The following is a 56,195-nucleotide window of genomic DNA, read 5'->3' on the forward strand; positions in this document are numbered from 1 at the left end:
ATCAGCGTCGTCCTCTTCTTGTGTTGTGTATTATATTCTTATGGAGCTTATCAATCCTTTTCTGGTCGCCGCCCGGCGCTACTCTCTCGGAGAGTCGCGCCAGGCTGTGGGAGCAGGATCGGGGCCCTACTGGTGCTGGACTTCAGAACCCGGTTCGCCGCAGGGGAGGTTGATCAGCGAATCGGGTGTGGTCACCGGGCTCCGTCGGAGGGGGGTCGGTCAGGGACTGCTCTGCATGCGCAGGGACGGCCTCGCAGACTGATGGGGAGTCCGCGGCGAAGGCAGGCGGAACTCTGCGTTAACGGCAGAATGGGCGATTCCAGCTGGTGATCGAAAGACACACACCGTGCAGCGATGAGCGCACCGCTGCACAGTCCGGGAAGTCACGCGCGGGAGACCCTGCAGGGAAGGGAGGGACCCGCCCTTCCGGGATCCCGGGAAGGGCGCGACGCGGAGCGCCGGAACGATGGCCGTCCAGGCGTCGGGGAGGCCGGACTCGGCTGTCCTCCTGCCGGAGGCAGGAGGACACGGGTACGCCGCCAAGACGTGGGCGGCGGCGCTCGGCTGGTTCGCCGAGTCGCAACGGTACGAAGCATGGGGCGCCGAACAGCGGATGGGTGTGTGATCCCCGATCACGCCGTCCGGCTGAACCCATGTTCCTGGAGCAGGGACCAACGATCACGCTCCGCGTGTTCGGCATGCGGCCTGCTTCGCCAGCTCGGGTGTGGAGCCGGCCAGAGCGGTGGCGCGGGCATTCCGGCCGGCGCCGGTGCGCACTGCGGGTATGAAGCCGCCGCCTATGAATCCGGTACGGCTGGGTGGGATCACAGGGTGGCTTCGTAGGGATCGCGGTCGTCGGGCACGAGTGGGATCTCGTCGACCTTGCTGATTACGTGGGCGGTCTCGCCAGAGGCAACCGCTTCGTCGATGGCCATCAGAGCGTCCAGCACGTGGTAGCCGAGATCTCCTGTGGCGATGTGCGGCCTCTCTGCGCGGATGGCGCGTGCCATGTCCAGCACCCCGAGGCCGCGACCTGATGCGACACCGACCGGCGTGAGGGTCTCCCATTCGGGCTCGCTGTCCGGCTGGGGAACGCGGGTGATCCTCACGTCTCCCGCGAACGTGTTGGGATCGGGAATGACGAGTGTGCCCTCGGTTCCGGTGATCTCGACGATGCCGGTTCGGGTGAGGGGTGAGTCGAAGCTGAAGGTGCTCTGGCTGACCGCGCCGTCGTCGAACCGGGCGATGGCTGCGATGTGGGTGGGAACGCCGACGGCGAAGTCCGTACCGGCTCTGGCTCCGGTGCGGATCGTGCGGTGAGAGCGGCCGGTTGATCCCACGGCGGAGACTCGGCTGATGGAGCCGAACAGGCTGACCAGGGCCGTGAGGTAGTAAGGGCCCATGTCGAACAGGGGGCCTGCCCCCTTGGCGAAGAGGAACTCGGGGTTTGGGTGCCACAGGTCGGGGCCCGCGTACTGCATGGTGGTTTGCGCGGACAGCGGTGTGCCGATGTCGCCGCGGGCGATGGCCCTGCGGGCGGTCTGCAGGCCGGGGCCCAGGACGGTGTCGGGTGCGATGCCCACCCGAAGGCCGGCAGCGGCTGCCGCGTCGAGCAGGGCGCGGGCGCTGGGCCGGTCGATGGCGATGGGCTTCTCCGACCAGACGTGCTTGCCCGCGGCGATGATCGCCGAACTGACCTCGGCGTGAACGGCGGGAGTGGTCAGGTTGACGATGATGTCGACGTCGGGATGCGCGAGGACGCGCTCCGTCGTTCCCCACTCCCCCACCTCGTACTTGCGGGCCTGGGTCTGAGCCCGTGCCGTATCGATGTCGCCGATGACCACCACACGCACATCGGGAAACTCGGTGAGGTTGGTCAGGTACTGGTCGCTGATGTTGCCGGCGCCGATGAGGCCGATGCCGACCGGAGTGTGAGCTGTCATCAGCTGATGCCCTTCGCGGCCAGGTAGCGGACGGCTGCCTCGATGCCCTCGAAGATGTCACCGCTGTAGTAGTCGAATTCGATGATGGCGAATTCGACATGGGCGGCTGCTGCGATCGCCGCGTCGAGCGGCACCTCCCCCTGGCCCGGTGCGACCTGCCCGGTATCGGCCGGCTCGAACGGGGCTTCGGAGAAGAACGGGTCGTCGATGATCGCCCCGTCCTTGACGTGCAAGGCCTTCACTCGCGCGCCGAGTCGTTCCAGCAGGCCGACCACGTCCTTGCCACCTGCTGCGGCCCAGTACAGGTCGATCTCCAGGTCCACACCGGGGTCGAGGAGGCTCACGAAGTACTCGAAGGCACTCGAGCCGTTGACGGTATGGACGAACTCCTGGGAGTGGTTGTGATAGCCCACGCGCAGGCCGTGATCTGCGGCGCGGTCAGCCGCTTCGTTCAAGAGCGTGGCAGTCCGTGTGATCTCTCGGTCGTCGGTCCACCGGGACGCGGGTACGAACGGGTCGATGACCAGGTCGAGGCCGATCCGCTCGGCGGCGGCGAAGGTGTCGTCGAGCGTCGGGGCATCCGCACCGTCGGGGCGCTGCGGAGACAGCAGCTCGGCGTGCCCGGTCCGGGCCGTCAGTCCGTGACGGCCCAGGGCATCGGCCAGTTCCCCGGGGCGGTGTACGAAGTCGAACACCTCCACATCGCGCAGCCCGAGCCCGGCGATCCGGGCAAGGGTGGCGTCCTGATCAGCTTCCAGGGCCTGGCGGGCGGAGTAGAGCTGGAGCGACAGCTGTGGCGTGGACATGTGCGGGCTTCCTCTCAGACTCAACGGCTGCGCAACGGTTGCATCCGAGCAGAGGTGAGGCACGAAATACCCACACCCATGTCGGTATCTGCGGCGAGAGCGACAATACCTACAGCCCTGACTGTTTTCTATAGTCGGTAGCCTTTCGCCATGACTCAGGCCGAAGCGGCAACGCAGCCAGCGCCCTCGCGCAATTACCCCAAGGGTGAGCGGCGGCGTGCACAGATCATCAAGGCTGCGCTCACCGCGTTCGGGCAGGTCGGCTACCGCAACGCGAGCATGGTTCAGCTCGCGGCGGCCTGCGGTGTCTCCCGAGCTGGGCTCCTGCACCACTTCCCGACGAAGGAGTCACTGCTCGAAGCCGTCCTTCAGGAGCGTGAGGTCCAAGACGACCAGTACTTCTTCCGCACCGGCGCCGACCACACCGACGGACTCGAGTATTTCGCCAGCATGGTTCGACTGGTCGCACACAACCAGGCGAACCCCCTCGTCGTGAGCCTCTTCGCGGTCCTGTCCAGTGAGGCGACCGCCGCAGATCATCCGGCGCGTCCGTACTTCACCGCCCGCTACGAGCGGGCACGCAGCCAGATGACGCAGGCCATCGACAATCTCGCCCACCGCGATCTGCTCCATCCGCACGTGGACCCGTCCGGCCTGGCGGTGAGTCTCATCGCCCTGATCGACGGCCTCCAGGTCCAATGGCTCCTCAGCCCGGACACCATCGACATGCCCGAACATCTCCGGAGCATGCTGCGCAACGTGATCAGCGTCGAACTGCCCACCTGAGGCACCGCCGAACCTCATAGGTCTGTGTTATCGGTTCCAGGGCGCGGGGGCAGGGCGAGTGCAAGCAACTCAAGGGCAGTCAGGGCGTCGTCGGGTCCGGCGGGGGCGAGGACGACGCTGGTCGCGCCGACGGCGTGGCGGGCTCTGATCGCATCGCGTGCCTGGTCGGGGGTGCCGACGATGCTGAGCTGTCGGATCCAGGCCTCGGGCATGGTCTGGACGAATTGCTCGGGATCGGTGCAGGCGGCGCGGTGTTCACGCAGCCGGGCGGCGAACGGCAGAGGGTCGATGTGCGCGGCCCAGGCCGGTTCGCCGATGGACGTCAGGGCACCACGGACGTGGGCGACAGCGGCATGCTCGTCTTCGGCAACAGCGGCGGCGTCGTAGGTGACGATGTGACGGCTTTGCACATCGCAGGTGCTGTTCAAGTGCCTCTGGGAGGCGGTGATGTAGGCCGGGGCGGCGGGCTCGGCCAGCAGGAGCCCGTCGGCCATCTCGCCTGCCACGGCCTGGGACTTGGGGCCGCGCACGCCGAGAAGGACCGGGGGCGCGACGTCGGGAATCTCCGTCAGAACGATGCCCTCGCAGCGCACATACCGGCCGCCGGGAGGGCCGGGCTCACCGCGCAGGAGCAGCCGCAGCGCCCGCGTGTACTCCTTGATGAGTGTCAGGGGACTGGCGGGCCAGGCTCCGGCCTGCCGCATCCAGTCGGGCATGCCGTGCCCGATGCCGGCCATCACACGGCCCTGGTGAAGCTGGGCGAGGGTGGCCAGTTCCATCGCGGCGAAGCACACGTTGCGGGCGCCGGCGGGCAGGATGCCGATCCCGACCGTAATGCGGGTGGTGCCGGCCAGGACCGAGGCTGCTTGCGCGACGCCGCCGCGCCAGCCGAGGTCCTCGACCACCCAGATCTGGTCGAAGCCCAGTTCCTCGGCCCGCCGCGCATACGGCAGCAGATCGTGTACGGGAAGGTCGCGGGGCAGCATCACGCCCACACGTCCGCGGGCGGGAGTGGTATCCGACTCGATCATCGAGGAACTCCTTCAGCTGGTTGGTGGATCGAGCAGGAGACCCAGGCTTGGTCATCGGGTCGGCAGCCAGGTGTCGAGGGCTGCTGCCAGCTCGTCGTGTCGGGTGAAGACGTGTCCGTTCATGCCGATGGCCTCCGCTGCGCGTACGTTCTCGTCGCGGTCGTCGACAAAGAGGAAGTCGGCGGGGGCGGCGTGCATGGCGACGATGCAGTGGCGGAACGCCGCCGGGTCCGGCTTGGCCGCGTGGATCTTCCCGGAGAAGGCGACATGGTCGAGGTGGTTCAGCCAGGGCTGGGCGGCGAGGAAGGCATCCGCGTGATCGGCGGGGATGTTGGACAGCAGGGCGACCTCGGCGACGTCCCGCAGGGACTGCACGTAGGCGACCATGCGGTCGTCGACGCGTGACCAGCTGTCGATGTCGGCGAGCCGCAGCTTCTCGATGATGTCGGGGTGGGCGGGGAGTGACAACCCCTGCAGGACGGCCGTCCAGTACTGGGACGCGGAGAACTGCCCGGCGTCGTAGGGCTGGCGACAAGTCCAGTAGGCGGTGGCGAGGGCGTCCGTGGGCGCGCCGCTCAGTGCGGCCATCTCTTCCATGGCGCCGGGGCGCTGGTGGCGGGCGATGACGCCGAAGAGATCGAACAGCACGATGGGTCGGTCTGTGGACATGGCGAGGGTTCCTTCTGCCTGCGGCGGGTTCTTCTCCCCCGGCCCTGGCGGCCGGAGAGGTGGAGGGCTGTGCAGCACGTGGTCAAGGCGCCTCGTGCCGGAGGCGGGTAGGGCGGTCGCCTGGCTGCTCCGCGCGGAGCACAGGCACGGGCACGGGCACGGGCACGGGCCGGTATCGGGCTCGCCCTGGAGGACACCGCGCGGGGCCAGGGCCAAGGGTCGAGGCGAACGCCGAGGCCATGACGCGGGCGGTGGTGTGGACGCGCCGCGGCAGTGGCGTGCGGGGTGAGGTACTCATTCCGGAGCTCCTCAAGAGGGTGTGAGCAAGCGGATGGGGTCGTCGGTGGTCGGGAGTCGCGCTGCGGCTCGGTCGGGGTGTGTCCGCTCCGTGCGCAGTGGCGCAATGGTGGGCGTCAGGATCTTGGCGGCGACGGCCGCGAGGACACAGGGCCGTGCCGCACAGGCGGTCAGTGGCCGCTGCCTGCCATCTCGCTTCGGCGCGTGCGGTCGGATCCGGTGCGCAGGACCCCGGCGGCCACAGCGGTGGTCACACACAGCAGGGTCAGCAGGATGAAGGCGTGGTTGAGGGCGACGAGGTGGGCCAGCCAGCCGATGACGGCGGGGCCGGCGAGCATGCCGACGTAGCCGAGCCCGGCGACGCGGGAGACGTTGGCCCCGGCTGCGGCGGGGTCGGCGTGCCCGGCCGCGCTGAACAGCTGAGGGACACAGCCCGACAGACCCAGGCCGAACAGTGCCCAGCCGGCGAATGCGGTCCACATCCACGGGCCGAGTGCCACGAGCGTGATGCCGACGGCGGCCGTGGCGGCGCCGTAGCGCAGGATCGCCATGGAACCGAACCGGGAGACGAGGCGGTCGGCGAGCAGCCGACCGATGGTCATGGCCGCAGCGAAGGTGCCGTACGCGAAGGCCGCTGTGCTGTTGGACGCACCGAGGACGTCCTTCAGGTGCAAGGCGCTCCAGTCGTTGGCGGCGCCCTCGCACAACATGACCATCAGCGCCAGGACGGCGAGGAGCCGGATGCGCCCCGTGGCACTGCGGCGCTTGTCGGCCGGTGACGCCTCGGTCTCCCCCGCGGAGCCGGTGTCGGCAGCAGCGGGGCCGGTCGGCAACAGAGCGCGTGCCGACGCCAGGGCGATCACGATGCCCAGGGCCCCCATGGCGGCCATGCCCGCGGCCGGGTTCAGGCCGGCGCTTGCGGCACCCGCTCCGACGAGCGCGGCCAAGACGCCGCCGACCGAGAACGTGGCGTGGAAGCCCGACATGACGGGCCGGCCGTAGGCCTTCTCCACGTGCACGGCGTGGGCGTTCATGCTCACGTCCAGGCAGCCGTTGCAGAAGCCGAAGACCAGCAGGGCGGCCGCCAGCGTCCACGGATCCCGGGCAAGACCGGGCAGCACCAGGGCCGCGCCGCACAGCACGCCGCCGGCGGGGATCACGACGCTCGCGCCGAGGCGGTCGGTCAGACGACCGGCCACCTGCATCCCGGTGAAGGCACCGAGCCCGAGCAGTACCAGGAGGCCGCCCAGTGCCGCGTGGCTGATGCCCACGCGCTCCTCGATGGCGGGAATGTGCACCACCCAGGTGCCCATCAGGGTGCCGCACAGGACGAAGTAGACGTAGGTCGCCACGCGGGCGGTTCGAAGTGAACGTTCCATGCCATCCACCATAACGAACATTATTAATGTGCGCACATGGCATTAATGAACATCTTGAATGTTCGTTGCCCAGTGGTGTTCAATCGCGGTATGAGCAACGCAGACCGGCACAGGCTGATCGCGAAGGTCGTCAGGGATTCGGGCGGTGCCACGGTCCAACAGCTCGCAAAGCTGACCGGGGCCTCGGAGATGACCATCCGGCGCGACCTCGACACCCTGGCCGCCCAGGGCGCCCTCGAACGCATCCGCGGTGGGGCACGCACCCTGCTGCTCAGGGGCGAGGAGCCGCCCTTCGCGCTGCGCGCGCACGAGGCGGTCGACACCAAGCGCAGGATCGCAGCCGAGATCTCCGCGCTCATCGCCGACGGCGAGAGCGTTCTGCTGGACAGCGGCACCACCTGCCTGGAGGTCGCCCGCCTCCTGCGCGAGCGGCCCGTCACCGTGATGCCCCTGTCCTTGCAGGCCATCCACCTGCTCGGCGAGACGCCCGGCCCGGCCACGCTGGTGGTGCCCGGCGGACAGCCCCGCGCCTCTGAGGGAGCCCTCACCGGCCCGCTCACCCTCGCTTCTCTGGCAGCCCTGCGCTTCGACACCGCCGTCATCGGCTGCTGCGGGCTGAGCGCGGCCGACGGCCTGACCGCCTACGACCTCGACGACGCCGCGGTGAAGAAGGCGAGCATCGCCGTGGCCCGCCGCACCATCGTCGCCGCGGACGGCGGCAAGCTCGGCCGCACGGCCTATGCCTACGTCGGCGCTTCCGCACTCCTGCACACCCTCGTCACCGACACCACCGCACCCGCCGACGAGGTGACAGCGCTAGAAGGCGCGGGCACCATCGTCAAAACCGCCTGAACAGTCGGTGAAGGGACCTCCCAGTGATCCGCCGGCAGTACGGCGACACGAGCTCCCGGAAGAGCGGGCGCAGCACAAGGCCGCGGTGGTCGACGGGCAGCCGTACGAAGCCCACGTCCAGAAGGCCCTCGTGCACCCCTTGGACCTGGTCGCCCCAGGATGTGCGCACCACCTGCACACTCAGCTCGGGATGCCTGCGCGGTGGCCAGCAGGGGGCGCGCGTCCTCGAGGAGTTGCGGCCGGCAGCCGTCAGCTCGGTGGTCTGCTTGTTCCTCGTGAACAGCTCCGCGCGCAGTTCCTGCTCCAGTGCGCGGATCTGCCGGGAGAGGACCGGTTGCGTGATGTCCAGCCGCCCGGCGGCCCGGCCGAAGTGCAACTCCTCGGCCACAGCCACGAAGTAGCGCATCTTGCGCAGATCGACATCCACGACATCTCTCACCGTGCAGGCCCCGTGCGCCAGCCTAGTTCCTCCGGAGGGTCGGCCCAGTCGCCCGAGCAGCCGGGTGGCGGCCTCCCCACCCGGCCCCGACTCACCCTCGCTGCTTCCGGCCGAGCCGCTCGATGACCCTGCCGGCGACTTCCTCGCCGTGGTCACGAGAGGTGTCGACCGATTCGGTGATGATGCCCGCCCAGTAGAGGGAGCCGCTGTTCGGCTCGTAGATCACGTCTTCGCCGGGGATGCCGTACTTGGAGTAGGGGGCTCGGGCGAACGGGTCCTTGAACCATTCGTGCTCCAGGACCTTGACGGGGCGGAGCTTGGGGTCCCCCATGATGTTCCGGATCACGTCGAGCACTTCCGCATAGCGGCGCTTGCGGGGCAGGGCCAGTGCGCGCGCGGTGCCCTCGCCTTCGATCAGCGCGGTGAAAACCTGCCCCTTGGGGCCGGGAGCGGCCTTGGGGAGATTCAGCACGTACCACGGCGAGCTGTCGTCGTAGAAGGTGTCGGCCCCGCTGAGGACGTCGGCGTCCTTGGGGAACACCGGGTGGTCGAACTCCATGATCACCTTGTGGATCGATTCCTGCGGCACGGACTTGAAGGCGTCCACCTTCGCGGGCGGAAGCGGTGGGGAGAACTCGATGGTGTCGGCGGCGAGTACGGCGACGGGGACGGTCACGATCGCGGCGCGGGCCCGGTGGGTGACCCGGCGGCCCTGCCGTTCGGCCTTGACGGTGACTCCGGTCGGTGAGTGCTCCACGCGTTTGACGACGGTGCCGAGCCGGATGGACAGCTGGTCGGCGAGGGGAGTCAGGATCTGGTTGTAGCCGCCGATGATGCGGTAGTTCTTGTAGCCGGGCCGAGGGTCCTCCTCGATGGTCTTCTTCCACGGGTGGCCCGGTTGTTCACGTGTGGCGAAGACGGTGTCCTGGTGGGTCTTGAGCCCGAGCTTGCGGACCAGGTCCCAGGTCGAGGCGTCCCGCCCGTGGATCCATTCACATCCGAGATCGACCGGGACCGGCATCGAGGTGCGGTCGGTGAACATCCGGCCGCCGATGCGATCGCGGGCTTCGACGACGACCACCTTCTTGCCCTCGTCGGTCAGTTTCCGGGCGGCGGCAAGCCCGGCCATTCCGGCGCCGATGACGATGACGTCGAGGTCGTCGCTGCCGCCACCGCCTCCGCGCCCCTCGTTCCCTCCCGTCGAGCATGCGGCGAGAGTGCCGGCCATGAGAGTGGCGCCGGTGCCGAGGAGGAAGCCGCGGCGGCCGATCTGGGGGCGTTCGTGGTTCACGTCGCCTCTGCCTTCCCTGCTTGAACGATGTGCGCACGCGTTGCGCACACCACTCACGCTGGTCGATCCGGCGCCGCGTCTGCCACCCGTCAACCGGCGGTCGAGACCCCGCCGGCTGGGGGAACGGCATCCGTGAATCCCATGGTCTCCGGCCCGAAGTTACCGGTCGGTGACTGGCGCCGGAGAGATCTGCCGCATGAGGCTGATCATGTCCGGAGCGACCCACTCCTCGGCGATCTTGTCGCCCTCGATGCGGTAGATCTCGATGCTCCGGAAGCCGACCTGCCGGCCTGTCGCCGGGCTCCCTTGGAAGGTGCCCTGGTGCGTGCCGTGGAAGTGGACCCGTACCGCCACCTTGTCGTCGACGCCGAACATGTCCTCGACGTCGATCTGAAGGTCGGGGAAGCCTTCCCACATGCCCTCGGCCCCGTGCCGCCAGATCTCCGGCCCGTACAGCGGGTCCGGCATCCCGGGGACGTTGGCGATGAAGTTCTCCGTCAGCATCTCGACGCACGCGTCGAGCTCGCCGCGTGCCAGCGCCTCGTAGGCCGCGCGCAGCAAGGCCAGGTTCTTCTCCGTGCGGGTGTCCATCTCGCTGTCCTCTCTGAGGGGATCGCCCCGGCGATCGGTGATCGCTCCGATCCGTACGGCTCTCAGTAGAAACCTTGCCGACGCGTCAAGGTCAAACGATGCCCTCCGGGCCCCAACGCCCTGAGTTCCTCTCGGGGCGACCGGAGACCGCCCGGTCGGCGGGGGTGGTCCCGCTGGTCGGCGGAGTGTTCCGAGGCGGACCGCGCGGTGGGATGGAGGCACAGGCCAGGACCGTGAAGAGGGAACGTGCATGAACACAGCGAGGCACAACAGGCTGGGCGCCGGACCTGCTCCAGCGACCGCGGCGGGAGCCCCTGCCGGAGGCCCGCTGTGCCCCTCGGCGGGTGCCCTGTGAACGGGCAGCTCGGCGACGGGTGGGGAACCGCCTTCATCGTGGCCATGATGGCGGCTGCGGTCCTGGCCGTGATCCGCCCGGATCTCTCCGCCGGGGCGGTCCGGCGCGTCGCCGATCCGCTTGCCGGACCGGCCCGTTGAGTGGTCGAGGACCGATGAAGATCACGCTGCTCCTGTACGACGCCTACCGGATCTCCGCCACCGTCCGTGCCGTGACCCGCCTGGCCACCGCGCTCGCGGCACGCCACGAGGTGGAGATCGTCTCCTGCTACCGGACTGCCGACCGCATGCCGTTCGCTGCGGGGGACGGCGTGCGGGTCCGAACGTTGGTGGACCTGCGGCCCAACTCCCGATACTGCTCGGTGGACCGGGCGGATCTGCGGCGCCCCGGAATCGTGTGCCCGCAGGACGAGACCCACACCGGACCGACCCCTCCGAGCAGGCTCGGCGAGGCCCGACTCGCCGCCCGTCTGCGGGACACCGACGCCGACGTGGTGATCGCGACGCGACCGTACCTCGTCGGGTTCCTGGCCCAATACGGCCTGAGCGACTACCTCCGCATCGGCCAGGAACACCAGACCCGCGATGCGCACGCAACCGCGCTACGGAGCGATCTGGACGCGGCCATCGCACGCCTCGATGCCTATGTGACCCTCACCCAGGGCGACTTGCGCACCTACCGGGCAGCGCTGCCCACCGCGGGGACGCGTCTGACGAGCATCCCGGTCTGCTGTCCCGCACCGGACGCCGAGCCCTCGACCGGCGACTCGAGAATCGTCCTCGCGGCCGGCCGGCTGAACCCGGCGAAGGACCATGACCGCCTGCTGGACGCCTTCGCCAAGGTCGTGGCGCTGCACCCGGACTGGACCCTGCGGATCTACGGTTCCGGCAGGGAGCGGACCCGGCTGCGAAGCCGCATCGAGGAACTCGGCCTGTACAACCACGTGTTGCTGATGGGGGCGCGTACCCCTATGGATCCCGAGTGGGCCAAGGCCGCCATCGCCGTGGTCCCGCACGGCACCGAGTCCTCCGGCACGACCATCGTGGAGGCCATGGGCTGTGGGGTACCGGTGGTGAGCACCGACGGCGACCACGCGCCCCGCGAGATCATCACGCACGGCGAGGACGGACTCCTCACACCGGGCCACGGCCCCGTCGCCGACGCGCTCGCCGACGCGCTGTGCCGCCTGATCGAGAACGGGACCGAGCGCCGGCGAATGGCCGCAGCCGCAACAGCGAACGCCGAGCGCTTCCGGCCGGAGCACATCACCGCACAGTACGAGGCACTGTTCGCCGACTGCAGGCACGAGCTCGGCGGCGCAGTGCCCCGATCGAGGGGGAGGGCGTCCTCCGGCGGTCACCGAATGCGGCGCCGCACGCGCCTGCTCGTCGAGCGCCTGGGCGCCGGCCGGTCCCGCTCGGCCGCCACCGTCAACTGTCGGGTACTGGGAGGGGGTTCGCTCCTCTTCAGCGTGCCCATGGAACGGCTGGCTCCCGGCTCCTGGGAGCTCATGCTGCACCCCCGGCACGACGGAAGCGTCGATTCCGTACGCCTGCCGCTCGAGCGGCACACCCACCAGGGCGACGGCCCTTCGTGGGCCCTTCTCGAAGGCCGCCACTCGGAACTCGCCGACGGCGACTGGGACGTACACCTCGCACGAGGCAGCGGCGGCAGATCACGTCGTGTCCGGGCAGGGCTCATCGAGACCGCACACCTCCTGGATCCGGGCAGCCTCCGTCCAGCGCAGGGCGAAGGGCAGACATGGATCCCGTACGCGACCGAAGAGGGGGCACTCGCACTACGGACCTGGCTCAGGTCGGCGCACGCGGAGGTCACCTCGGTCGAAGTCGGCCCTGAGGCTCTCCGGTTGACGGGCTCGCTCCAGGGACGGGCTGCGCGCGCCCACCACTACCGCTTCCAAGCCCGGCTCCAAGGGGTCGCTGTCACTGCCTACAACGCTCATTGCCACGTCAACCTCCGCGGCGACTTCGACATCACCATCCCGTTCGGCGAGATCGCCGAGCACCATCCCGGCAACGACGCGACCTGGGAGCTGAGCCTGATCGCGTACGGAGGGCCGGAGCTACGCCTTGGGATGGTGAGCGGTGATCTCCCGGACCGCCGGGAGATCTGCGTCTTCCCGGCGGTTCGGTACCCGGACTCCTGCGGTGGCGCGCTGTCCCTGCACCCTCAGCTGACGCACGATCACGACTTGGTGCTCAGAACCAAGCCTTCTTCATCCCTTCCACTTCGACGAACCCAGGAGTCCGACCGATGATGAACACCCCTGCTCAGGATCCTGCGCGGTGGTCGTTCACGCGGTGGTAGCCCGCCGATGACATGGGAGTTGATGTAGTCAGCGCCAGGACCCGGGGCGGCGCTCAGCCCGCCCACTCCCCCACCGACGACAACGACATCGAGGCCGCCTTCGCGAACGGTGTGCGCACGCGTTGCGCGCACCACCCACGCTGGTCCACCCTGCACCGGGCTCCCCCTGGCGGTTGAGCCCCCGCCGGTTTGGCCCATGAGGCGCCGCAGGGCCGCACGTCTCACAGTGGCGCCCTTCGGTGCCGATCCGGCTGCTCAGTCGGTGTGGGAGGGCAGACGCAGCCGGATCCGGTAGCCGCCGTCGTCCGTCGGCCCGCCCACGAAGGTGCCGCCCAGCAGTTCCGCGCGTTCGCGCAGGCCGATGAGGCCCTGCTGGGAACTGGGCAGGGCGAGGGCGGGGCGGGTGGGCGCGGTGTTGGTGACCGTGACCTCCGTGTCCTGACCGGCCCGGGAGATCTCGATGCGTACGCGCGCGCCGGGTGCGTGCTTGCGTACGTTGGTGAGCGCCTCCTGCACGGTGCGGTAGACCGCCCGCTGACCGGCCGCCGCCATGTCCCTCGCGGGCGCACCGCTGAGCTCCACATCGATACCGCTGTTCGCGATCAGCTGCTCCAGCTGGGCGAGAGTGGGCTGTGGAGTGAGTTCGGTGTCGCCGCTGCCGGAGGCGCGCAGGACATCGACCATGTGCCGGAGCTCGTCGAGGGTGGCCACGCTCAGCCTACGGATCGACCGGGCGGCCTCGCGGCTTGGGATGTCCTTGGACGCCACCTGCATCGCCCCCGCCTGCACGGCGATCAGGCTCACCTGGTGGGAGACGACATCATGCATCTCACGGGCGAGCTGGGCGCGTTCGCGGGCCAATACGGCCTGGGCGTGCAACGCCCGCTCGTGCTCGCGGGCCTCCTCGATCTCGGCGAGCTGCTGCTTCAAGTCGCGCCGGGCCTGGACGAGTTGCCCCACGAGCACCGGGGCAAGCGCGGCGGCCAGGAGATAGCCGAAGTAGATCACGCTCCAGGGTTCGCTCGGCTCGTTGTACCCCTCCATCGGCCAGGGGAGGGCCAAGGCGGTGGCGGAGGCCAGGGCGCAGCCCGCCAGGAGGCTACGGTCCCTGGAGCGCTCGGCGAGTGCGTACAGGGCGGCGATCAGGGCGACCAGGACCTCCAGGAGCAGGGTCGCGGGCAGGATCAGCAGGAACACCGTCAGCGGGAAGCGGCGCCTGAACAGGAGCGCCGAGCAGGTGCCGACTGTCAGGGCCACGATGATGGCCGTGAAGTCGTCCTCCCGGTTGAACCAGACGTCGAAGGCCACCAGAGTGATGAGTCCCGCATCCCGCACCCAGGCGGGCACGGACCAGCGGCGCATTACGCCTCGCCCGCCTTGTCCCGCGGGTCCAGGAGGCCCGTACGCTGGGCGATGAGGGCCGCCTGGACCCTGCTGGCGACACGGAGCTTGGTGAGAATGGCGCTCACATGGTCCTTGACCGTGCCCGCGCTGAGGTGGATCCGGGCGCCGATGTCGGCGTTCGAGAGGCCCTCGGCGATGAGGGCGAGGACATCGCGCTCCCGGTCGGTGAGCCGGCCCACGCGGGTGGCCTCATCGGCATCGGTCGGCGCCGGACCGCTGGGCCGGTCCCGCAGGACCGCCCTGGATGCTCTCGGGGACAGGACGACACCGCCCGCCGACAAGGTGCGTACGAGCTGCGCCAGCTGATCCGGCTCGGTGTCCTTGAGCAGGAACCCGGCCGCTCCGGAGTGCAGCGCGGTCATGACGTACTCGTCGGTGTCGAAGGTCGTCAGCATCGCCACCACCGGTGGCACCGGCAGCGCGTGCAGCTCGGCGAGCACGGTCAGTCCGTCCACGTCCGGCATCCGGATGTCCAGCAGTACGACGTCGGGGCTCTCCCGGCGTACGGCCGCGACCGCCTTCGCGCCGATCGCGGTGGCGACGACCTGGATGTCGTCCGCCGCGTTCAGGATCAGTTCGAAGCCGGACCGCACCAGGGCCTCGTCATCCACCACCACTACCCGGATCACAGTCGTTCCTTCGCACTCGTACGGCGACGTGCTGCCGCTGACCTGCCGACCTTAGGCCGTGACCGGCGCTGGACGGGGCCTGCGGCGGCCGGGGCAGTCGACCGGCGGGGACGTTCCAGCCGGTTGGGGGACCTGCCCGACCGGGTGGCGGCGACAGGGGTGATCCGTGGCCCGCGCGTCAAGCCGCCATTGCACGGCGGCAAGAGGGCGTTCATGGAAGGAGGCATCTCTCGCGCTGGAGGGCGTTTCATGCGAACCGGCCCGGGTGCCGACCTCGGCGCGCCCTGCCCGCCGATCGGAGGGGTGTTTCGGAGGGGTGTTCCCGCCTATCGGCGGAGGCGGAGCGGACATGTGCCGGATACCCCGAGAGGTGCCGCCTTTCCAGTCTGGAGGGCATGACTCCGCCCCCGGCTGCCGCAATCGGGCCACTGCCCGTACCGCTCTCGGTGGAGCCCGCACCGCCGGGCTCGGGAGTCCGCCTGGCCGGTGTGGACCTCGCCCGCGCACTGGCGGTCTTCGGCCTGTACGCGGCCTATGTGGGCCCGGACCCTTCCATGGGTGGGGTGGGCGGCTTCCTGGTGGGGCTCGCGCAGGGCCGGGCGTTCGGGCTGTTCGCGTTCCTGGCCGGGTTCTCCGTCCTCCTCATGACCGGGCGCCGCACTCCCAAGACCGGACGCGAAGGCCGTCGTGCCGTCACGAAGGTGGTCATCCGGGCCGTGATCCTGCTGGCGCTCGGCACGGCTCTGGCCTTGACCGGTATCGCGGCCGAAATGATCCTGGCGGGCATCGGCGTATGTCTGCTCCTGGTGCTGCCCCTGCGCCGCCTTGGCGCGGGCCCGCTGGCCGCCCTGTCGTTCGGTGCCTCGTTGTTTCTGCCGCAGTTGGTGTCCGCGGTTCAGCGAGCGCCGGCCGTCGACGACGCGTCCGCCGGGGCCGGTTCGGACCTGGTCGAACTGCTGTTGTTCCCGGGCAGCTACTCGGCGCTGACGTGGATCCCGTACTCCTTGGCCGGTATGGCCGTGGCTCGCCTCGATCTGTCCGTGATGCTCGTACGCATACGGCTCGCCGTCACCGGCGGAGTCCTCGCGCTCGTCGGCCACGGAGGCGCATGGCTGTCCACCGCAGCCCCACACGGCCGAAGCACCCTGGCGGTGCTGGGGAACACGGGCGTGGCCCTCGCGGTCCTCGTCGGGTGCGTCGCCGTCACTGCCAAGGCGCGGCCTCGACTGCTGCTCGGACCGGTACTCGCGGTCGGGGCCATGTCCTTGACGGCGTACGTCTTCCTCATCGCCGTGAGCGGCCTGCCGGGCGGCACACAATCGCGTGACGTACCGCTGCTCGTCCCGGTCGTCTTCATCGGAATCATCACGCTGTTCGCCAGGGACTGGTTGCGCCACTTCGAGCGAGGCCCACTCGAGTCCGTCCTGCACGGTGCCACCAGGATCGCGGATCGGATCCGGTGACCGCGGATCCGGCCGACGCCATGGACAGTTCATCCCCGAACGGACGTCGAGACTGAACTCAGCAGACCGTGCTCCTGAGCTGCGGACACCGGTTGCGCGTCCCCGAGTCGGTATCGCACCCGGCACCGTAAGGCCCTGAACTGCACGTCAACGCCGCTGCCCGGCGAACTGGAGTGCCGGATAGGAGACTTCAGCGATTCTCCGGGGCCGGTGGACCTGCCTGCCCCTCCGCGGCTCCCACCACCCGGCGGGGGTGCGGCGGCCGGACGGCGGATGGCGGATTCGAGGGCGGCTCGGCGAGCGTGGGAGGTGAAGCGCAATACGTACGCAAACCGTTGAAGACGGGAAGGGCGAACCAACATGGAGCACAAGATCCCCCGAGTGGGCCCCCTAGGCCTCCTCGCCGGAGTCGCCGGAGAAGTAGCGGCCACCTCCCGCGCCGTGTGGTCGGCCGATACCGAACGCACCGAGCCGACCCGGCCAGTCGCAGCCCCCACCGAACCGGCGCAGCCGAACACGGGAGCAGGCACGGGAGCAGAACCGGGAGGTGAGCTGGATGTCGTCGTCATCGGCGCGGGTGTCGCCGGGCTGAGCGCCGCCAGGGTCCTGGCGGATGCCGGAAAGAACGTGATCGTCGTCGAGGCGCGAAGTCGTATCGGCGGCCGTCTGTGGACCCAGCCGGACGCCATGTCCGTCCCGATCGAGCTCGGGGCGCAGTTCATCCACGGGCGAAACGCCTCCACGTGGGAGCTGGTCAGACAGCTTGGTCTGCAGACCTACACACACGGCCACACGTTGTCCCGCACGCGCGTGGGCGGCCCGTGGAAGAAGAAGAACCTTAGGTTCCCCTCCAACTTCCAGGTCGTGGGCGGCTACGAGCAGATCCTCACCCCCCTCGCCGACCAGCTGTCCGTCCAGCTCGACACCGTGGTGCACCGGGTGGAGCACTCGCCCGGCCACGCCGTCGTCCACGCCGAACAGCAGGGCGGCCCGGTCACCTATCGGGCCCGTGCCGTGGTGGTGGCCTTGCCTGTCGCCGTACTGAACGCCGATGCCGTCGAGTTTTCCCCGGCGCTGCCTCAGGAGAAGACGGCTGCCTTCAGGGCCGTGCCGCACGTCGCGATCTCGAAGGTCATCATGGAGTTCGACCGACCGGTCTTCCCGGACGATGCCGACCACGTCGTCGAAGCCGGCAGCCAGCTGTGGCTGATGAACGCCGCCATGGGGAACCCCGAACACTCGGGGCGCATCATCTTCGCGGGAGCCGAAGAAGAGGAGGCCGAGCGCCTGTTGGCCATGCCGGCGGAACGGCGTCACAAGGAGTACCTCGAGGTGATCCGGGGCATCGCGGGCGACCCCGGCCTCACACCCGTGAAGGTCATGGAGCATGAATGGGCCAAGGACCCCTTCGCCCGCGCCGCCTTCACACACTCCTGGAAAGTCACCGGCGTCCGGAAGATCTACCAGCCGGTCGGCGATACCCTCTTTTGGGCCGGCATCGTCACCGACCAGGTCGACTTCTCCCATGACAGCGGCACGCAGGCCGCCGCCCGCCTGCTGAGCCGGCTGGGGTGGGTCCCGGCTCGGTGACTCGCGAGCGCTCCATCGGCGCTTTCATCTTGGCGATGCGGCACTCCACGATCTGACCTTGCCTGGCGCATCCAAGTGGGTCATTCCTCCAAGGCCATGTCGCTGTAGCACCGAGCGACCGCGTGGACCGCCTCTTTAGGTCTGTCGCGCCGTCGTCGGTGACCGCCATGACCCCGAAGCCGGCCTTGTCGAGGTCGAGACGAGGGTCGTCGTGATGCGGCAAGTCAGGCATGGCGAAGGTGAACACGAAGCAGCCGTGCACGCCTCCAGAAGGAACCGGCGCCCCGATTGTTTTAGTCGGGGCGCTTTCAACACTCATCGGGTCGCCGAAATGTGTCGGTACGCCGCCGAGCACGAGGCTCACCATCGTGCACCGCCCCTCCTCCGCGCCGGACTTGAACCCGGTGGATGGGGTGTGGTCACTGCTACGGCGTGGCCCACTGGCCAACGTCGCCTCCACCGACGACGAACGTCTCGGACGTGGGAACCCGCCGCCCGCGCCCCTGACCGGCGGGGGCCCAACCCCCAGTCGGCGGATGTCGGTTGGACGGCAGGGCCGGGAATCGTGAGCCACACACAGCGATCACACCCAGAGAGCCGAGGCACCATGGAACACAGACTCCGCCTGCTGAGCCGACGCGGCATCCTCACCGGCGCCGCCGCGGGAGTAGCGACCACGGCGCTCGCCGCCTGCGCGAAGGAGAAAGACAGCGGCGGCAGCGGGAGCGGCGGCGGCACCGAGGACCTCGACGTGATCGTCATCGGCGCCGGCGTCGCCGGTCTCGCCACGGCCCGCGAACTGACCGACGGCGGCAAGAAGGTCATCGTCGTCGAAGCCCGAGACCGCATCGGCGGCCGCATGTTCACCGACCACACCTCGATGTCGGTCCCGATCGAGTTCGGCTGCCAGGTCATCCACGGAGCGAATGCCTCGACCTGGGACCTGGTCCGCAAGCAGAAGCTCAAGACCCACCAGCTCGTTACCGTCGCCACCCGTAAGCAGCCGGGCGGCCCGTGGAAAAGATCCGAGCTGCAGGACGGCGGCCTGTTTGACCAGCCTCCTGGAGCCGTCCCGCCCGAATACAAGAACTACCGCGTCATCGGTGGCTACGACCAGGTCCTCGCTCCACTCGCCGACAAGCTGTCCATCCGGCTCAACACCGTCGTCAAACGCGTCGAGTACGCGCCGACCGGAGTCGTCGTCAACGCTGAACGACGGGGCCGCCCGGTCACCTACAAGGCCCGCGCCGTGGTCGTGGCCATCCCCGTCCCCGTCCTGGCCGCCGACACCATCGAATTCGTCCCACCCCTGCCGGCGAAGAAGGTCGAAGCCTTCAAAGCCGTACCGCAGGACCCCACCATGAAGGTGCTCCTGGAGTTCGACCACCCGGTGATCCCCGAAGATGCCGACGTCGTCAAGGATGCCGCCGTGCCGTGGTGGCTGGTGAACGGCTCGAAGGGGGAGCCCGGTTACAAGGGGCAGATCTTCGTCGTCGTAGCCGATTCTCCTGAGGACACCAAGCGTCTGCTGGCCCTGCCCCGCGAACGGCGCCACAAGGAAGTCCTCAACGCGATCCGGGACATCACCGGCGAACCCAAACTCCAGCCAGTCAAGGTCGCCGAGCACGAATGGGCCAAGGACCCGTTCGCTCTCGGTGCCCTCTCCCCCTACGACGTCCCAGCTGCAGACGTGATCTACGAGCCGAACGGCGAGACCCTCTATTGGGCCGGCATCATCACCGAATCGGTCAATACCTCTCGCGACCACGGCAAGAAGGTCGCCGCCCAAGTACTCAAGCAGCTCGGCGGACGATGAGGAGGGGGGTGCCTTCTCCTTGGGTAGTCCAAGATTCTCGTAGGTATTGATCCAGGCGGCGGTTCAAGGCGCAGGGTGACTCGCGGTCGGTCAGACTGGGCGCGTGTGACATCGAACTCGCCACGGAGCTACCGCAGTTGGCGAACTCTCCGGTGGCGAACCCGGCAGCGTCAGCGTTCAGCGGAGGCTTATAGGGCAAATACCGGCTACTGGACCAGGACCCATACTGGGTGGACTTCCCCTAGTTCGCGCGCTGCGACGCATCCAGGGCGACCGTGGCCTGCACGGTTCCCAAGCCGTAGGTTGCTGAACGCCGGCGGGGGCGCCCTCAGCCGTTGTGCCCCGCCGGCCACGCATCCCCGGAAGAGAGAAGGTGACCGTGCCCGACAGTATTGAGTGGATCGCCGACGCATGGAACGCCAGGGGCCTGTACGTCACCTGCGCCCGTGGCCTCAGTCCACAGCACCTGGCTGAGCGCATGGCCGATCACGAGCCCCTAGAGGTCCGATCGGCTGCCACCCTCCAGGAAGCATCCAGCCTGGTCGACATGGCGCAGGTCTACTGCGTGGGGCGCATCGGTCAGGCCGGGGGCTGGTCGTTCGTCGTGGAGAGCGGAGCCAGCGAAGGCTGGGCTCTGGACCCGGCCGTGTCCCGTGGGGCCGAGGTACTGATCTTCGATCCGCGCCCGGACGACCCGCCCGCCTTCTTCAGCTACCACGCCGACGGCGAGGTACAGCTTCACTTCGAGCTGGGAGCCGGCTACGACCCCGCCGGATCCCGGCCCGATCTGCTGCGCCCCGACCTCGAAGCCGCCGGAGTCATCCCGCCACAAGACTCCATCGACGACATGCTGGGCACGGACGAGGAACTGTCGGCACACGCACAACAACGCCGAGTCCTGGCGGTCATCGGCGAGCACTTCGGACTGCCCCTGCCGCGGCAGACCATCGAGAGCGGGCGCCTGCCTGCCGTAGTGACCCGCACAGCGCCCCCGTCCTCCTGGTAGCGCGGGGGTGTTCCGCAACCACCCTGGGTACAGGCGGCCGGGTTTCCGTCCTCCCCACCGGCGTGGGAAAGGCGACCATCGATCGAATGGGCTCTGCGGCCTGAAGCGCGTTGCACATCGGCGATCATGCTTGGCTCCGGCCACCAGCGGCGAGGCCAACTGCCCAACTCCGAGCCGACCGACGGCCCTGCGCACAAGCCGGGCCGGAGTGTTCGCCGCTGAAAACCTGCTGCATCCCGTAAACACCGCTGATGTCGCCGCACTGGACGGCAAGCATGTAGCCGAGCAGGTCATCAACCACCTCCTCGGTCAGCCGAGGCCGGCCGACGGAGTCCGTCTGCTCGCCGACGCTCCCTTCCGCTGGGTCTCCCCGCAGATCCTGCGCCGCCAGGACCCGGCCCTCGCACAGGGCCGACTGTTGTTGTGGAACGATGAGTTCGTCCGCTTCCCGAAGATCACCGTCTGCCAGGACGGACGCACGATCACCCGTCGCACCCTCGCCTGGCCGGCTGCCCCAGGCCGCGTGTTCCGCATCCCCTCCGGCGTTCTCGACGGAGTCTCAGTCACCGGGGGCCCGTTCCACATCGGATGGGGCGTGGAAGCCACCGGCGGATGGGTACCGGTGCGGTGATGATCGTGCCGGGTATCCTGGTCGATGTCGCGGGGCCTGAACCGATTTGGCAGATGTCAGGTGCCCCACCACCTGCTGTGACGCTACAGCCGGAGCCGACCGCAGACCCTCGAAGTGGGAGCCGCATGGATACGACGCCCTCATCCGATGCTCGGTCGGTCCGCTTCTCCACTGCGGGCATCCCCGAGCCGGATCGGGTGGCGTCCTGGGAGGCCCACAACACCGCCTTGGTGGCGCCGATGCGCTTCCGTCCCCTGCAGTCCGTCTTCCACGCCTCCAGTGTCCGCACGACGATCGGCGCGCTCGACATCGTGCGCACGGCCGCGACCTCGCACGTGGTCGAGCGCGACGCCGGACACGTACGCGACCATCCCGCCGACCAGGTGGCGGTACACATGATCCTGCGCGGCGAGTCCGCGTTCTGCACCAGTGACGGCGTCCTCACGCTGCGCCCGGGGCAGGTCCTCCTCCACAGCGACCAGCCCTTCCTGCGCGGCTACGCCGGGGACCAGCACGACCTGTCGATCACGGTGCCTCGTTCCCTGTATGCCGAATTCACCCACGGAGCACCGCCGCCCCGGCCCCACGTCGTCGACGTCGACGGTCCCCTGGCTGCCTGCGTGATCGCCCTCGGGCGCCTGCTCGACGGGGCCGCCCGGTCGGAGACGTCCGTGAGTCCGGACGACGCGACGGTGCTGGAACTGTTGGCGGCGCTCGTCTCCGGACGGCGTGCGCCCCTGTCCGCGGGCGCCCACTACGCCGCCGCCCGTGAGGTGGCCGAGCGCCATCTGCACGACCCGGGACTGAGCGCGACGTCCATCGCGGCACGGATCGGCATCAGCGAGCGTCAACTCTCCCGGGTGTTCGCCGCCCAGAACACGACCGTGCCGCAGTTCGTGCGCGGTCTGCGGCTGGACCGCGCCCACCGGATGCTGGCGACGTCCGGCGGACGTGAGCGTCTCACGGTGACCGAGGTCGCCCACAGGTGCGGCTTCGCCTCCGCGTCCCATTTTTCGACGAGCTTCGCCAAGCGCTTCGGCATTCGCCCCACGGACCTCGCGCGGCAGGCCCGCGGCATGGCCGCCGTCACGTCCGACGGGGCGCGCCGAGCGGAGTGACACGGGTACGGCCCGGTCCGGTATTCGGCAGCCGGGGGCCGGCTACCGGGCCAGGTCAGCAGCGCACGTGACCTTCGGCGCCGCAGGTGCTCAGGCCTGCTCCAGGCCTGCGGACAGGGCCCCGAACGAGCCGCGGAAGAACAGCAGGGGAGCGGCGTCCGGGTGGCCAGCCAGCGCCACCACCCGGCCCACGACCAACAGGTGGTCGCCGATCGGATACTCCTCGACCAGTTCGCACTCGACATGGCCCGCTGTGCCGTCGAGCACGGGAGCGCCGGTGACCTCGTGGCGCCACCGCACCCCTGCGAACTTGTCGCCGCCGCTGTGGGCAAACGCCGTGGCGAGTTCGGCCTGGTCCTCAGCGAGGATGCTGACCGCGAACCGGCCGGCCTCCCGGATCGTCGGGTAGCTCCTGGAGGTGACCCCCACAGCGAACGCGACCAGCGGCGGGTCCAGCGACAGGCTCGTGAAGGACTGGCAGGTCAGGCCAGTCAGGTGGCCATCGAGCGAGGCGGTGACAATCGTGATGCCGGAGCAGAACCTGCCGAGCACATCGCGGAATCGGGCCGCGTCGAAGTCCGGGGCGGTATCCGGGGCGATGAGCGCGGTCTTCATCAGCCCCCGGCCTTCGTCGTGTCGCTGTTCACGGCGGTGGTCTCGGCGTCGGTCACGGCCCGGGCCCGACGCGCCTCCAAGTCGGCTGCAGCGAAACGAAGGGTCATGAGGTCCCGCGTCATCGCGGCGGGGTGGGTGCGGTAGGCACTGAAGTCCCGCCAGTAGCGCTCGGAACGGGTCCCCTGGCGGAGTGCACTCGACCCGCCGGTGCGGACGAGGAGGTCCATCGCCTCGGTTGCGTATCGTCCGCCCTGCGCGCACAGGTTCGTCAGGCGCAGGTCGTCCGCGACACCGAACTCCCCCTCGCCCCGCACCCCACGCTCGCTGAGGTCGTGATAGAGCTCCCCCACCTGCCGCAGCACCGCCTCGGCGGCGTCGAGCAGGGAGCACGCCTCGCCGTACCACCGCTGGTAGTGGGCGTCGTCCGCACGCAGACCGTGCGGGTTCCACATCGGCTTCTTCTCCAACAATACCGACCGGTACTCGTCGAGCATGGCGCGACCGATGCCTGTCGCGACGGCGAGTGACTCACCGAAGAAGAAGCCGCTGAAGCGCCCCGCGTACATGGGATTGCCGTGCAGAGCCATGCCGACGGGCTCAGCCCACAGAGGATCCTGCCCATCGACCTCGCGCACGTTGCCCAGCGGCACCACGGCGTTCTCCATACGGATGGAAGGCGAGCCGGTGCCCCGCAGGCCGATGTTGTCGCCCCAGTCGTCGAGCACCGTGTAGCACGACCGCGGCACCACGGCCAGACCGAAGCGGGGCGCACCGTCCTCACCGGGTGGCAACGCGACGGTACCGAGCGCGTGGGTCGAGTACGGAGCCCCCGAGTTGTAATCCCAGGTGCCCTTCAGCTCCCAGCCGTCGCCATGGGCAACCGCGCGGACCGACGGGACGACACGGTGGGGGGCGATGAAGTGTCCGTCCTCACCCATCGCCTCGGACTGGACCTCAGGACCGAACAGCGAGGAGAACAAGAGCACGTGCCCCGAGCCGAGGGCCAGACACCAGCCCGTGGAGGGGCAGCCCCGAGCTATCTCGACGATGACCCGGTAGAACTCGGCCACCCGCAGCTCGTAGCCGCCGAGGGTCCTGGGCTGGAGCATGCGGTAGAAGCCGTCCCGCTGAAAGACTTCGTGGGTCTCCTGCGAGTAGTACGTCCGCTTCTCCGTCGCCTCCTGCTCGGACCGGAGGTGGTCGCGCAGGTCGCGGGCCCGCTGCAGGAAGTCGTCGACGGTGAGGCCGGGTTCGGGCTGGGCCAGCACGTGGCCCAGCAGATCAAAGTCACCAGTCGGGGGAGCCTGCCTGGGGTGGGAGGCCGATGTGGGGTGGTCGGCGTGTGCGGTGTCGTCAACGGTGGTCATCATCGCTCCTTGTTCTCGCCACATGCCCCGCCTGCCGTACCTACACATGGCGGGGCCACCGGGCGGGCGGCCACGGATTCAGCTCCGTAGCTGCGCGAATCCCGGTACGAAAGAGTCTCAGGGCACCGGCGCGCCCGCAGCGAAGGATCGGGTTGATCACGGCGGAAACGCGAAGAGATGGCGGATCAGCACCTACGGAGAGCACGCGGGACCACCCCGCCCGGGCCGGACCTTCGGCCGGGGTGCTCACCGCGTCGCATACCTGATCGATGCGAGTTCGCAGGATCCGAAGCGTGTGGGTGCCCGAAACTCGGCTACCCCTGCTGACCTGGCCTTGCGGTTACTGCCGACGAGCGACCGGGATAAGGACGGGGACTCGGCACCACCGCACACCCCACCGCACACACGTACCGCCACGAACTCCTGGACCGCACCCTCATCTGGAACGAGCACCACCTACGCCACGCGCTCCGCCAGTTCGAGCTGCACCACAACACCCACCGGCCCCACCGAGCGATGAATCGGGCAGCGCCCGTGACCGCCTCGGCGGAATCCTCCACGAATACCAACACGCCGCCTGAACTGCGCGGATGAGGTATTCGGCAGGCGCGGTGTTCACTGTCGTGTCAAGAGGCGCGTACGAGTGCGCGTACGACCTCGTGGAAAACCCGTTGAGGGCCGTCGCCGGACGCCCCCTCGCGCTCAGCTCCGGTCGGACGCCGCGCGGGCCCGCCAGCGTACGGCCAGATCGAGGTCGCGGTCCGCCTTCGCGAGCAGGTCCGCCATGGCGGCGCCGGAGCGGGGCGCGTCGCCGTCGCGGATGGCGTCAAGGACCGCGCGATGGCTGGGCACCGGGTCGTCGGCGCAGCCGTGCGGACCGTGCACAATGCTGTCGCGGGCGCGCAGGGCAGGGGCCATCAGGTCGTGCAGCATGGCCAGCATCTCGTTGCCGGACGCCACGAGGAGCGCGTGGTGGAAGTCGGAGTCGGCGGCGACCGCCTCGGCCGCGTCCTCGCCGGCCCGGGCCATGCGGTCGAGCGCCGCGTCGAGGTCCTCCAGCTGCTGCGTGGTGCGGCGCTCGGCGGCGCGGCGCACGGCGGCGGGTTCCACGATGGAGCGCATCTCGGCGAGGTCGCGCAGCACCGCTTCCCCTTCGCCACCCTCGATGCGCCAGCGGATCACATCCGCGTCCAGGACGTTCCAGTCGGTGCGCGGGCGGACGAAAGTGCCGCGCTTCTGGCGGGAGGCGACCAGCCCCTTGCCGCCGAGGACCTTGAGCGCCTCGCGGACGACCGTGAGGCTGACGCCCATGTCGTCGACGAGTGTGCGCGGATCGAGGGTGGCGCCTACGGCCACCTCGCCCCCGACGACCCGGGAGCCGAGCGATTCGACGACGCCTCCGTGGACTCCGCGCCCAACGTAGGACACCATGCTCCGCTCCCCTCTGCGGGACGGGCCGAGTGCCCGCGCACCATCTGCGGCCACTTTAATTCATAATTTTTAGAAGCTCAATGAGCCCTCCGCCGGGATCGACCGCCCCGCCTTGCCGAGAAATTAATTATGAATAATTCTTGACGGGACCCGGTGTCTGCTGATGCAGTCCTGGCCATGGCCACTCCCGTCCCGCTGCCCCTGTCCGGCACCCAGCTGCGCATCACCGCCGGGCCGTACGCAGCGACCGTCGCGGGCGTCGGCGCGACACTGCGCGAACTGACCCATGCGGGGCAGCCGTTGATCCTCACCTTCGACGCGGACGAACCGGCGCCCGCCGCTCATGGGCAGATCCTCGCGCCGTGGCCCAACCGACTCGCCCAGGGCCGCTACACGTTCGACGGATCGGCTCACCGACTCCCCCTGGACGAGCGGGATCCGGCAGCCGCGCTGCACGGCCTCGTCGCCTGGCAGACCTGGTCTCCGCAGCCCCGCGAGCGTGCGGACCGGGTCGCACTCACGCTCGATCTGGCGGCCCGGCCCGGCTATCCGTTCGCCCTGCACCTGCGCGCCGAGTACCGCCTTGACGCGGTGCGCGGACTCACCGCCCGTGTCACCGCGGCCAACCGGACCTCGCGGCCCGCGCCCTTCGGCCTCGGCGCCCACCCGTACCTGACCTTCGGCGGCTCCATCGACGGCTGCTCCGTACAACTGGGCGCCGACCGCTGCCTGCACCCGGACACCCGCATGCTGCCCGACGGGCCACCGCGCCCGGTCGAGGGAACCCCGCAGGACCTGCGTGACGCACGGGAGTTGAGGGGCCTCGTGCTCAATCACGCCTACACCGGTCTGCACCGCGACGCCGACGGCCTGGCCCGCGCCCGCTTCCGCTCCCCCGGCGGCGACGCGGTCGACCTCTGGGCCGACGCCTCCCTCGGCTGGCTCCAGCTCTACACCGCCGACCATTTCGGCCGCACCGGCCTGGCCGTGGAACCGATGACCTGCCCGCCGGACGCGTTCAACAGCGGCCACGACCTGATCGTCCTCGCCCCCGGCGAACAGCGGTCCGCCGCATGGGGCATTCAAGTGCGCGGAACCCGGGACACGACACACGAGGAGAGGGAATGACGGGAATGCAACGCTTCACCGATCAGGTCGCCGTGGTGACCGGGGCCGCCGTCGGCATCGGCGCGGCCACGGCGCGGCGGCTCGCCGCCGAGGGCGCGCTCGTCGTGCTGAGCGACATCGACGAAGAGCGCGGCGAGCGGACCGCGGCCGCGCTGCGCGACCAGGGCGCGCGTGCCGTGTTCGTCCGCGCCGACGTGGCCGAGGCGGCGGACTGGGAGCGCGTGCTCGACGCGGCGCACGCCCACGGCCCGGTGCGGGTCCTCGTCTCCAACGCGTACACCGTGGAGCTGGCCCCGGCCGGCGAGATGACCCAGGAGTCGTGGGAGCGGCAGGTGGCCGTCAACCTCACCGGCGGGTTCCTCGGCTTCAGGGCCGTGCAGCCCGACATGTCCGAGCACGGTGGCGCCGTCGTCTACACCTCGTCGGTCCACGCGCGCATGGGGCTTCCGGGCCGCCCGGCGTATGCCGCGACCAAGGGCGCGGTGCTCTCCCTGTGCAGTCAACTGGCCGTGGAATACGGGCCGTCGATCCGTGTCAACGCCGTCCTGCCCGGGCCGATCCTGACCGGTGCCTGGGACGGCATCGGCGCGGAGGAACGCAGGCGCAGCGTCGCCGAGACGGCGGCCCGGCGCTTCGGCACACCCGAGGAGGTAGCCGCGGCCATCGCGTTCCTCGCCTCCTCCGAGGCCGGTTTCGTCACCGGCACCAGTCTGCTCGTCGACGGGGGCTGGAGCGTCGTCAAGGCGTCGTCCTGACGGACCCCGCCACTCCAACTCCTGCTTCCGAAAGGTGCATACGCTCTGTGAAGATCGCACGTGTCGAGACGTTCCAGATACCCCCGCGCTGGCTGTTCTGCCGCATCGAGACGGACGACGGGCTCGTCGGATGGGGCGAGCCCGTGGTCGAGGGCCGGGCCGAGGTGGTGCGCACCGCCGTCGACACCCTCGCCGAGTACCTCATCGGCCAGGACCCGCTGCGCATCCAGGACCACTGGCAGGTCCTCACCAAGGGCGGCTTCTACCGGGGCGGTCCTGTGCTCTCCAGCGCGGTGGCCGGAATCGACCAGGCGCTGTGGGACCTGGCGGGCCAGGCCTACGACGCGCCCGTGCACGCCCTGCTCGGCGGGCCCGTGCGCGACTCCGTCCGCGTGTACGCGTGGGTGGGCGGCGACGAACCCGCCCAGGTGACCGAGGAGATCGGCGCACAGGTCGAGGCCGGCTTCACCGCGGTCAAGATGAACGCCTCCGGCCGCGTCTCGCCGCTGCCCGGCCCGGCGGAGGTCGACGCGATCGTCCAGCGTGTCGCCGCCGCCCGCGAGGCGCTCGGCCCACAACGCGATGTCGCCGTCGACTTCCACGGCCGCTTCACCCCCGCCGGGGCCCGCCAGGTGCTCGACGGGATCGCCCCACTGCGCCCGCTGTTCGCCGAGGAACCCCTGCTGCCCGAGCACGGACATCTGCTCCCGCGCCTGGTCGCGGGTACTGGTGTGCCCGTCGCGACCGGTGAACGCCTCTACGGACGCGGGGAGTTCCTGCCCGCACTGCAGGCGGGCATCGCCGTGGCACAGCCCGATCTGTCGCACGCGGGCGGCATCTCGGAGGTGCACCGCATCGCCTCGCTGGCCGACACCTTCGGCGCCCTCCTCGCGCCGCACTGCCCGCTGGGCCCGATCGCTCTCGCCTCAAGCCTCCAAGTCGCTTTCGCGACACCGAACTTCCTCATCCAGGAGCAGAGCCGGGGCATCCACTACAACCGCTCCGCCGACCTGCTCTCGTACGTCCTCGATCCCGAACCGTTCCGCTTCACCGACGGGCACGCGCACCGCACGACGCTGCCGGGGCTCGGGGTGCGGGTGGACGAGGCCGCGGTGCGCCAGGCCGACAGCACCGCGCACCGATGGCGCAATCCGGTGTGGCGGCACGACGACGGGAGCTTCGCGGAATGGTGACCTCCAGCCCTGTGGGTTCCGAGCGACTCGAACTCGGCGAGGGCGTGCGCTGGACGGAGCGTGGTCTCGTCCTCACCGACATCCTCACCGGCCGGCTGTTCTCCGCAGGTCCCGGGGGCACCCTGCGCGAGGAGGTGCGTCTGCCGTTCCCGCTGGGTGCGATCGCGCCCGTGGCCGGGACGCGGGACACGTGGATCGCCGCAGCCGACACCGGTATCTGTCTGCTCGAACCCGGGCGACCGCCGCGGTGGCTGTCCCACCCGGAGCAACATCCCGCGCGTCCGTTCCGGATGAACGACGCGGCAGCCGATCCCGCGGGGCGTTTCTGGGCCGGCTCCATGGCATACGACGCCCTCCCCGGCGGGGGCGCGCTGTTCCGCGTCGACCGCGACGGGACGGTCACCAGGGTCCTCGACGGGATGAGTGTGCCCAACGGACCGGCGTTCACGGCCGACGGCAGGACCCTGTATCTCGCGGACAGCCCGCTCGGCCGCATCCTCCGGTACCGGGTGGACCCTCGGACGGGTGCGCTCGACGGCGGCGAGCTCTTCGCGACCGTGGACTCCGGCAGTCCGGACGGCATGGTGGTGGACCAGGGCGGCGGAGTGTGGAGCGCTGTGTGGGGAGCGGGCGAACTGCACCACTACCGCGCCGACGGAGAGCTGGACGACGTCGTCCGGGCGCCCGTGCGCCAGCCCGCCGGTCTGTGCCTGGGCGGCGCGGACGGGCGGACCCTGTTCGTCACCAGCGCGCGCATCGGGCTCGCGGATCCCGGCCCACTCGACGGCGCGCTGCTACGGCTGCGGGTCGTCGTCCCCGGCACGCCTGCCTGCGCGTTCCGCCCTGAGTTCACCGAAGGCGGTCGGTCGGCACCGTGAGCCGCCGGGCGGTTCCGTCGGCCGGTTCCTCCAGTCACGTCCGCCTCTCAATTTTTAGTTAATTAGGAATTTTTGTTGACAGGGTCGACCCCTGCGGCAACAGTCGTCCGAGCGCTTCCCGTTCGGCTCTTGGACCGGCGGACGACACCCCTCATCAGTCATCACCTCAGGAGAGCTCTGTGACTTCACCCCGCGCAGCGACGCTCGGCACAGCCGCCCTCGCCGCCCTCCTCGTCGCGGCCACGCTGTCCCCGGCCGCTCCGGCCGCCGCGGCCGACCGCACCCCGGCACCCCCCCGGCAGCCCACCGATACGCCCCTCGCTCCGACCCCGTACATGGGCTGGAACACCTACTTCGGCCTCGGCGCGCCCACCGAGAAGGACGTCAAGAGCGTCGCCGACTTCCTGGTCGGCAGCGGGCTGAAGGAGAGCGGCTACAACATCGTCTGGCTGGACGGCGGCTGGCAGGCCGACACCCCGCGCGACAGCGAGGGCCACCTTGCCGCGAACGCCGAGCGCTTTCCGTCCGGCATCCCGGCCCTTGTCGACTACCTGCACCGCCGCGGCCTCAAGGCGGGTATCTACACGGACGCGGGCACGTACGACGGCGGCAAGAGCTGCGGGCTCGGCAGCCGCGGCCATTACAGCGAGGACGCACGGCAGTTCGCCGACTGGAAAGTCGACGCGATCAAGGTCGACTTCCTGTGCGGCATCGCTGAGAAGGCCGATCCGCAACCGGCGTTCAAGGAGTTCAGCGAGGCCGTCCGGAAGACCGGGCGGCCCATGCTGCTCAACCTCTGCAACCCGCTCACGGACGACTGGGGCGTACCGCACACCCCGGCGCAGGACGCGCACAACTCGTACCAGTTCGGGCCGCGCCTCGCGGACTCCTGGCGCACCGGCACCGACGTCGCCTTCGGCACCCCGTCCGAGAACCAGTGGCCGAACATCCTGCGCAACATGGACGCCAACATGGCGCATCCCGAGGCACAGAGCCCGGGTCACTACAACGACCCGGACTACCTGATCCCGCTGCGCAGGCTCAAGGACGGCACACCCGAACTCAGCACCGAGGAGTCGACGACCCAGCTCGTCCTGTGGGCGCTCATGGGGTCGCCGCTCGTCATCGGCTCCGATCCGCGCACCCTGCCGCAGGACATGATCGACACCCTGCGCAACCCGGAGATCATCGGCGTCGACCAGGACCCGCTCGCCATACAGGGTGTGCGCGTGGCGAGCGACGCGACCGGCGACGTCTACAGCAAGGTCCTCAAGGGTGCGGGCCACCGCACGGTCGTCCTCCTCAACCGCTCGGACACGGCGGCCAGGCGCACCGTCCGGTTCGCCGACGCGGGCCTGACCGGACCGGTGCGCGTCCGCGATCTGCGGGCCCGAGCCGACCGCGGCGTCCACGAGGGCTCCTACACCGTCGAGGTCCCCGCCCACGGCACGGCCTTCCTGAAGCTGGACGGCAAGGACACCGCGCCGGGCACGCGCCTGGGGGTACGGTCGCCCGCCGACCCGGCCGCCATCGGCCGTACCGTCTTCTCCACCACCTTCTCCGGGGACGTCGTCGTGAACGGCGCCTCCCTGGGCCGCCCCGGCGGCGGCCGGGTCACCGGCAAGCCGGTGGCCCGCGCCTACGGCGAGGGACGCATCGAGGTGTACGTCCGTGCCACCGACGGCCACCTGTACCGCAGGCAGCTCACCGACGGCCGCGCCACCAGCGGCTGGCGGCCTGTCGAGAGCCCGGCCGTCTCCTCCGCACCCGCCGTCGCCGGGGCCGGTGCGACGCCCGGCGCCCTCGCCGCCCTCGACCGCGAGGGCGGCCTGCTCGTCCGCTCGGCCACGGGCCACTGGCAGGAGTTGGGTGCCCCCGACGGCCTCGGCCTGTACGACGACCCGGCGGCCGTGACCGACGCCGACGGACGCGTACACGTCGCCGTCCGCGCCACCGACAGCTCCGTGTGGACCCGGGTCCGCGCCACCGACGGCACCTGGTCCGCATGGACCTCGCTCGGCGGCGCCACCAGCGCCTCGCCCGCACTCGCCCTCGACGGCGACACCGTACGGCTCGTCTCCCGCGCCGGCGACTACACCGTGTGGCAGCGCTCGCTCGCACCCGGCCGGGGCGACGGCGCATGGAGCGACTGGTCCAAGCGCACCGAGTTCCCCGGCGCCGCACTGGCAGGCGCGCCCGCACTCACCGGTACGCCGCTGACCGCCACGTTCCGGGGCGTCGACGGGCAGCTGTGGCGGGCCCCGCTGCCCGCGTCCGACTGACCGGCGGCCCTTCTCCGTCACCCGCACCCAGCCCGGGACCGCCACCGCACGGTCCGGCCCCGGGCCCTCCAGGAGTCACCATGTCCCCTTTGCCCAGCGGCAGTTCGCAGCTCAGCAGACGCCGCCTGCTCACGGGCGTCGGAGCGCTCGGCGCCGGCGGCGCACTGAGCGGCTGTGTCACGTCCGTGCGCTCCAGCGTCTCCTCCGGCGGCGACGTCACGCTGCAGTCCAACCTCTCCGCGCCCCAGGCGAAGGCCGCCCTGCAGAAGGTCGTCGACGCCTTCAACGCGCGCAACGGCGCCTCGGCCGCGCTGAACACCGTCGCCTCGGAGACCTTCCGCACCCAGCTGCCCACCTACCTGACGTCGGCCGACCCGCCCGACCTGTACACCTGGTACCCGGGTTCGGTGGCCGACGCGTACGCGCGCCGCGATCTCCTGCTCGACCTCGACGACGTATGGCGGAGCCCGGATCTGAGCCGGTACAGCAAGGCGCTCAAGAGGCTGTGCACCTCGCGTGCGGGCCACAAGGTGTTCGTGCCGACGAGCTACTACTGGTGGGGCTTCTTCTACCGGAAGTCGAACTTCAGGAAGTGGGGCGTGGACGAGCCACGCACCTGGGACGACTTCCTCGACCTGTGCGACACCCTCCAGCGCAAGAAGGTCACCCCCATCGGGCTCGGCGCGGGCAGCGGCACCGCGTGGGTCTCCTCCTCCTGGTTCGACTACCTCAACATCCGGATCAACGGCGCCCAGTACCACCGCGACCTGCTCGCGGGCCGGCACCGATTCGACGATCCCGAGGTGCGGCGCGTCTTCGACCGCTGGGACGAGGCACGCCCCTTCATCGACAAGCGCGGCACGGCCCTCGCCTTCCAGGACGCCACCACCGAACTGCTCCAAGGACGTACGGCCATGATGCTCATCGGCACGTTCTTCGCCGACTCCGTGCCCAAGGACCAACTCGACGACATCGACTTCTTCCGGTTCCCCGAGATCGACCCGAAGGTGCCGATGGCCGAGGAGGCGCCCACCGACGGCTACTTCGCCGGTGCCCGCACCCCGCGCGGCCGCCAGACCAAGGAGTTCCTGCGCTACCTCGCCACCGCCGAGGCGCAGGAGCTCTACCTCGAAGGATCGTCCGGCACCGCTCTGCCGACCCACCCCGACGCCAAGGACAGCGGAACGGCCCTGGTCAAGAAGGGCCGCGAACTCATCGAGTCGGCGACCGAAGTCACCCAGTTCTTCAACCGGGACTCCAGCGACGCGCTCTCGCCCACTGCCGACACCGCCCTCATCCGCTATCTGTCCGAGCCCGACCGCATCGGGTCGGTCCTCACGACCTGGCAGCGCGACGCCGAGAAGATCTGGGGGAAGTGACATGGCCGTCCTCGACACCGACACCCGGCCGGCCCCGGGCACGCGCAGGACGCCGTCCGCCCGCCGCCCGCGCCGCGGGGCCGCCACCCGGGTCCCGCCGCTCGTCGTCGCCTTCGTCCTCGTCCCGCTGCTCGCCGAGGGCTTCTGGGTGTTCTGGCCCGCACTGCAAGGCTTCTACCTCGCGATCACCGACTGGGACGGCATCTCGGTCGCGCACCTGATCGGCATCGACAACTTCCGCGAGATGGTCCACGACGCCGTCTTCCGGCACGCCCTGCTCAACACCGCGAAGTGGCTGGTGCTGTTCGGCGGTCTGTCCGCGCTGCTCGGGCTCGGCGCGGCGCTCCTGCTCCAGCAGGAACGCCGCGGCGTCGGCTTCTACCGGGCCGCCCTGTTCCTCCCGGTCGTCTTCTCCCTGGTCGCCACCGCGCTCGTCTGGCAGGCGATGTACCAGCCGGACGGGCTCATCAACCGCATCCTCGACGGAGTCGGACTCGACGGCCTCACCCGCTCCTGGCTCGCCGACCGCGACACTGCCCTGTACGCGGTCCTGCTGCCCGCACTCTGGCGGCAGATCGGCTACGTGATGGTCCTCTACCTCGCCGGTCTCAAGGGCATCGACCCCATGCTGTACGAAGCCGCGAAGGTCGACGGCGCGAGCCGCGTGCAACAGTTCCGGCACGTCACCATGCCTCAGCTCAAGAGCGTCAACGCGGTCGTCCTGTCGGTCATCGTCATCGACTCGCTGCGCTCCTTCGATGTGGTCTGGTCCCTGACCCGCGGCGGCCCCTACCACTCCTCCGAACTGCTGAGCACCTATATGTACTCGACGGCCTTCCAGTCGCTGCGCCTCGGCTACGGTTCCGCGCTCGCCGTCGTCATCTTCCTGCTGGCCTTCGGCGTCATCGCCTCCTATCTCGTCCGCGCCTTCCGGGAGGCCGACTGATGAACAGCCCCAGCGTGCTGCGCCGCCGCGCCGCCACCGCCGGATTCCACCTCGGCGCGGGAGCACTCGCCGTCCTGTGGCTCGTCCCGATCGTCCTCGTCGTGATCACCGCGACCCGGACGTTCGACGACATCGCGGCCAACGGCCTCGGCGCGGCCCCGCACTCGTTCAGCCTCGACGGATTCGGGCAGGCCTGGACCGACGGCGGCCAGAAGCAGGCCCTGATCAACAGCCTGCTCGTCACCGTCCCGAGCGTCCTGCTGTCGCTGCTGCTCGCGTCGATGGCCGCGTTCGCGCTCAGCCGGTACGCGCTGCCCGGCCGGCGCACCCTGCTCCTCGTCATGCTGGCGGGCAACCTGCTGCCCCCGCAGATCCTCCTGATTCCCGTGGCGAAGATGAGCGAACTGGTCGGCATCTACGACCAGTTGTGGGCGCTCATCGGCGTCCAGGTCGGCTTCGGCATCGGCTTCTACGTGTTCGTACTCCACGGCTTCATGCGATCGATCCCGCCGGAGGTGCAGCAGGCCGCGGTGATCGACGGGGCCGGACCCGCGACGATCTACTGGCGGATCGTGCTGCCGCTGGCCCGACCCGCTCTCGCCGCGCTCAGTGCCCTGTCCTTCACCTGGATCTTCAACGACCTGCTGTGGGCGATCAGCGTGCTGCGCACCGAGACGCACATGCCGATCACGGCGTCGCTGATCAACCTGCAGGGGCAGTACGTCTCGCAGTGGAACGTGATCGCGGCCGGCTCCGTCATCGCCGCGGCCCCGACCGTCCTCGTCTTCCTCCGCTTCCAGCGCCACTTCGTGGCGGGTCTCAATCTTGGAGCAGTCAAGTGAGCACCACCGAAAGGGCGTCGGACCGCTGGGTCCTGCGCACCGAACACACGGTCTACGCCGTCACGCTGGGCGGTGACGGCGAGGGCGACGGTCCCGGGGCGGGGATCTGGCCCGAACTCGCGGTGTGGGGGCCGACGGGCGCGCAGGACGGCCCGTCCCCGCTGGGCTGGTCGCGCCGCACGCACTTCGTCACCCCCGCCGACCTGGCGCCCGCCGAGTACATCCCGCACGGCCTTCGCCCGTTCAACGGCGCCGACCTGATCGCGAGCCGCCCCGGGCGCGAGCGCGGTGTGTGGTGGCGCTTCGTCGAGGCGCACCAGGAGGACGACAGCGGCCTCGACCTCACCTTCGACGACGATGTCCTCGGGCTGCGCGTCACCCTGCGCTACGCGACGGTGCCGGACACCGACGTGATCCGCCGCTGGGCCGAACTGACCTGCACGGGCAACGAGTCGCTGCGCCTGGAGCGCTTCGACTCGGCCGCGGTCAACGTGCCCGTGTCGGCGCACGGCACACGTGTGACGTATCTGACCGGTCAATGGTCGCAAGAGTTCCAGTTCACGCAGACCCAACTGAGGCGCGGCACGCTGGAGTTCGGCAGCACCCAGGGTGCGCCGGGCCACGCTTACGCCCCGTGGCTGGCCGTCCAGGACGCCGTTCACCCGGACCGTGGCACCGGGTCCCCCACGTACGGCATCGCCCTCGAATGGGCGGGCAACTGGCACATGGCCGTCGACGCGGAGCCCGGCGGCGCGGTACGGGTGCGTGCGGGCCGCGTCCCGCACGAGGGATCCGTGCTGCTCACCCCTGGCGAGACGCTGGTGACACCCATGCTGGCCTGCGCGTTCAGCCCGGACGGCCTGGACGGCCTGTCGCGGGTCTGGCACCGCTACGAGCGTCGCCTGGCCGGGGGCCGGCTCACGCGTCGGCGCCCCGTCCTCTACAACTCCTGGGAGGCGACCGGGTTCGACGTGCGGGCCGACCACCAGCTCGCCCTCGCCCGCCGAGCCGCGGATCTGGGCGTGGAGCTGTTCGTGGTCGACGACGGCTGGTTCAGCGGCCGGACCGACGACACCGGCGGTCTGGGCGACTGGGAACCCGATCCCGCACTGTTCCCCCACGGCTTCAACCGCTTCGTCGACGACGTGTGTGCTCTCGGGCTCGACTTCGGGCTGTGGGTGGAACCCGAGGCAGTCAGCCCTGGATCGAAGCTGCACGCCGAACACCCCGAGTGGGTCTATCGGTTGCCCCAGCGCACGGGACGCCGCGTCCGCAACCAGTTCCTCCTCGACCTCGGCCGTGACGACGTCCAAGAGTTCGTCCTCGACACCCTTGACCGGCTCCTGGGGCGGTACGACATCTCGTACCTGAAGTGGGACATGAACCGTCCGCCCACCGAACGCGGTCGCCCGGGAGAGGACTTCGCGGAGCGACTCGACCTGGACGCCGCGCACGTGGCGGGCTATCTGCGCGTCCTTGACCATCTGCGTACCCGCCATCCGCATGTCACCGTCGAGGGCTGCGCGGGCGGTGGCGGCCGCATCGACCATACGACGCTCGCCCGCACCGACATGGTGTGGCCCAGCGACAACACCGCACCGCTGGACCGGCTCTCCGTCCAGTACGGCTACTTGCATGCGCACGCCCCGCACACCATGAGCTCCTGGGTCACCGACGCGCGGGGCCTGTTCGACCCGCGGCCGCGTTCCCTCGCGTTCCGTTTCGTCAGCGCGATGACAGGCGTCCTCGGGATCGGCGCCGACCTCGGCACGTGGAGCGAGGAGCAACGGGCGTCGGCCGCCTGGTGGATCGCCCGGTACAAGAGCGTCCGGGACATCGTGCACCACGGTGAGACCCACCTGCTCGGGTCGCCGGACGAGCCGACGTTCGGGGTCGAGTCCGTCGCGCCCGACAGGTCCCGCATCGTGGTCGCCGCCCTGAGCACCGGCCGGCTCGACGGATCACCGCTCGTGCCCGGCCGTCCCGACCGGCTGCGCCTGCAAGGCCTCGACGCCGCCGCACGCTACCGCGACGAGGCCGACGGCACGGAGTACGGCGGCGCGTACCTGCGACACGTGGGCCTGCCACTGCGGTGGGACGCCGAGCACGATGCCGAACACGTGGTGCTGCGCCGCCTGTGACGTATGTCGAGACGGTGAGCCTCCGGCCGCATCCGATCACCACTGGCCCGGCCGCAAGTGTGCATCGATTGCGAGCGTTGCGCGGCGGCGCACCGGCCGGCGGCGTCAGTGTGTTGCCGACGCACATGATGGCGAACCCACTGCGTCGACCGGTAGTTGGCCATCGGGGATCCGAACTGCATGGCCGAGTCCGATTCGGGGGCCGACGGGTGCCGTCCTCGCTCCGATTCAGGTCACTGGATTCCGGTGGCTCCGGTCACCATGCGTTGATGACCGGCGCTTCGGGTTCGTGCTGCCGCCAGGCCTCGTTGAGGCGTGTGAGCCGGGCTGCGGCGGCGATGCCGCGCAGGGACGCGATCTTGCCGTCGCTGACTTCGAATGCCACGGCGCCCACGACCCGGTCGCCGACCACGGCGACGACGGCCGGGGAGCCGTTGAGCAGCGCGATATGCATCGCGGGCGAGCCGCCGGCCATCCGCCGCTTCGCCGGCGTGGGCTTGAAGCCGGCTCGTACGTATGCGGCGACCCGCTCGCGCGTCGTGTGACGCAGCAGCCGCTTGGCGAGTCCGGCGCCGTCCGAGAGTGCCGTCACGTCATCGGTGAGGAGCGCCACCAGCCGTTCGGTACGCCCCGATGTGGCGGCGGCGAGGAACTCCTCGACGACCCGGCGCGCGGACGCGGGGTCGGCCTCGCCGCCGCGGCGGCGCCCGGCGGCGACCCGGGCGCGGGACCGGTGGGCATGCTGCTGGCTCGCGGACTCGGTGATGTCGAGGATTCTGGCGATCTCGGCGTGGCTGTATGAGAAGGCCTCACGCAGGACGTAGACGGCCCGCTCGACCGGCGAGAGCCGCTCCAAGAGGGTCAGCACAGCCAAGGACACCGATTCGCGCTGCTCGAAGGTGTCGGCCGGGCCGAGCATCGGGTCGCCCTCGAGGAGCGGCTCGGGCAACCAGGCACCGGCCGCTCGCTCGTGGCGTACCTGCGCCGAGCGGAGCCGGTCGAGGCAGAGATTGGTGATGACCTTGGTCAGCCACGCTTCCGGCACATCGACCCGTTCGCGGTCCGCGGCCTGCCAGCGCAGGAACGTGTCCTGCACGGCGTCCTCGGCGTCGGCGGCCGAGCCGAGCAGACGGTACGCGAGCGAGGCCAGCCGGCCCCGGCTGGCCTCGAACCGATCGATGGCCGCGCTTTTCATGCGGAGCAGCCTATGCGGCGGCCCTCATACCAGCCCGGTCAGGCACGGTGGCCAGGCGGCGCTTGCGCTTCGGCATGCCGAAGGTCGGGTGGGCGATGCCGAACCCGGCCCCCTTGAGCACGCCCGCCTTGAGCCGCGCGGCGGAACGGCCGCCCAGATACCAGGACTTCGACCGGGCGTCCCCGTCCACCATCTGGAAGATCGCGTCCCGCCGCCCGAGGCTGATGTGGTTGCCGTGGTACTTCAGCCCGACGGTCGGGACCTCGCTGCCCGTCAGGCGAGCAATGATCGCGGCGGTCGCCTGCATGTTGGTGAAGCCGGCCGAGGCGCAGGACATCGGCAGCGGCAGGCCGTTGTCGCCGATCGCGTAGGCGCAGTCACCGGCGGCGTAGACGTCCGGGTGCGAGACCGAGCGCATGGTGCGGTCGACAGCGATCTGGCCGGTCTCGGCGACCTCCAGGCCGCTGGCGGCCGCGATGGGGTGCACGGCGAACCCCGCCGTCCACACGGTCACTTCGGCCGGGATGGACGTACCGCCGACGGCGATCGCCCGCGTCGGCTCGACAGCTTCGATGCCGGTGTGCTCGTGGACGGTGACGCCGAGCCGGTCGAAGGCCTGGCGCAGGTGACGGCGGGCCTTCGGGGAGAGCCAGGCGCCCAACTCGCCGCGGGCGGCGAGCGCGACCGGGAGGTCGGGCCGGGACTCGGCGAACTCGGTGGCGGTCTCGATGCCGGTCAGTCCCTCACCGACGACCAGCACGGCGGCGCCCTCGCCCAGGCCGGCCAGGCGCTCGCGCAGGCGCAGCGCCGAGGACCGGCCGGTCACATCGAAGGCGTACTCGGCCACACCGGGGACGCCATGGTCGGCCACGGAGCTTCCGAGCGCGTAGAGAAGCGTGTCGTACGCGAGCTCGCTGTCGCCGTCCTCGCAGGTCACGGCGACGGTCCTGCGCTCGGGGTCGATGCCGGTGACGCGGGCCAGGCGCAGCCGCACCCTGGTACCCGCGAATACGTCGGCGAGCTTGCGGAACGTGACGTCCTGGCCGATCGCGAGCTGGTGCAGCCTCATCCGCTCGACGAAGTCGGGCGCGGCGTTGACGACGGTGATCTCGGTGTCGGCCGGGGAGAGCCGGCGGGTCAGGTTTCCGGCGGCGAAGGCCCCGGCGTATCCGGCGCCGAGTACGACGATGCGGTGCTTCATGGCGTTGCTCCCTGTCTCGTTCGCGTGCCCCTTGAACGGGACGGCGCCCCGATTGCTGACAGGAGCCGGGTGTGACGCGGGTCACCGAACCAGGATGAGCAGCTTGGCTACGTACGCGACTACGGGAGCCGTTCGTCGTCCAGCCCTGGAGGCACCTTCGTACCGTGAAAGGTGACGTCTTCCAGTTTTGGTTCTGGATCACTTTCTGTGGTCGATTACGTATCGTGATCCTTCAGGGTGCCAGCCAAGGTGAGGGCAAAACCACAACGGCCCGCTAGCAGCGTCATCCTGGGGTGCGCCGCACAATGAGCGGATGACGTACACCGAGGATGCGGCCACCACGCAGGCCTGGGCGGCCCTGGGGGGCCGGCGCCAACTGGTCCCGAGCGTGTCCTTCGAGGGGGCGGGCGCTGTCCTGCCGTCGCGTTTGCCGGTGAGGGAGCTGGCGCGGGCCTGCGTGGGAGTGTCCTCACTGGCGGCGGCGGAACTGCTGGCGCTGCGCAACCGTGTGCCGGTGCCCGCGGTGCGGGTGAACGAGGCGGCGGTGGCCACCGCCTTCGTCAGTGAACGCCACCTGCGGATCGACGGCCGGACTCCGACGTCCTTTGCTCCGCTGTCCGGGTTCTGGCAGGCAGCCGACGGATGGGTGCGCACTCACGCCAACTACCCGCACCACCGTGCCCGGCTGCTCAGCGCCCTGGGTATCGCGGACACGGGACATGACCAGGCTCTGGTGGGCATGCTCTCGAAGGAACTGGCATCGCGTCCGGCACGGGAGGTCCAGGAGACCGTCTACGCGGCGGGTGGCCTGGCCGTGGCTGTGGCTTCAGCACCCGCTGAAGCCGGACCTGCTCTGGTCGAGACGCGGCGCATGGGTCAGAGCAGCCCCCGGCTGCTGGCGCCCGCATCCGTGCCGGCCCAAGGAGTGCGGGTCCTGGACCTGACCCGCGTCATCGCCGGCCCCGTGGCCACCCGCACACTGGCGCTCCTGGGCGCCGACGTGCTGCGCGTGGACGCTCCGCAGCTCCCCGAGGACGCGGACGCCCACGCCGACACCGGCATGGGCAAACGCTCCACGCTGCTGGATCTCGCCGGCCCTGGCGACCGGCACACCTTCGAGGGCCTTCTCAGCCAGGCAGACGTCGTGGTGACCGGCTACCGCCCCGGCGCCCTGGACCGGCACGGACTGGCCCCCGACGCGCTCCTGGCCCGGCATCCCGACCTGATCGTCGCCCAGCTGTGCGCCTGGGGCTGGTCCGGTCCCTGGGCCGAGCGCCGCGGCTTCGACAGCCTGGTCCAAGCCGGTACCGGTATCGCCGCGATCGAGGCCACGACCGACGGCCGCCCCGGTGTACTGCCCGCACAGGCGCTGGACCACGGAACCGGGTATCTGCTCGCCGCTGCCGTCCTACGTGCACTGAGCGACCGACAGGCCACCGGCGGCGGGCGGCATCTTCGCCTCTCCCTGGCCGGCACGGCCTCCTGGCTGCTGCACGACATCCCCGCCACCTCCGCCCAGGGCGAAGCCGACCTCTCCGACCCCGGATCCTGGCTCACCGAGACCGGATCGCCCTACGGTCTGCTGCGTCACGCCCTGCCCGCGGTCCACTATGACGGCGCACCCGCGAACTGGAACCGTGCACCGACCCAGTGGGGCGCCGATCTGCCGAACTGGGCCTGAACGGGAGCGACGGCACGGCCGAGCCGTTGTGGCTCTTGGCCTCACCTTGGCTGGACCCCCTTCACGCAATTCGAACTGCACTACAACACCCACCGGCCCCACCAAGCGACAGACCAAACAGCCCCCCCCCTACGCGCTGCCCCCGAACCACACCCCACGCACAGATCACCCAACTGAAAGTGCGCCGGAGAGACCGCCTCGGCGGAGTCCTCCACAAGTACCAGCATGCCGCTTGAACTGCACGGATGGAGTTTTCGGCAGGCGTACAGTTCCCGTAACGTCGCCGAGAACCGCCGGCGCCGACGGGCGGGGCGCGCGACGTGGCGCCACGACTACCTCCGCGCGGGCACCACCACCCAGCGGTGGGCGTCGAGGGAGGCGCTCGCCGCCCAGGACGCCACCCCGCACATGATCGAGGCCGACGCGGCCAGCCCGGCATTCCGCGCGAGTCCCGCGCAGGTCGTCATGGCCGACGCCGAGTTCCTGGCCTGACGCCGCGTCTGACTCACCTGGCCGAAGGCCGGGTGCGGCCAGCGGCGCATCGCCCGGCAGATCCCACCCTGTGCGGTTCACGGCCCGGCAAAATCGCTCCGGCATTCTGATGATCGAGGGCGTGTCCCGGTACGGGCAACTGGACATCTAGGGCGCCGAGCCTACGGTTTCCTCCAGCGCACAGCTTCCGGTTCTCTTCGAGGGGTCCGGAGCCGTCCCGAGGAGAAGAGACGAAATGATGGTTCGCAGAGCAGTGACTGGGTGCGCGTCGGTGGCGCTGGCATCGGTAGCGATGGCGGGCTTCGCACAGGCGGATGCTCAGCCAGCGCGGGCGTCTGATGCAGCGCAAGCGGCACCGAGGGTCACACTCACCCCGGCTACGGCCAAGCAGAAGAGTGCGGTCACGGTGAAGGTCGTGGGCGCCCCGAAGACGTGCCGTTCGGTTCAGGCCAGGTCCGATGCCTTCGTCAGGACGGTGGCGCTGGCGAAGAAGGGGAACCCGCCGGTGTACTCGGGCCGGGCAGGAGTGAAGGCGAAGGCCGCCCCCGGCTTCCACCAGGTCACGGTGGGCGGTGTCGGCTGCGGCAAGTGGGTGGCGAAGGCCAGGCTCACTGTTCTTGCGCCGCCCAAGCCGACGCCGAAGGTGGTCAAGGGCACCGTCACCTCGAAAATCGGGCTCAACGTACGCAAGCAGCCGACCTCCGGCTCGGCGGTCACCGGGACCTACCGCAATCGGCAGACCATCGACCTGATCTGCAAGAAGGCCGGGCAGCCGGTCGGTGGCAACCGCACCTGGTACCAGGTCAAGACGCCCAAGGGCTGGGTCACCGCCCGCTACGTCAAGGCCCACGGCACGGTGCCCACCTGCAAGTGACCTCGTGGGACTGAGTCCCAGCACGCCGTGGCTCAGCGACCGGGCAGCCGGACGCGTCAGCGCGTCCCGTCGCCCCTTAACAACCGTCTTAATCGCATGAGTTGACACCGCCCACGCCGCCCACCCGGCCGCGACGCCGAGTCCGTACAGCGCCGCTGTACGAATGAACTTCTCCAGCCGTGCGGCATGGGAAGGCAAGGACAGGTGACCGCCCGGTGTTCGGATTGACCTCGTCGATCGTCGAGTGATGACAAGCGGACAACGGACAGGTGGCATGTATGACGGAGACAGGTCGAGTGCGCTATCCCACCCGGAGGTCTGTGCTGGGCCTCGGGGCGGTGGGCGTGGGTGTGGCCCTGGCCGGCGGGCAGGCGTTCGCGGCGGCGGGCGCGGTGCCGCAGCGGCAGGCAGAGCTGAGGTGGTCGGAACCGGGCAAGCTCTGGTTGCGGGGCGTCAAGCTGCACCACACCACCGTGCTGCAGTCCTTCGCCTTCGACGAGCGCAACCGGCACATCTACGCGCTCCAGGTGATCCCGTCCGGCAAACGGCTTCCGGGCGAGTCCCGCACGTACTCTCACGATGAGCGCGTACACAACGGCGACCTGTGTCTCAACAGGCTCGCCATGGACGGCACACGACTGGACCACATGTACCTGAAGGGCTTCGGGCACGGCACCACCGTCGCTGTCGAGCGAGCGCCGTCAGGCGGGACGGCGCTGTGGACGGAGTGGGACGCCAAACCGTCCTCCGGCTACGGGCGCGGAGTGTGCCGGTTCCGCTACACGGCGGGCAAGGTGCTCACCGGCAACAGCGCGGGCCTGGACACCTTCCGGCCCCAACCCGGCAGCATCAACAACAACGCTGCTCTCGACACGGCCCACGGGCGCCTGCTACTGCGCTACCGACGGTCCGGCCTGCCCCGCTACACGCTGTACGACCTCGACCGGTTCGCCGCCCGTGACTTCCGCCCGCTCGCCGACTTCCCGCAGCCCGGTGCGGAAAGCGGCCTTCCCTTCCAGGGCATGGCCCTCCACGGCGCCTACGCCTACCAGCTCCTGGGCAGTGCGTACGGCCCGGACAATCCACGCAAGGGGGGCGGCAACACCCGGCTGTTCCGCATCGGCATGCCGGACGGCCGGTACGTGAGCGAGAAGCTCGACCGGACGGACCCGGGACTCGGCAGGCGCGAGCCCGAGGGTCTTGCCGTCAGAGCGGGCCGCAACGGCGGGCTGTACATGGGCTTCGCCCACGGACCGGCCAGGGGCCGCAGACTCTCCCTGTACCGCAAAACCCTCTGAGTCTTCCTCGGCCGGCTTCCTCCTGTGCCGCTCGGAATCTCATCGCCGCTGTTCAGGGGCGAGCTTCCGTACGGCAGCGGAGACTGGGACCCTAACCGGATGATCTTGTCGACGGTGCACTCGGCAGTTCGGTGTCTGCTGTCGGTACCCGTCGTGTTGCTGCGCCGAAACCCCCGCCAGGGACGCGGAGTTGAATTCCCTGCAGCGTCCTGATTCCTGCCCGACCTCAGGACCCCGCCGCGCGGCGGGGTCCAGCAGGACGGTGAACGCCTCCATGCATTGCTGGCCTCGGGAACAGCGGTGAGGATTCGCCCCATACAGGGCGCCGCGGCCCGGCAGCCGACACTGATCCCGTTGCGTAGCACGGAGCTGCCTCGCCTGACCCGGCCTGGAGGTCGGGTGGTCACTCTCAGCTCCATCGCCGCTCTGCGGGGCAACGGCGCCTATGGGGCAATGAAGTTGCAAATGCGCCAGCACGGCGGTGCGTTCGACAGCGTGTCGGCCCGTTCGCCTGCTGGTCATGCCGCCCCTGCAGTCGATCAGTACGAGGTCCCTATCCCTCGCCGCAATGAGATCCGGGAACCAGCGAATGGAACTGCCGGTCTTCCGGAGCGCGCATAAGTCCCCGCCTGTGTGAACGGCGTCGATCTAGACCGCGTGACGCCAGAAGACAGTTCCGCCTACCTGTGCCATGCGGTAAGGCGAGGCCCACTCGCTGGCACCACGGAGTACCCACCAAGATCCGGACCAGGCGCGGACCAACTCGGCTTCGAAGCAGGCGATACCACCCTTTGCCACAGGTCAGAAGCGCGGTCAGGCTTGTACCACCAGCAGACGAAGAACATGCTGACCCGTTTGCGGGGGACGGCGCAGTGTCGGCGAGCCCACCTTCTTCGGTCTTCAGCTCAGGGACACGGCCCGCCCCGTGAACCCCGTTGCCCCACCCTGCGGCGGACCCCGCTGGCACCGCCCCCAACCGGGCTGTTCGGCGGGCAGCTGCCCACTCCCCTTCCAGCCCCGATCCAGCACGGTACGGATAAGCAGGGATGACGGCAGGTGACGGCAGGTCAGAAAATCCAGCCCCAATCCAGCACGGGCACAGATTCGGGGCCGCACCCAGAAGGGAACGGCCCCAACTGACCCGCACGTTTGCCGAGTTCAGCAGACCCGGCGCTACAGCAGCCCCTTCACGTTGTCGCCGAACGTCTGCGTCACGGCTGTCACCTGCACAAACAGCCCCATCTTCCGGCATATCCAGCACCGATCCAGCACGGTCGGGTGCGGCCATCGCATCACGCCGCGGCGTGATATCCATCGGGCCGTTCCGGGGCCACCGTCGGCACCGGAACCGGTTCAGGGCGCATTGCCTTCTGCATGATCGCGCGGCAGCGATCCCACGCAGCAGGAACGAGATGACCATAAATGTCGACGGTCGTCTTGATCGACTTGTGGCCCAGCCAGCGTGAGACTTCGTGAATCGGAACACCATTCGCCAGCGCTGTCGAGGCGAAGAAGTGGCGCAGGCTGTGCGGCGTGTACTTGGGCGTCCCGTCCGCCTTCACGAGGCCGGCACGCTTCAGCGCCGTACTGAAATGGTGGCCGTATGTCTTGGCAGTCGGCACGGTCTCGTTCTCGCGATTGTGCGGCGTAAAGTACACCATCATGCCGCCACGTCGCACCGCGCCCCAGTCCTCAAGGTGCGCGGTCATCTCCGCGTCGAGGAACGGCGCTGTGGGGATGTCCCGGTACTCCCCCTCGCACCGATGCTTGAGCGGGATGAAACGGAACTTGCAGTCTGCGCGGTTCCCCTTCGCATTCACCTGCCATCGGACGCGGATGAACCCCGTCCGTCGACATTCGACGTCAAATGCGAGGGTCTCACTGATACGGAGCCCTACACCTGCTTGCAGGTAGACGGTCAACTTGTAGTGCGGAGTGATGTGCTTGGCGATGAGATCGACTTCTTCCAGGGTGGGAATCTCATCCTCGTTCACAGCGGCAGAACCAGCGCGCGGAAGCTTGACCCCGTCAACTGGATTGACCGGGATTAGTTTCTCTTGGACGGCAGTCCTGAACAGGTGCCCGACCATGTTCATCCGGTCACGCACTGTCGTCGCGGCGAGCTTCCTGCTGGCGTCGGCCACGAACTTGGCGATGTCCCGTTCTCGGATACTCGCGACTGTCTTGTGCCCCAGATGCGGGAGGAGGTGATTTCGGAGGAAGCCCTCCTGGTTTCCGTACGTGCGCTCGCTGACGATCTGGCGCTCCAGCCAGTCCTCGGCATACGCCCGCAAGCTGATCTCGCCGCGCTTCGGATCCAGGAGTGCACCCAGGTCCTTATCATGCTCGATCTTCACTGCGAACTGGTCCGCCAGGACCTTCTTTGCGAAGCTGCTTTCACGTTGACGCCCCGTGCGCCCGCCAGCCGCCCGATACCGCACTGTCCACTCGTGCCCACAACGCGCCTTTTCGCATGGGTAGTTCAGACTTCGCTTGTCAGTCTTGCACCGCTGATAGACCTTGGCCATTCGACTTCCTTCTTGCTCGGGCCAGAGGCCCCGGAGCCTCACCCGTAGTGCTTGTCCAGGTAGGCAACGACGTCGCGTTCGCGGAACCGCAGAAGGCGTCCGACCTTCTGCGGCTTGATGCCCCAGAAGCGGTACTTGTTTCTGACGGTGGTCGGACTGACCCTGAGCCACGCTGCGACCTCTTCCGGGGTCAACAGCCGATTACTTCCGCCTCGTGTCATACGCGCGCCGTTCCGGGACGGGACATCGTCGTGATCTCCTACCGTGCTCGGTTCGGGGCGCGCGAACGTAAGGCGGTCCGGCATGGGCGCCGGATCGGCGGACCACGATGGACGCTCCATCTCGGCCGTGGCGTCAAGCCCGCGATCTTGTTCGTGTCCCTGGGGTGGAAAGGAGGCGTTCATGGCCGGCCCGGCCCTCGGCAACCGCCCCACAGTGGGTTGTCGCCAAATGGCGGTCCGCATTGGGACAGCAAAATCCCGAGGGCATAAGCGGCTTGCCGGGGCACGACGCTGTTGCCGAGCAAGCGCAGCTGCGCCGCTCTGGAGAGGCCTCCGGCGGTGACCCATCCTTCGGGCAGGCCCATCATCCATTCGACGAATTCGGCGGACAGCCGACGCGCGCCGGGCACGGTGGCCATGGGCGCGGCACGTTCGGTCACTCGCTCCCAGCGGCGGATGGCGGGCAGGTAGTCGCCCCACCAAGGGGCAGGTGAGTGACCACCGTTCGTAGATTCATGCCGCCCTTGCGTTTCGGAGTCGTGCCCGCGCCGCCCCTCCCGTCCGACGAGGTCGGGGTGGGCAGCAGCCGCTCGGTCTGTTGGGCTGGGGTGAGGGGGTGCTTGGTGTCCGCGCGTGTGCCGGCGGGCGATGGCGAGACAGGCTGAGGCACCGGGGCAGCACCCGTCGCGGTACTCGGATCTGCGAGTGTCGCCGCGGTGGAGGCCAGGGTGAGGCTGCCGTTGCCGTGGCGCTGGTTCGGGGAGCCCTTGGCACCGTCGCTGGCGGTTGGGGTGGGCAGGAGATGTTCGACCTCGTCGGCGAGCGTGGGGCCGTGCCCGCCCGCCTTGCGTTTGGCAGGGTGCTGGGATCCGCCGATCACACCGAGGTTCGCCGTCGGCGTCTTCAACAGAGCACACCCGGCCCACTGTTGTGGGCCAGGCGGTGACGAAGACCCGCTCGCGCCGGTGCGGGGCACCGACGTCACTGGCGCGTACGCAGCGCCATGCTGCGTCATACCCGCGGTCGGCCAGGTCGCCGAGTAGCACTCCCAGCGCCCGCATCGAGGGTTGTCCGGGCGCGTCTCCCAGCGGCGGCTTTCCGGGTTCCAGCGGGCGAAGAGGGCTTGTTCCGGAGCGGGTTGAGAGCAAACCGCGGACATTCTCGATCACCACCAGGCGGGGACGCAGGATGCGGATGGCCTCGGCGGCGTACTGCCACAGGCCCGAGCGGGCACCGGAAAGTCCGGTGCGCGGCCCAGCCACGGACAGCTCCTGGCAGGGAAAGCCCGCAGTGAGGACGTCGACGGGCTCGGCCTGTTTCCAGTCGGCTGCCCGGATGTCTCCCAGGTTCGGCGTCGTGGGCCAGTGCCGGGCCAGGACCTGGACGGCGAGCGGGTCGTTCTCGGCGTGCCAGGCGATACGGCCGCCGAACGCGGCCTGGACGCCGAGGTCCAGGCCGCCCACTCCGCTGTAGAGCGAGCCGATCCGCAGCTCAGCGGCGGCCATCGCGGACTCCGGCGGCGCAGGTGCGGGAGCGGAAGGTGGCCGGGGTGGGTGGCTTGGTCCGCCGACCATGCGGGCTGGCCGGGTGTCGGCGCTCGCGAGGTGAGGAAGTGGGCGGGGGCGGGGTGGGGCGGCGTACGACGAGGGTGTCCTCGTGCACGATCAGCGCCAGCGGGAGGCCGGCGCGGCGGGCGTCGCCGACGTTCTTCATCTGGAAGAACGAGGGACGGGCGATGAGCCGGCCGTCGCGGATACCGGCAAGGAGGGCGATGTTGCGCTCGACGGGGATGAGCCCGGCGCTCTCGGCGGCGGTCAGGACGGCGGAGGGCAGATCGATGAGTTCGCCGCGATCGCGCCAGGGACGCGTGGTGATCACGGCGTGGCCGCCGGGGCGCAGGGCTTGGCGGCACTGAATAAGGATGTCGGTGAAGGCCTCCAGGAGGACGTCGAGGCCGACGTGGGCGAGATTGTTGGGGTCGCTGCTGTAGCGGTAGTCCCTTTTTGTCACGCCGCGTTCACCGGACTCGCGGGTGGAGCGGACCTGACCGTGCACGCTGGCCCCATACGGCGGGGAGGTGACGACGAGGTCGACCAGGCCGTGGAACGCGGCGGGAATGTGGGCGGTGAGCTGGCGGGCATCGCCGCAGTAGACGGCACCGGAGCAGGTGACGCCCTGGCGTTCGGCGTGACGGAGGTTGGCCTGGGCGATCTGCGCCCACTTGGGTTCGTACTCGGTGCCCAGCGCGTGGCGGCCGAGGTGGAGGGCTTCGACCAGGGTGGTGCCGATGCCGCACATCGGGTCCAGGACCAGGCCGCCGGGCTCGGTGTAGGTGGTGATCGCGTGGCGGGCGATCGCGGGGAGCATTTTGGCGGGGTGGGCGGCCGAGCCGGGCACGTAGCGGTCGGCGCGCTGGGCGGGGGCGGAGGTGGGTGCGGTGTTCCACACCGAGTCGAAGTTGGGCACGGGGGCGCTCCTTTACTGCGCGCGGACGGCGGACAGCACGATGAGGTCGGAGTGGATCAGCTCGGGCGTGGTGGCGTCGGGCGGCGCGGGCGCGATGCGGTCCTCGATCGCGTGGCCGTGGACGACTGCGATGTGCTGGAGGTAGCGGAAGCCCGCGGTGCGGGCGGTGGCGATGAGCAGGCCGAGCGGGTCCGTCAGATGCCCGGCGTCTCGGCGTTGCCGGGTGGCGAGCAGGAGCAGGCCCTCGGCGTGCAGGAGGCGGTGGGCGCGGTGGAAGAGGCCGGGCCAGCCGTCGTCCATCGCGCCCCGTTCTTCGGGCCCGTAGCTGCTGTGCAGTGGTGCGCAGGGCAGGGTGTCGGGGTGGAGTTCGGCGAGGATCACCGAGGAGCGGGCTTGTCCGCTCGGTGCAACGTCCGTGTCGCGGTGGGTGGTGCAGCGGGTGCGGGCGTCCATCCCGGCCCGGGTGTCGTTGATCTCCAAGCGCAGGAGGGGGGCGGGCCGTTGTCCGGGGTTGAGGGTGAACTCGACGCGAAGCTTGTCGATGGCCCAGTCGGGCAGCACCTGGCCTGCCGGGGTGTCGGCGAGGTCGTCAGGGGCGGGGAGCCAGATCGTCGTCGGGAGCGGTGCGGGTGTACCTCGTCGGGCGGTGGGGCTACTGCGGCGGGAGTGGGTCATGGCGGGTGCGCCGCCGCGGGCCGGGCGCTGGTGTTTACGTACTGACACCTCTTGAGGAGAAAATCCCGGCTGATCGTGCCACCTCTCGTAAGAGGACGCTGGTCAGCGGCCGATCTGTCACCGGTCCGTCCGCGCCAGCGCGGTGCAGGGCCGAGGGACAGCGTGGCGGCGTCTGCGATTTGTTTTCGGGGAATTCCGCGGCGCGTGCTGGTGGGTGAAAGTGCTGGTCAGCGGCGTATCCGGCAGGGGGAGTTCCAGGGGGCGGCAGGCCGGTGGCGAGGTGATGACGAAGGCGCGGTAGGCCGGTGGCGCGGTGGTGGCAGGGCGGCTTGGCGTGATGGGCGGCGTCCCGTTTCGCCGTCGCTGGCAAGGAGCCCGCTCATGCGCCGCACCACGCCCGTCTCGCCCTCCGCCCTCTCCCCGTTTGACCAGGTCGATGCCGCTCTGCTGGATCTGGCCTCCGCCCCGCGCCCGCTCACGCTGCCCGCCGTGCTGCTCTCGGTGAGCGAGCCGGGCGCCGCCTGGCCGGTCGACCTCGTTCGCGCCCGGATGGCGCACCCCTCCACTCCTGGTGCCGCCCGGGCTCGGGTGTGGGCCGAGATCGTCCACCGCCGTCTGGTGGTTGGCGAGCCGTGGGGCACGGTCGCTGTCGCGATGACGGTGCCCGTACTACGCCGGGCGCTGGCCCGGCTGCCCCGGCTCCGGGAGTTGGAGAGGGGCGAGTTGGAGCAGGAGGTCCTGACCGCGGTCATCGAGCAGCTCGCCGTTCTCACAGCGGAGGAGGCGCCCGAGGAGATCGGGCTGCAGCTGGTGCGGGCCGGTGACCGGGCGGCCCACCGCCTGCTCTATGCCGCCCAGCGCGAACGTCGGCTTGGCCCGCTGCCTCTGGACGAGGGCACCGTCGGGCAGCCGCTGGCTACCGGTTCCCAGGCGCAGGTGTATCTGGTCCTGGAGCGGGCCGCCCAGGCCGAGGTCATCACGCCGGCAGAGGCCGAGCTGATCGCCGCCACCCGGCTGGACCGGCAGAGCGCGAAGGAGTGCGCGCACGGTGCGGGCATCAGCGTCCGCGCGATGTTCCGGCGCCGCTCAGCCGCCGAACAACGCCTCGCGACAGCCCTGCTCGCAGACCGGCTGTGAGACGAAGCAAGTAGCTCCGCCCGGCTGCTGGCACGATCGGCCGGCTTTTCCTCCTTAAGGGAGTGAGAGCACACAAGGCCACCGGCGCCTGGCTGAGCTCTCGCCTCACCAAAGGGTCCCTGGGGCCGGGTACGGCGCTTCGTGCTGACACCCGAAAACCCTCGCCCCTCGCGCGATACGCCCCACTCCCGCACAAGGAGGTGGTGCGCCGCCGCGGGCCTGCCCGGCCCCCAGGGACACATCTCGGCTCATGTCCGGTGCCACAGGCGCCGTCTCCCTGTCCGCCTTGCTGGAGGTGATCTTCGTGCGTGCTCTGCCGTCATCCCGGCTGCGGGCAGGGGTCCTCCGCCCTAATCCGCGCCGCCTGTTCCACATCGCGGCCCGGGCGCTCTTCGTCGTCGTACTCGCAACTTTCACTCTCCTGGCAGACCCGCCCAGTTCGTGGGCGGTGGCGACCATCCCGCAGGTGATCACGAACCTGCGGAACTGGATCGTCGGGATCCTCGCCGCACTCGCCACCCTGTTCCTGACCTTCGGCGGGCTGCGCTACCTGATGGCCGGGGGCGATCCGGGAGAAGTCGAATCCGCCAAGCGGGCATTGCGGGCCGCCGCGGTCGGCTACGGCCTGGCCATCCTGGCACCGGTCATCGTCACCATCCTTAAAGGCATCGTCGGCGCCGGGGCAGGGCAATGACCAGCCTCCGCCGTCTCGCGCTCGCCCTGCTGCTCCCGGCACTCATGCTGGCCGCCGGTGTCATGGCCGCTGTGCCCGTGGCTCACGCCGCCGTGCCTTCGGACGCCATCGCGCAGGCTCCCGCTGCTCCTTGGGAGCCGGAGCCCCGCCCACAGCCGCAGCCCGGTCCGGTGGTGCCGCCCCCGGAATCCGGGCCAGGCACCGCTCGGCCGGAACCCGCGCCGGGGCCCTCCCCCTCCCCGGGAAAGCCCAAGCCCCCGTCCCGGCCCTCGGCGCCGGAGCCGACACCGGGGCCGACGCCTCCTGCCACGCCTGCGGATCCGAATGCGGAGGGGTTCTTCGGCAACCTCCTCGATCTCCCCGGCCTGGTCATCAATGCGATCACCGCGTTCCTCGGCATGCTCCTCGAGGAGGCCATGAAGCCGTTGCGGGAGCTGATCGCCGACACGCTGCTGGCCGCCCCGGACGTCACCAAACACGCAGACATCAAGCGGCTGTGGACCGCCTCAATGGGCATCACGGCAGGTATCTACGTGCTGTTCGTGACGGCGGGCGGCGTCACCGTCATGGGCCACGAGACGGTGCAGACCAGCTACGCCCTCAAACAGATCGCCCCGCGGCTGCTCTTGGGCATCGCAGCCGCGGCCTCCTCGCTGACCGTCATGGGCAAGACGATCGCCCTGGGCAACGCCCTGACCCACGCGATCATGGGCACGGACATGGCGGACGCCGGGCAGGGGCTCATCGAGCGAGCCCTGCCCTTCGCCTTGTTCGGCCCGACCGGCATCGCCATCTATCTGCTGCTGCTCGCCGTCGTCGAACTCGTCCTGATCATCGCGGTGTTGATCGGGTTCATCGTGCGGGTCGCGTTGATGGCACTGCTCGCGGCGCTCGCGCCACTGGCTCTGGCCTGCCATGCCCACCCGCTCACCGATCCCGTCGCCCGGCTCTGGTGGCGGGGCCTGGGCGGTTGTCTGGTCATCCAGATCGCGCAGTCGCTGACATTCATCCTCGCGCTGAAGCTGTTCTTCGCCCCCGGTGCCACCACCCTCGGCATCCCCAAGGCCGATCAGCTGGGGACCCTGCTGGCCGGAGTGGCCCTGTTCTGGGTGCTGTTCAAGATCCCCGGCTGGACTCTCCAGGTCGTCCTGCGCGGCAGTCCAATTCAGCAGCCTCGCGCACCGGCGCCGGTGCGCATGCTGCGGCAACTGGCCATGTATCAGCTGATGGGCCGCTACCTGCCCGGCGCTGGAGGCGCCGCCCCTCGTCCCGGGCGGGGCGGCATCCGTCCGGGCCTCGGAGGAGGCGGCGGTCCGCGCGGCAGGAGTGGCCCGCCGCCCGGCCGCGGTGGCGGTGGCGGTGGCGGTGGCGGTGGCGGTGGCGGTGGCGGTGGCGCCAGACCACCCCGACCCGGGCCGGGCGGTGCAGCCGCGGGGGCTACTCCTCGCCGCGCCCCTCGCCCCGGTTCTGCCCAGCCCGCAGGCGCGGGTTCGCCTGCCGCAGGTGGAGGCCCCGCAGTCGGCGCCCCACCGTCTCCCCCAGCACCCGCCCCAGCCACTCCCCCTGCCAGCCCCAACGGCCCTGCCGCGCCGGCGCAGCCCGGCGCCGGTAGGGGCACTGCCCCAGGTCGACGTGCCGCCGCAGCTCAGCGTGCTGCTCCCCGCCCCCGACCAGCACAGAGCCCCCGCGCCGTCCCCCACCCCGCCCAGGCCCGGCGCCAGCAGCAGTTGGCACTGCCCATCCCCGCCAACCGCATCCCGGCCAACCCGCCCCGCCCAGCCCAGACCTGGCTCCCCATCACCGCTCCACGCGTCCCTCGCTCCGGCCTCGCGCTCCCCACCGCTCCACAGGCCGCCGCCCCTGCTCCGCCGACCACTCCCGCCGCCCCTACCGCACACGCCCCGGCACCCCGGCGCCGACAACTCGCCCTGCCCATCCCAGCCCCACGCGTTCGCGTACGTCCCTCCCGCCCCGTACAGCTGCGCCTGCCCCTCGAACCGCCCCGCACGCCCCGCACTCCCCGGAGGCGCACGCCATGACCGAACCCGCCGACGACGATGTCGTCACCCCCGCCCGCATCCCCGCCGACGTGTCCCGCGAAGACCGTATTCTCGGGCCGCTGACCGCGCGGCAGACCGCGATCCTGACCGTGACCGCGCTCGTGCTGTACGGCGGTTACTGGGCCAGCCGCCCGCTGATGGCCCCGCTCGCCTACGCGGCCCTCGTCTCCCCGGTCGCCCTGATCGTGAGCGTGGTCGCGGTGGGGCGGCGCGACGGCATCGGCATGGACCAACTCCTGCTCGCCGCCCTCCGCTTCCACCACACCCCCAAGCGCCGGGTACCGGCTCCCGAGGGGATCCCCGCGCTGCCCGCAGTCACGCCTGCCCCCTGGAAGGAGCAGGCGTCCCGGCGGCCTGCGTCGCTGCGTCTGCCGTGCCGGGCGGTCACCGAAACAGGCACACTGGATCTCGCCGCCGACGGCCGGGCGGCGTTGGCGGTGTGCAGCACGATCAACTTCCACCTGCGCACCGGCGGTGAGCAGCAGGCCCTGACCGAAGGGTTCGCCCGCTGGCTGAACTCCCTGACCGGCCCCACCCAGATCCTCATCCGTGCTCACCGCCTTGAGATCGGCCCGCTGGTCGACGAGCTGGCCCAGACCGCGCCCACCCTCCCCCACCCGGCGCTGGAGCGGGCAGCGCTGGCCCACGCCTGCTTCCTCGACGAGCTGGCTGCCGAGCGCGACCTGCTCACCCGCCAGGTCCTGCTGGTGGCCCGCGAACCCTCGGCCACCGGCGCGGCCCGGGCCGGCCACCGCCTCACCGAGGCCGCCCGCGCCCTGGAGGCCGCCGAGATCACCGTCTCGGCGCTGGAGGCACCGGCCGCCGCCGACGCGCTCCGGCTGGCAGCCGACCCCGATGCCGCTCCCCTGGCAGGTGTGTGATGTTGCGACTGCTTCGCCGCGCCCCCACGCCGGGCACGTCCGTGGACGCCCGTGATGTGCTGGCCCATCACGGCCCGGACGGGCTCGAAGTCCATGCCCGCACGCTCGCCGTCGGCGGGCACCTGGCCGCCACCCTGGTGGTGACCGGCTACCCCGCCGAAGTGGCACCCGGCTGGCTGGACACGCTGCTCACCTACCCCGGCCGCCTGGACGTGGCCCTGCACATCGAACCGGTCGCCAGCTCGCTGGCCGCCCAGCAGCTCAAGAAGCAGCGGGCCCGCCTGGAATCCTCCCGCCGCACCGGCGCAGACCACGGACGCCTCGACGACCCGGACACCGAGGCCGCCGCCGCGGACGCGGCCGACCTCGCCTACCGCATCGCGCGCGGGGAGGGGAAACTCTTCCGCCTCGGCCTGTACATGACCGTCTACGGCCAGAGTGAAGACCATCTGGCCGACGAGGTGGCCTCGGTCCGTTCGATCGCCGACTCGCTGCTGGTGGCGACCGCGCCGGCCACCTACCGGGCGCTGCCCGGCTGGCTGGCCACGCTCCCCCTGGGCCTGGACACGCTGAAGGTACGGCGCACCTTCGACACCGAAGCCCTCGCCGCCTGCTTCCCCTTCGCCTCCCCCGACCTGCCCGCCGACATCGCGCTGGCACCGGGCGGCGTGCTCTACGGCATCAACACCTCCAGCGGTTCGCTGGTGTTGTGGGACCGCTTCGCCCAGGACAACTACAACTCCATCACCCTGGCCCGCTCCGGGGCCGGCAAGTCGTATCTGACCAAACTCGAACTGCTGCGGCAGCTGTTCACCGGCACCGAAGCGATGGTCATCGACCCGGAGGACGAATACGTCGCCCTGGCCGAGTCGGTGGGCGGCACCGTCATCCGCCTGGGCGATCCCGGCGTCCGGCTCAACCCCTTCGACCTGCCGCCCACGACGAGCGGTGAGCAGGACGCGCTCACCCGCCGCGTGCTGTTCCTGCACACCTTCCTGGCCGTCCTGCTCGGCGGGAACCTCTCCTCCGCCGAGCGGGCCGTGCTGGACCGGGCGGTCCTTGCCACCTACCACCACGCCGGGATCACCACCGATCCCGCCACGTTCGCCCGCCCCGCGCCGCTGCTCGCCGACCTCGCTGCCCAGCTCGCCGCGATGACGGAGCCGGCCGCGGGCGAATTGGCGGTCCGCCTGACCCCGTACGTGGAGGGATCCCACCGGCAGCTGTTCTCCGGGCCGACCACGACCCGCCCCGCCGGACACCTGGTCGTCTTCTGTCTGCGGGAGGTTCCCGACGAGCTCAAGACCGCGAGCATGCTTCTGGCTCTCGATGCCATCTGGCGGCAGGTCGCCCACTCCGGGCGCCGCCAGAGGCGCCTGGTGGTGGTCGACGAGGCGTGGCTGTTGATGCG

At 70.1% G+C, this 56,195-nt stretch carries 49 protein-coding genes and 2 pseudogenes (1 of these 51 running past the window's edge); 30 read left to right on the top strand and 21 right to left on the bottom strand.

Going from position 1 to position 56,195, the window contains the following annotated elements; genetic code table 11:
* Positions 1–466 precede the first annotated feature (466 nt).
* Positions 467–625 carry a hypothetical protein gene (locus ACFQ7F_RS07450; RefSeq protein WP_383267519.1) on the top strand — a complete coding sequence of 53 codons (159 nt, stop codon included), beginning with the start codon at positions 467–469 and terminating at the stop codon, positions 623–625.
* 199 nt (positions 626–824) lie between these two features.
* Here ACFQ7F_RS07450 and ACFQ7F_RS07455 read toward each other — a convergent pair whose 3' ends face one another.
* Both ACFQ7F_RS07455 and ACFQ7F_RS07460 read right to left on the bottom strand, forming a co-directional pair.
* Positions 825–1,943 carry a Gfo/Idh/MocA family protein gene (locus ACFQ7F_RS07455; protein ID WP_383267522.1) on the bottom strand — a complete coding sequence of 373 codons (1,119 nt, stop codon included), beginning with the start codon at positions 1,941–1,943 and terminating at the stop codon, positions 825–827.
* The gene (locus ACFQ7F_RS07460; RefSeq protein ID WP_383267525.1) at positions 1,943–2,749 is read right to left on the bottom strand and encodes a sugar phosphate isomerase/epimerase family protein; all 807 of its coding nucleotides are present in this window, start codon (positions 2,747–2,749) and stop codon (positions 1,943–1,945) included. The genes ACFQ7F_RS07455 and ACFQ7F_RS07460 overlap by 1 nt, the downstream gene beginning before the upstream one ends.
* Before the next feature lie 150 nt (positions 2,750–2,899).
* On the opposite strand from ACFQ7F_RS07460, the gene ACFQ7F_RS07465 reads away from it, so the two are divergent.
* Positions 2,900–3,535, top strand: a complete 636-nt coding sequence (locus ACFQ7F_RS07465; protein ID WP_383267528.1) for a TetR/AcrR family transcriptional regulator — start codon at positions 2,900–2,902, stop codon at positions 3,533–3,535.
* Positions 3,536–3,549: 14 nt separating this feature from the next.
* Here ACFQ7F_RS07465 and ACFQ7F_RS07470 read toward each other — a convergent pair whose 3' ends face one another.
* From ACFQ7F_RS07470 to ACFQ7F_RS07480, 3 genes are all read right to left on the bottom strand, one after another.
* A complete protein-coding gene (locus tag ACFQ7F_RS07470) occupies positions 3,550–4,566 on the bottom strand; it encodes an LLM class flavin-dependent oxidoreductase (RefSeq protein WP_383267531.1) in 1,017 nt (338 codons plus the stop codon).
* Between the two features lie 51 nt (positions 4,567–4,617).
* Positions 4,618–5,235 carry an HAD family hydrolase gene (locus tag ACFQ7F_RS07475; RefSeq protein WP_383267534.1) on the bottom strand — a complete coding sequence of 206 codons (618 nt, stop codon included), beginning with the start codon at positions 5,233–5,235 and terminating at the stop codon, positions 4,618–4,620.
* A gap of 467 nt (positions 5,236–5,702) precedes the next feature.
* A complete protein-coding gene (locus ACFQ7F_RS07480; RefSeq protein WP_383267537.1) occupies positions 5,703–6,911 on the bottom strand; it encodes an MFS transporter in 1,209 nt (402 codons plus the stop codon).
* A gap of 90 nt (positions 6,912–7,001) precedes the next feature.
* On the opposite strand from ACFQ7F_RS07480, the gene ACFQ7F_RS07485 reads away from it, so the two are divergent.
* On the top strand, positions 7,002–7,763 hold the full coding sequence (locus tag ACFQ7F_RS07485; RefSeq protein ID WP_383267540.1) for a DeoR/GlpR family DNA-binding transcription regulator: 762 nt from the start codon (positions 7,002–7,004) through the stop codon (positions 7,761–7,763).
* Here the strand turns inward: ACFQ7F_RS07485 and ACFQ7F_RS07490 are convergent.
* The 3 genes from ACFQ7F_RS07490 to ACFQ7F_RS07500 all read right to left on the bottom strand — a co-directional run bounded on the left by ACFQ7F_RS07490 (position 7,750) and on the right by ACFQ7F_RS07500 (position 10,084).
* The gene (locus tag ACFQ7F_RS07490; protein WP_383267543.1) at positions 7,750–8,190 is read right to left on the bottom strand and encodes a LysR family transcriptional regulator; all 441 of its coding nucleotides are present in this window, start codon (positions 8,188–8,190) and stop codon (positions 7,750–7,752) included. The two genes, ACFQ7F_RS07485 and ACFQ7F_RS07490, sit on opposite strands and share 14 nt — an antisense overlap.
* A 103-nt stretch (positions 8,191–8,293) precedes the next feature.
* A complete protein-coding gene (locus ACFQ7F_RS07495; protein ID WP_383267547.1) occupies positions 8,294–9,493 on the bottom strand; it encodes a flavin monoamine oxidase family protein in 1,200 nt (399 codons plus the stop codon).
* 159 nt (positions 9,494–9,652) lie between these two features.
* On the bottom strand, positions 9,653–10,084 hold the full coding sequence (locus ACFQ7F_RS07500) for an ester cyclase (RefSeq protein ID WP_383267549.1): 432 nt from the start codon (positions 10,082–10,084) through the stop codon (positions 9,653–9,655).
* A 351-nt stretch (positions 10,085–10,435) separates the two neighbouring features.
* Here ACFQ7F_RS07500 and ACFQ7F_RS07505 point away from each other — a divergent pair, with 351 nt between their 5' ends.
* On the top strand, positions 10,436–10,579 hold the full coding sequence (locus ACFQ7F_RS07505) for a hypothetical protein (protein WP_383267551.1): 144 nt from the start codon (positions 10,436–10,438) through the stop codon (positions 10,577–10,579).
* Positions 10,580–10,593: 14 nt separating this feature from the next.
* A complete protein-coding gene (locus ACFQ7F_RS07510) occupies positions 10,594–12,717 on the top strand; it encodes a glycosyltransferase (RefSeq protein WP_383267554.1) in 2,124 nt (707 codons plus the stop codon).
* Positions 12,718–13,022: 305 nt separating this feature from the next.
* Here ACFQ7F_RS07510 and ACFQ7F_RS07515 read toward each other — a convergent pair whose 3' ends face one another.
* Positions 13,023–14,129 carry a sensor histidine kinase gene (locus ACFQ7F_RS07515; protein WP_383267557.1) on the bottom strand — a complete coding sequence of 369 codons (1,107 nt, stop codon included), beginning with the start codon at positions 14,127–14,129 and terminating at the stop codon, positions 13,023–13,025.
* On the bottom strand, positions 14,129–14,800 hold the full coding sequence (locus tag ACFQ7F_RS07520) for a response regulator (protein WP_383267559.1): 672 nt from the start codon (positions 14,798–14,800) through the stop codon (positions 14,129–14,131). The genes ACFQ7F_RS07515 and ACFQ7F_RS07520 overlap by 1 nt, the downstream gene beginning before the upstream one ends.
* 395 nt (positions 14,801–15,195) lie before the next feature.
* Between ACFQ7F_RS07520 and ACFQ7F_RS07525 the strand changes: the two genes are divergently transcribed.
* From ACFQ7F_RS07525 to ACFQ7F_RS07550, 6 genes are all read left to right on the top strand, one after another.
* Positions 15,196–16,263: a DUF418 domain-containing protein gene (locus ACFQ7F_RS07525; RefSeq protein ID WP_383267563.1), complete on the top strand. Its 1,068-nt coding sequence runs from the start codon at positions 15,196–15,198 to the stop codon at positions 16,261–16,263.
* Between the two features lie 360 nt (positions 16,264–16,623).
* Positions 16,624–17,853 (top strand): FAD-dependent oxidoreductase, encoded by a 1,230-nt coding sequence (locus tag ACFQ7F_RS07530; RefSeq protein ID WP_383267565.1) that lies wholly within the window; start codon positions 16,624–16,626, stop codon positions 17,851–17,853.
* Positions 17,854–18,460: 607 nt separating this feature from the next.
* Positions 18,461–19,669 (top strand): flavin monoamine oxidase family protein, encoded by a 1,209-nt coding sequence (locus ACFQ7F_RS07535; RefSeq protein ID WP_383267568.1) that lies wholly within the window; start codon positions 18,461–18,463, stop codon positions 19,667–19,669.
* Between the two features lie 379 nt (positions 19,670–20,048).
* Positions 20,049–20,675, top strand: a complete 627-nt coding sequence (locus ACFQ7F_RS07540) for a DUF6461 domain-containing protein (RefSeq protein ID WP_383267571.1) — start codon at positions 20,049–20,051, stop codon at positions 20,673–20,675.
* A gap of 208 nt (positions 20,676–20,883) precedes the next feature.
* On the top strand, positions 20,884–21,306 hold the full coding sequence (locus ACFQ7F_RS07545; protein WP_383267574.1) for a hypothetical protein: 423 nt from the start codon (positions 20,884–20,886) through the stop codon (positions 21,304–21,306).
* Between the two features lie 125 nt (positions 21,307–21,431).
* Positions 21,432–22,424, top strand: a complete 993-nt coding sequence (locus ACFQ7F_RS07550) for a helix-turn-helix domain-containing protein (protein ID WP_383267576.1) — start codon at positions 21,432–21,434, stop codon at positions 22,422–22,424.
* 90 nt (positions 22,425–22,514) lie between these two features.
* Here the strand turns inward: ACFQ7F_RS07550 and ACFQ7F_RS07555 are convergent, their stop codons facing one another.
* Together ACFQ7F_RS07555 and ACFQ7F_RS07560 are read right to left on the bottom strand one after the other, a co-directional pair.
* Positions 22,515–23,039 carry a flavin reductase family protein gene (locus ACFQ7F_RS07555; RefSeq protein WP_383267581.1) on the bottom strand — a complete coding sequence of 175 codons (525 nt, stop codon included), beginning with the start codon at positions 23,037–23,039 and terminating at the stop codon, positions 22,515–22,517.
* Entirely contained in the window at positions 23,039–24,406 is a 1,368-nt protein-coding gene (locus tag ACFQ7F_RS07560; protein ID WP_383267584.1) for an acyl-CoA dehydrogenase, read from the bottom strand. The genes ACFQ7F_RS07555 and ACFQ7F_RS07560 overlap by 1 nt, the downstream gene beginning before the upstream one ends.
* Positions 24,407–24,811: 405 nt before the next feature.
* Between ACFQ7F_RS07560 and ACFQ7F_RS07565 the strand changes: the two are divergent.
* A pseudogene (locus ACFQ7F_RS07565) lies at positions 24,812–24,987 on the top strand (integrase); the annotation flags it as partial.
* A 121-nt stretch (positions 24,988–25,108) separates the two neighbouring features.
* Here ACFQ7F_RS07565 and ACFQ7F_RS07570 read toward each other — a convergent pair.
* A complete protein-coding gene (locus tag ACFQ7F_RS07570; protein ID WP_383267587.1) occupies positions 25,109–25,837 on the bottom strand; it encodes a FadR/GntR family transcriptional regulator in 729 nt (242 codons plus the stop codon).
* A gap of 177 nt (positions 25,838–26,014) precedes the next feature.
* On the opposite strand from ACFQ7F_RS07570, the gene ACFQ7F_RS07575 reads away from it, so the two are divergent.
* From ACFQ7F_RS07575 to ACFQ7F_RS07615, 9 genes are all read left to right on the top strand, one after another.
* On the top strand, positions 26,015–26,965 hold the full coding sequence (locus ACFQ7F_RS07575; RefSeq protein WP_383267589.1) for an aldose 1-epimerase family protein: 951 nt from the start codon (positions 26,015–26,017) through the stop codon (positions 26,963–26,965).
* Complete coding sequence (locus tag ACFQ7F_RS07580; RefSeq protein ID WP_383267592.1) at positions 26,962–27,720, top strand: SDR family NAD(P)-dependent oxidoreductase; 759 nt, start codon at positions 26,962–26,964, stop codon at positions 27,718–27,720. Before ACFQ7F_RS07575 ends, ACFQ7F_RS07580 begins: the two co-directional genes overlap by 4 nt.
* Before the next feature lie 47 nt (positions 27,721–27,767).
* Positions 27,768–28,913 (top strand): galactonate dehydratase, encoded by a 1,146-nt coding sequence (gene dgoD / locus ACFQ7F_RS07585; RefSeq protein ID WP_383267595.1) that lies wholly within the window; start codon positions 27,768–27,770, stop codon positions 28,911–28,913.
* A complete protein-coding gene (locus ACFQ7F_RS07590) occupies positions 28,907–29,791 on the top strand; it encodes an SMP-30/gluconolactonase/LRE family protein (RefSeq protein ID WP_383267598.1) in 885 nt (294 codons plus the stop codon). The genes dgoD and ACFQ7F_RS07590 overlap by 7 nt, the downstream gene beginning before the upstream one ends.
* Positions 29,792–29,970: 179 nt before the next feature.
* On the top strand, positions 29,971–32,073 hold the full coding sequence (locus tag ACFQ7F_RS07595) for a glycoside hydrolase family 27 protein (protein WP_383267600.1): 2,103 nt from the start codon (positions 29,971–29,973) through the stop codon (positions 32,071–32,073).
* Between the two features lie 80 nt (positions 32,074–32,153).
* Positions 32,154–33,452: an ABC transporter substrate-binding protein gene (locus ACFQ7F_RS07600; protein ID WP_383267602.1), complete on the top strand. Its 1,299-nt coding sequence runs from the start codon at positions 32,154–32,156 to the stop codon at positions 33,450–33,452.
* A gap of 1 nt (position 33,453) precedes the next feature.
* Positions 33,454–34,398, top strand: coding sequence for a carbohydrate ABC transporter permease (locus tag ACFQ7F_RS07605; protein ID WP_383267605.1), 945 nt, complete (start codon positions 33,454–33,456; stop codon positions 34,396–34,398).
* Complete coding sequence (locus ACFQ7F_RS07610; RefSeq protein ID WP_383267608.1) at positions 34,398–35,240, top strand: carbohydrate ABC transporter permease; 843 nt, start codon at positions 34,398–34,400, stop codon at positions 35,238–35,240. The genes ACFQ7F_RS07605 and ACFQ7F_RS07610 overlap by 1 nt, the downstream gene beginning before the upstream one ends.
* Positions 35,237–37,381 carry an alpha-galactosidase gene (locus ACFQ7F_RS07615; protein ID WP_383267611.1) on the top strand — a complete coding sequence of 715 codons (2,145 nt, stop codon included), beginning with the start codon at positions 35,237–35,239 and terminating at the stop codon, positions 37,379–37,381. Before ACFQ7F_RS07610 ends, ACFQ7F_RS07615 begins: the two co-directional genes overlap by 4 nt.
* A 256-nt stretch (positions 37,382–37,637) precedes the next feature.
* On the opposite strand, the gene ACFQ7F_RS07620 is transcribed toward ACFQ7F_RS07615, so the two are convergent.
* Positions 37,638–38,576 carry a sigma-70 family RNA polymerase sigma factor gene (locus tag ACFQ7F_RS07620; RefSeq protein ID WP_383267614.1) on the bottom strand — a complete coding sequence of 313 codons (939 nt, stop codon included), beginning with the start codon at positions 38,574–38,576 and terminating at the stop codon, positions 37,638–37,640.
* Between the two features lie 10 nt (positions 38,577–38,586).
* Positions 38,587–39,777: an NAD(P)/FAD-dependent oxidoreductase gene (locus ACFQ7F_RS07625; protein WP_383267617.1), complete on the bottom strand. Its 1,191-nt coding sequence runs from the start codon at positions 39,775–39,777 to the stop codon at positions 38,587–38,589.
* Between the two features lie 463 nt (positions 39,778–40,240).
* Between ACFQ7F_RS07625 and ACFQ7F_RS07630 the strand changes: the two genes are divergently transcribed.
* From ACFQ7F_RS07630 to ACFQ7F_RS07645, 4 genes are all read left to right on the top strand, one after another.
* A complete protein-coding gene (locus tag ACFQ7F_RS07630; RefSeq protein ID WP_383267710.1) occupies positions 40,241–41,458 on the top strand; it encodes a CoA transferase in 1,218 nt (405 codons plus the stop codon).
* A gap of 225 nt (positions 41,459–41,683) precedes the next feature.
* On the top strand, positions 41,684–41,950 hold the full coding sequence (locus ACFQ7F_RS07635) for a hypothetical protein (protein ID WP_383267620.1): 267 nt from the start codon (positions 41,684–41,686) through the stop codon (positions 41,948–41,950).
* Between the two features lie 415 nt (positions 41,951–42,365).
* Positions 42,366–42,824, top strand: a complete 459-nt coding sequence (locus ACFQ7F_RS07640; protein ID WP_383267622.1) for an SH3 domain-containing protein — start codon at positions 42,366–42,368, stop codon at positions 42,822–42,824.
* A gap of 278 nt (positions 42,825–43,102) precedes the next feature.
* Positions 43,103–44,122, top strand: coding sequence for a teichoic acid biosynthesis protein C (locus ACFQ7F_RS07645; protein ID WP_383267625.1), 1,020 nt, complete (start codon positions 43,103–43,105; stop codon positions 44,120–44,122).
* 1,292 nt (positions 44,123–45,414) lie between these two features.
* Here ACFQ7F_RS07645 and ACFQ7F_RS07650 read toward each other — a convergent pair.
* The 6 genes and pseudogenes from ACFQ7F_RS07650 to ACFQ7F_RS07675 form a co-directional block, all read right to left on the bottom strand.
* Positions 45,415–46,650 (bottom strand): tyrosine-type recombinase/integrase, encoded by a 1,236-nt coding sequence (locus ACFQ7F_RS07650; RefSeq protein ID WP_383267628.1) that lies wholly within the window; start codon positions 46,648–46,650, stop codon positions 45,415–45,417.
* A gap of 38 nt (positions 46,651–46,688) precedes the next feature.
* A complete protein-coding gene (locus ACFQ7F_RS07655) occupies positions 46,689–46,844 on the bottom strand; it encodes a helix-turn-helix domain-containing protein (RefSeq protein ID WP_383267630.1) in 156 nt (51 codons plus the stop codon).
* 463 nt (positions 46,845–47,307) lie between these two features.
* A complete protein-coding gene (locus tag ACFQ7F_RS07660) occupies positions 47,308–47,778 on the bottom strand; it encodes a hypothetical protein (RefSeq protein ID WP_383267721.1) in 471 nt (156 codons plus the stop codon).
* Between the two features lie 40 nt (positions 47,779–47,818).
* A pseudogene (locus tag ACFQ7F_RS07665) lies at positions 47,819–48,445 on the bottom strand (DNA cytosine methyltransferase); the annotation flags it as partial.
* Positions 48,363–49,337, bottom strand: a complete 975-nt coding sequence (locus ACFQ7F_RS07670; RefSeq protein WP_383267633.1) for a TRM11 family SAM-dependent methyltransferase — start codon at positions 49,335–49,337, stop codon at positions 48,363–48,365. The gene ACFQ7F_RS07670 and the pseudogene ACFQ7F_RS07665, both read right to left, overlap by 83 nt.
* Positions 49,338–49,349: 12 nt before the next feature.
* Complete coding sequence (locus tag ACFQ7F_RS07675; protein ID WP_383267636.1) at positions 49,350–50,060, bottom strand: hypothetical protein; 711 nt, start codon at positions 50,058–50,060, stop codon at positions 49,350–49,352.
* Positions 50,061–50,393: 333 nt separating this feature from the next.
* Here ACFQ7F_RS07675 and ACFQ7F_RS07680 point away from each other — a divergent pair, with 333 nt between their 5' ends.
* The 5 genes from ACFQ7F_RS07680 to ACFQ7F_RS07700 all read left to right on the top strand — a co-directional run.
* Complete coding sequence (locus ACFQ7F_RS07680) at positions 50,394–51,149, top strand: hypothetical protein (protein ID WP_383267640.1); 756 nt, start codon at positions 50,394–50,396, stop codon at positions 51,147–51,149.
* A 328-nt stretch (positions 51,150–51,477) separates the two neighbouring features.
* Complete coding sequence (locus tag ACFQ7F_RS07685) at positions 51,478–51,843, top strand: pilin (protein ID WP_383267713.1); 366 nt, start codon at positions 51,478–51,480, stop codon at positions 51,841–51,843.
* Entirely contained in the window at positions 51,840–53,882 is a 2,043-nt protein-coding gene (locus tag ACFQ7F_RS07690; RefSeq protein WP_383267643.1) for a hypothetical protein, read from the top strand. Before ACFQ7F_RS07685 ends, ACFQ7F_RS07690 begins: the two co-directional genes overlap by 4 nt.
* Positions 53,879–54,784 carry a PrgI family protein gene (locus tag ACFQ7F_RS07695; RefSeq protein WP_383267645.1) on the top strand — a complete coding sequence of 302 codons (906 nt, stop codon included), beginning with the start codon at positions 53,879–53,881 and terminating at the stop codon, positions 54,782–54,784. The genes ACFQ7F_RS07690 and ACFQ7F_RS07695 overlap by 4 nt, the downstream gene beginning before the upstream one ends.
* Positions 54,784–56,195: the 5' portion of a VirB4 family type IV secretion system protein gene (locus ACFQ7F_RS07700; RefSeq protein ID WP_383267648.1), read on the top strand. The gene runs 418 nt beyond the window's last position; only the first 1,412 of its 1,830 coding nucleotides appear in the window; its start codon is at positions 54,784–54,786; its stop codon lies off the right edge, out of view. The genes ACFQ7F_RS07695 and ACFQ7F_RS07700 overlap by 1 nt, the downstream gene beginning before the upstream one ends.

Source organism: Streptomyces sp. NPDC056486, from assembly GCF_042795295.1.
Lineage (GTDB): Bacteria > Actinomycetota > Actinomycetes > Streptomycetales > Streptomycetaceae > Streptomyces.

What these genes read in the sequence shown, in the direction of transcription:
- ACFQ7F_RS07525 (WP_383267563.1), top strand. Translation starts at nt 15,196, where the DNA reads ATGACTCCGCCCCCGGCTGCCGCAATCGGGCCACTGCCCGTACCGCTC.
- ACFQ7F_RS07480 (WP_383267537.1), bottom strand. Translation starts at nt 6,911, where the DNA reads ATGGAACGTTCACTTCGAACCGCCCGCGTGGCGACCTACGTCTACTTC.
- ACFQ7F_RS07590 (WP_383267598.1), top strand. Translation starts at nt 28,907, where the DNA reads ATGGTGACCTCCAGCCCTGTGGGTTCCGAGCGACTCGAACTCGGCGAG.
- ACFQ7F_RS07680 (WP_383267640.1), top strand. Translation starts at nt 50,394, where the DNA reads ATGCGCCGCACCACGCCCGTCTCGCCCTCCGCCCTCTCCCCGTTTGAC.
- ACFQ7F_RS07600 (WP_383267602.1), top strand. Translation starts at nt 32,154, where the DNA reads ATGTCCCCTTTGCCCAGCGGCAGTTCGCAGCTCAGCAGACGCCGCCTG.
- ACFQ7F_RS07470 (WP_383267531.1), bottom strand. Translation starts at nt 4,566, where the DNA reads ATGATCGAGTCGGATACCACTCCCGCCCGCGGACGTGTGGGCGTGATG.
- ACFQ7F_RS07530 (WP_383267565.1), top strand. Translation starts at nt 16,624, where the DNA reads ATGGAGCACAAGATCCCCCGAGTGGGCCCCCTAGGCCTCCTCGCCGGA.
- ACFQ7F_RS07560 (WP_383267584.1), bottom strand. Translation starts at nt 24,406, where the DNA reads ATGACCACCGTTGACGACACCGCACACGCCGACCACCCCACATCGGCC.
- ACFQ7F_RS07605 (WP_383267605.1), top strand. Translation starts at nt 33,454, where the DNA reads ATGGCCGTCCTCGACACCGACACCCGGCCGGCCCCGGGCACGCGCAGG.
- ACFQ7F_RS07550 (WP_383267576.1), top strand. Translation starts at nt 21,432, where the DNA reads ATGGATACGACGCCCTCATCCGATGCTCGGTCGGTCCGCTTCTCCACT.
- ACFQ7F_RS07625 (WP_383267617.1), bottom strand. Translation starts at nt 39,777, where the DNA reads ATGAAGCACCGCATCGTCGTACTCGGCGCCGGATACGCCGGGGCCTTC.
- ACFQ7F_RS07475 (WP_383267534.1), bottom strand. Translation starts at nt 5,235, where the DNA reads ATGTCCACAGACCGACCCATCGTGCTGTTCGATCTCTTCGGCGTCATC.
- ACFQ7F_RS07485 (WP_383267540.1), top strand. Translation starts at nt 7,002, where the DNA reads ATGAGCAACGCAGACCGGCACAGGCTGATCGCGAAGGTCGTCAGGGAT.
- ACFQ7F_RS07575 (WP_383267589.1), top strand. Translation starts at nt 26,015, where the DNA reads ATGGCCACTCCCGTCCCGCTGCCCCTGTCCGGCACCCAGCTGCGCATC.
- ACFQ7F_RS07690 (WP_383267643.1), top strand. Translation starts at nt 51,840, where the DNA reads ATGACCAGCCTCCGCCGTCTCGCGCTCGCCCTGCTGCTCCCGGCACTC.
- ACFQ7F_RS07450 (WP_383267519.1), top strand. Translation starts at nt 467, where the DNA reads ATGGCCGTCCAGGCGTCGGGGAGGCCGGACTCGGCTGTCCTCCTGCCG.
- ACFQ7F_RS07500 (WP_383267549.1), bottom strand. Translation starts at nt 10,084, where the DNA reads ATGGACACCCGCACGGAGAAGAACCTGGCCTTGCTGCGCGCGGCCTAC.
- ACFQ7F_RS07465 (WP_383267528.1), top strand. Translation starts at nt 2,900, where the DNA reads ATGACTCAGGCCGAAGCGGCAACGCAGCCAGCGCCCTCGCGCAATTAC.
- ACFQ7F_RS07580 (WP_383267592.1), top strand. Translation starts at nt 26,962, where the DNA reads ATGACGGGAATGCAACGCTTCACCGATCAGGTCGCCGTGGTGACCGGG.
- ACFQ7F_RS07515 (WP_383267557.1), bottom strand. Translation starts at nt 14,129, where the DNA reads ATGCGCCGCTGGTCCGTGCCCGCCTGGGTGCGGGATGCGGGACTCATC.
- ACFQ7F_RS07555 (WP_383267581.1), bottom strand. Translation starts at nt 23,039, where the DNA reads ATGAAGACCGCGCTCATCGCCCCGGATACCGCCCCGGACTTCGACGCG.
- ACFQ7F_RS07535 (WP_383267568.1), top strand. Translation starts at nt 18,461, where the DNA reads ATGGAACACAGACTCCGCCTGCTGAGCCGACGCGGCATCCTCACCGGC.
- ACFQ7F_RS07455 (WP_383267522.1), bottom strand. Translation starts at nt 1,943, where the DNA reads ATGACAGCTCACACTCCGGTCGGCATCGGCCTCATCGGCGCCGGCAAC.
- ACFQ7F_RS07510 (WP_383267554.1), top strand. Translation starts at nt 10,594, where the DNA reads ATGAAGATCACGCTGCTCCTGTACGACGCCTACCGGATCTCCGCCACC.
- ACFQ7F_RS07460 (WP_383267525.1), bottom strand. Translation starts at nt 2,749, where the DNA reads ATGTCCACGCCACAGCTGTCGCTCCAGCTCTACTCCGCCCGCCAGGCC.
- ACFQ7F_RS07645 (WP_383267625.1), top strand. Translation starts at nt 43,103, where the DNA reads ATGACGGAGACAGGTCGAGTGCGCTATCCCACCCGGAGGTCTGTGCTG.
- ACFQ7F_RS07570 (WP_383267587.1), bottom strand. Translation starts at nt 25,837, where the DNA reads ATGGTGTCCTACGTTGGGCGCGGAGTCCACGGAGGCGTCGTCGAATCG.
- ACFQ7F_RS07620 (WP_383267614.1), bottom strand. Translation starts at nt 38,576, where the DNA reads ATGAAAAGCGCGGCCATCGATCGGTTCGAGGCCAGCCGGGGCCGGCTG.
- ACFQ7F_RS07610 (WP_383267608.1), top strand. Translation starts at nt 34,398, where the DNA reads ATGAACAGCCCCAGCGTGCTGCGCCGCCGCGCCGCCACCGCCGGATTC.
- ACFQ7F_RS07650 (WP_383267628.1), bottom strand. Translation starts at nt 46,650, where the DNA reads ATGGCCAAGGTCTATCAGCGGTGCAAGACTGACAAGCGAAGTCTGAAC.
- ACFQ7F_RS07635 (WP_383267620.1), top strand. Translation starts at nt 41,684, where the DNA reads ATGCCGCTTGAACTGCACGGATGGAGTTTTCGGCAGGCGTACAGTTCC.
- ACFQ7F_RS07695 (WP_383267645.1), top strand. Translation starts at nt 53,879, where the DNA reads ATGACCGAACCCGCCGACGACGATGTCGTCACCCCCGCCCGCATCCCC.